General features: G+C 70.0%; 37 protein-coding genes and 3 pseudogenes (1 of these 40 only partly in view). 14 read left to right on the top strand and 26 right to left on the bottom strand.

Annotated elements, in window-relative coordinates; all coding sequences use genetic code 11:
• Nucleotides 1-65: 65 nt before the first annotated feature.
• From AC6EUL_RS08915 to AC6EUL_RS08900, 4 genes are all read right to left on the bottom strand, one after another.
• Nucleotides 66-473: an NfeD family protein gene (locus AC6EUL_RS08915; RefSeq protein WP_499869867.1), complete on the bottom strand. Its 408-nt coding sequence runs from the start codon at nt 471-473 to the stop codon at nt 66-68.
• Complete coding sequence (locus AC6EUL_RS08910) at nt 470-1,450, bottom strand: SPFH domain-containing protein (RefSeq protein ID WP_499869866.1); 981 nt, start codon at nt 1,448-1,450, stop codon at nt 470-472. The genes AC6EUL_RS08915 and AC6EUL_RS08910 overlap by 4 nt, the downstream gene beginning before the upstream one ends.
• A 103-nt stretch (nt 1,451-1,553) precedes the next feature.
• Nucleotides 1,554-2,705 (bottom strand): hypothetical protein, encoded by a 1,152-nt coding sequence (locus tag AC6EUL_RS08905; protein WP_499869865.1) that lies wholly within the window; start codon nt 2,703-2,705, stop codon nt 1,554-1,556.
• 122 nt (nt 2,706-2,827) lie between these two features.
• Entirely contained in the window at nt 2,828-3,742 is a 915-nt protein-coding gene (locus AC6EUL_RS08900; RefSeq protein WP_056381892.1) for a hypothetical protein, read from the bottom strand.
• 415 nt (nt 3,743-4,157) lie between these two features.
• On the opposite strand from AC6EUL_RS08900, the gene AC6EUL_RS08895 reads away from it, so the two are divergent.
• Together AC6EUL_RS08895 and AC6EUL_RS08890 are read left to right on the top strand one after the other, a co-directional pair.
• Nucleotides 4,158-5,081: a lipid kinase gene (locus AC6EUL_RS08895; protein WP_056352011.1), complete on the top strand. Its 924-nt coding sequence runs from the start codon at nt 4,158-4,160 to the stop codon at nt 5,079-5,081.
• Nucleotides 5,082-5,182: 101 nt separating this feature from the next.
• Nucleotides 5,183-5,932, top strand: coding sequence for a TerC family protein (locus tag AC6EUL_RS08890; RefSeq protein WP_499869864.1), 750 nt, complete (start codon nt 5,183-5,185; stop codon nt 5,930-5,932).
• Here AC6EUL_RS08890 and AC6EUL_RS08885 read toward each other — a convergent pair.
• From AC6EUL_RS08885 to AC6EUL_RS08855, 7 genes are all read right to left on the bottom strand, one after another.
• A complete protein-coding gene (locus tag AC6EUL_RS08885; RefSeq protein WP_499869863.1) occupies nt 5,836-6,264 on the bottom strand; it encodes a hypothetical protein in 429 nt (142 codons plus the stop codon). The genes AC6EUL_RS08890 and AC6EUL_RS08885 overlap by 97 nt on opposite strands.
• Before the next feature lie 154 nt (nt 6,265-6,418).
• Nucleotides 6,419-6,601, bottom strand: a complete 183-nt coding sequence (locus AC6EUL_RS08880) for a hypothetical protein (RefSeq protein ID WP_056276172.1) — start codon at nt 6,599-6,601, stop codon at nt 6,419-6,421.
• 262 nt (nt 6,602-6,863) lie between these two features.
• On the bottom strand, nt 6,864-7,001 hold the full coding sequence (locus AC6EUL_RS08875) for a hypothetical protein (RefSeq protein ID WP_156389749.1): 138 nt from the start codon (nt 6,999-7,001) through the stop codon (nt 6,864-6,866).
• 3 nt (nt 7,002-7,004) lie between these two features.
• Nucleotides 7,005-7,865, bottom strand: a complete 861-nt coding sequence (locus tag AC6EUL_RS08870; protein WP_499869862.1) for an acid phosphatase — start codon at nt 7,863-7,865, stop codon at nt 7,005-7,007.
• A gap of 257 nt (nt 7,866-8,122) precedes the next feature.
• Complete coding sequence (locus AC6EUL_RS08865; RefSeq protein WP_244472684.1) at nt 8,123-8,917, bottom strand: anti-sigma factor family protein; 795 nt, start codon at nt 8,915-8,917, stop codon at nt 8,123-8,125.
• Nucleotides 8,918-9,028: 111 nt separating this feature from the next.
• The gene (locus AC6EUL_RS08860) at nt 9,029-9,649 is read right to left on the bottom strand and encodes a sigma-70 family RNA polymerase sigma factor (RefSeq protein WP_499869861.1); all 621 of its coding nucleotides are present in this window, start codon (nt 9,647-9,649) and stop codon (nt 9,029-9,031) included.
• A gap of 57 nt (nt 9,650-9,706) precedes the next feature.
• Nucleotides 9,707-10,819: a patatin-like phospholipase family protein gene (locus AC6EUL_RS08855; RefSeq protein WP_056276181.1), complete on the bottom strand. Its 1,113-nt coding sequence runs from the start codon at nt 10,817-10,819 to the stop codon at nt 9,707-9,709.
• A gap of 353 nt (nt 10,820-11,172) precedes the next feature.
• Between AC6EUL_RS08855 and ispG the strand changes: the two genes are divergently transcribed.
• Both ispG and AC6EUL_RS08845 read left to right on the top strand, forming a co-directional pair.
• On the top strand, nt 11,173-12,480 hold the full coding sequence (gene ispG / locus AC6EUL_RS08850; protein ID WP_056351993.1) for a flavodoxin-dependent (E)-4-hydroxy-3-methylbut-2-enyl-diphosphate synthase: 1,308 nt from the start codon (nt 11,173-11,175) through the stop codon (nt 12,478-12,480).
• 215 nt (nt 12,481-12,695) lie between these two features.
• Nucleotides 12,696-14,645 carry a potassium transporter Kup gene (locus AC6EUL_RS08845; RefSeq protein WP_056211597.1) on the top strand — a complete coding sequence of 650 codons (1,950 nt, stop codon included), beginning with the start codon at nt 12,696-12,698 and terminating at the stop codon, nt 14,643-14,645.
• Nucleotides 14,646-15,214: 569 nt separating this feature from the next.
• Here the strand turns inward: AC6EUL_RS08845 and AC6EUL_RS08840 are convergent.
• From AC6EUL_RS08840 to secA, 3 genes are all read right to left on the bottom strand, one after another.
• Nucleotides 15,215-16,057, bottom strand: a complete 843-nt coding sequence (locus AC6EUL_RS08840) for a cell wall hydrolase (RefSeq protein ID WP_499869860.1) — start codon at nt 16,055-16,057, stop codon at nt 15,215-15,217.
• A gap of 93 nt (nt 16,058-16,150) precedes the next feature.
• On the bottom strand, nt 16,151-16,564 hold the full coding sequence (locus AC6EUL_RS08835) for a GNAT family N-acetyltransferase (protein ID WP_056276676.1): 414 nt from the start codon (nt 16,562-16,564) through the stop codon (nt 16,151-16,153).
• Nucleotides 16,561-19,455, bottom strand: a complete 2,895-nt coding sequence (gene secA / locus AC6EUL_RS08830) for a preprotein translocase subunit SecA (RefSeq protein ID WP_499869859.1) — start codon at nt 19,453-19,455, stop codon at nt 16,561-16,563. The genes AC6EUL_RS08835 and secA overlap by 4 nt, the downstream gene beginning before the upstream one ends.
• 612 nt (nt 19,456-20,067) lie before the next feature.
• On the opposite strand from secA, the gene AC6EUL_RS08825 reads away from it, so the two are divergent.
• A complete protein-coding gene (locus tag AC6EUL_RS08825; RefSeq protein WP_499869858.1) occupies nt 20,068-20,988 on the top strand; it encodes a peptidylprolyl isomerase in 921 nt (306 codons plus the stop codon).
• 44 nt (nt 20,989-21,032) lie between these two features.
• Here the strand turns inward: AC6EUL_RS08825 and AC6EUL_RS08820 are convergent, their stop codons facing one another.
• From AC6EUL_RS08820 to AC6EUL_RS08795, 6 genes and pseudogenes are all read right to left on the bottom strand, one after another.
• Nucleotides 21,033-22,208, bottom strand: a complete 1,176-nt coding sequence (locus tag AC6EUL_RS08820) for a GGDEF domain-containing protein (RefSeq protein WP_056351979.1) — start codon at nt 22,206-22,208, stop codon at nt 21,033-21,035.
• 152 nt (nt 22,209-22,360) lie between these two features.
• Nucleotides 22,361-23,656: an HlyC/CorC family transporter gene (locus tag AC6EUL_RS08815; RefSeq protein WP_056276201.1), complete on the bottom strand. Its 1,296-nt coding sequence runs from the start codon at nt 23,654-23,656 to the stop codon at nt 22,361-22,363.
• 64 nt (nt 23,657-23,720) lie between these two features.
• Nucleotides 23,721-25,644: pseudogene (locus AC6EUL_RS08810) on the bottom strand (hybrid sensor histidine kinase/response regulator); the annotation flags it as partial.
• Between the two features lie 96 nt (nt 25,645-25,740).
• A pseudogene (locus AC6EUL_RS08805) lies at nt 25,741-26,376 on the bottom strand (PAS domain-containing protein); the annotation flags it as partial.
• A gap of 212 nt (nt 26,377-26,588) precedes the next feature.
• Nucleotides 26,589-27,707 (bottom strand): 3-dehydroquinate synthase, encoded by a 1,119-nt coding sequence (aroB, locus tag AC6EUL_RS08800; RefSeq protein WP_056381875.1) that lies wholly within the window; start codon nt 27,705-27,707, stop codon nt 26,589-26,591.
• Nucleotides 27,704-28,360, bottom strand: a complete 657-nt coding sequence (locus tag AC6EUL_RS08795; protein ID WP_244480170.1) for a shikimate kinase — start codon at nt 28,358-28,360, stop codon at nt 27,704-27,706. The genes aroB and AC6EUL_RS08795 overlap by 4 nt, the downstream gene beginning before the upstream one ends.
• A 226-nt stretch (nt 28,361-28,586) precedes the next feature.
• Here AC6EUL_RS08795 and AC6EUL_RS08790 point away from each other — a divergent pair, with 226 nt between their 5' ends.
• The gene (locus AC6EUL_RS08790) at nt 28,587-28,739 is read left to right on the top strand and encodes a hypothetical protein (RefSeq protein WP_055946764.1); all 153 of its coding nucleotides are present in this window, start codon (nt 28,587-28,589) and stop codon (nt 28,737-28,739) included.
• An 83-nt stretch (nt 28,740-28,822) separates the two neighbouring features.
• Nucleotides 28,823-29,764, top strand: a complete 942-nt coding sequence (locus AC6EUL_RS08785) for a site-specific tyrosine recombinase XerD (RefSeq protein WP_056382089.1) — start codon at nt 28,823-28,825, stop codon at nt 29,762-29,764.
• A gap of 66 nt (nt 29,765-29,830) precedes the next feature.
• Here the strand turns inward: AC6EUL_RS08785 and AC6EUL_RS08780 are convergent, their stop codons facing one another.
• Together AC6EUL_RS08780 and AC6EUL_RS08775 are read right to left on the bottom strand one after the other, a co-directional pair.
• Entirely contained in the window at nt 29,831-31,072 is a 1,242-nt protein-coding gene (locus tag AC6EUL_RS08780; RefSeq protein WP_499869857.1) for an AI-2E family transporter, read from the bottom strand.
• Between the two features lie 163 nt (nt 31,073-31,235).
• Nucleotides 31,236-31,712: a molybdenum cofactor biosynthesis protein MoaE gene (locus AC6EUL_RS08775; protein WP_056211581.1), complete on the bottom strand. Its 477-nt coding sequence runs from the start codon at nt 31,710-31,712 to the stop codon at nt 31,236-31,238.
• A gap of 240 nt (nt 31,713-31,952) precedes the next feature.
• On the opposite strand from AC6EUL_RS08775, the gene AC6EUL_RS08770 reads away from it, so the two are divergent.
• Together AC6EUL_RS08770 and AC6EUL_RS08765 are read left to right on the top strand one after the other, a co-directional pair.
• Nucleotides 31,953-32,972: a gamma carbonic anhydrase family protein gene (locus AC6EUL_RS08770; RefSeq protein ID WP_056493905.1), complete on the top strand. Its 1,020-nt coding sequence runs from the start codon at nt 31,953-31,955 to the stop codon at nt 32,970-32,972.
• A gap of 194 nt (nt 32,973-33,166) precedes the next feature.
• The gene (locus AC6EUL_RS08765) at nt 33,167-33,445 is read left to right on the top strand and encodes a hypothetical protein (RefSeq protein WP_499869856.1); all 279 of its coding nucleotides are present in this window, start codon (nt 33,167-33,169) and stop codon (nt 33,443-33,445) included.
• Nucleotides 33,446-33,508: 63 nt separating this feature from the next.
• Here AC6EUL_RS08765 and AC6EUL_RS08760 read toward each other — a convergent pair.
• Nucleotides 33,509-34,797, bottom strand: a pseudogene (locus AC6EUL_RS08760) (MCP four helix bundle domain-containing protein).
• A gap of 375 nt (nt 34,798-35,172) precedes the next feature.
• Here AC6EUL_RS08760 and AC6EUL_RS08755 point away from each other — a divergent pair.
• Nucleotides 35,173-35,529 (top strand): hypothetical protein, encoded by a 357-nt coding sequence (locus AC6EUL_RS08755; protein WP_056218697.1) that lies wholly within the window; start codon nt 35,173-35,175, stop codon nt 35,527-35,529.
• 21 nt (nt 35,530-35,550) lie between these two features.
• Here AC6EUL_RS08755 and AC6EUL_RS08750 read toward each other — a convergent pair whose 3' ends face one another.
• Entirely contained in the window at nt 35,551-36,069 is a 519-nt protein-coding gene (locus tag AC6EUL_RS08750; protein ID WP_244479766.1) for a TetR-like C-terminal domain-containing protein, read from the bottom strand.
• 334 nt (nt 36,070-36,403) lie between these two features.
• Between AC6EUL_RS08750 and AC6EUL_RS08745 the strand changes: the two genes are divergently transcribed.
• Nucleotides 36,404-39,820 carry an acyl-[ACP]--phospholipid O-acyltransferase gene (locus AC6EUL_RS08745; protein WP_499869855.1) on the top strand — a complete coding sequence of 1,139 codons (3,417 nt, stop codon included), beginning with the start codon at nt 36,404-36,406 and terminating at the stop codon, nt 39,818-39,820.
• Between the two features lie 349 nt (nt 39,821-40,169).
• Complete coding sequence (locus tag AC6EUL_RS08740) at nt 40,170-40,568, top strand: hypothetical protein (protein WP_499869854.1); 399 nt, start codon at nt 40,170-40,172, stop codon at nt 40,566-40,568.
• 10 nt (nt 40,569-40,578) lie between these two features.
• Here AC6EUL_RS08740 and AC6EUL_RS08735 read toward each other — a convergent pair whose 3' ends face one another.
• Nucleotides 40,579-41,763, bottom strand: a complete 1,185-nt coding sequence (locus tag AC6EUL_RS08735) for an aminotransferase class I/II-fold pyridoxal phosphate-dependent enzyme (RefSeq protein WP_499869853.1) — start codon at nt 41,761-41,763, stop codon at nt 40,579-40,581.
• Between the two features lie 234 nt (nt 41,764-41,997).
• Here AC6EUL_RS08735 and AC6EUL_RS08730 point away from each other — a divergent pair, with 234 nt between their 5' ends.
• Both AC6EUL_RS08730 and AC6EUL_RS08725 read left to right on the top strand, forming a co-directional pair.
• Nucleotides 41,998-42,381: a response regulator gene (locus AC6EUL_RS08730; protein WP_018046001.1), complete on the top strand. Its 384-nt coding sequence runs from the start codon at nt 41,998-42,000 to the stop codon at nt 42,379-42,381.
• A gap of 49 nt (nt 42,382-42,430) precedes the next feature.
• Nucleotides 42,431-42,964 carry a protein phosphatase CheZ gene (locus tag AC6EUL_RS08725; protein ID WP_056218680.1) on the top strand — a complete coding sequence of 178 codons (534 nt, stop codon included), beginning with the start codon at nt 42,431-42,433 and terminating at the stop codon, nt 42,962-42,964.
• Here the strand turns inward: AC6EUL_RS08725 and AC6EUL_RS08720 are convergent, their stop codons facing one another.
• A protein-coding gene (locus AC6EUL_RS08720; protein WP_499869852.1) for a TIGR01459 family HAD-type hydrolase crosses the window boundary here: on the bottom strand, nt 42,965-43,063 show its final stretch. 816 nt of this gene lie beyond the right edge of the window; the window shows 99 of its 915 coding nt (coding positions 817-915); its start codon lies beyond the right edge, outside the window; it ends in the stop codon at nt 42,965-42,967.

The raw sequence follows: 43,063 nt of genomic DNA, 5'->3' as shown, positions 1-43,063 counted from the left end.
CGCGAAGACAACCCTGCACCCGGCAGCGCCTTGCACGACCAACCCGCTTGACGAGGGAGATGCGATTAGACAACCCCCGTCACCCGCACCCGGGCGCCCATGGGCGCATCCGGGCCGGTGACGCGCCAGAGGGTGTCGTTGACGCGGATCCGACCCTCGCCGGCGACGATCGGTGCCACGAGGGAATAGTCCCGCCCGACGAGGCCCTGGGCACCCTGGTTCAGGGCGCTCGGACCGTTCTTGGTCCGGCGGCTCGCGACCACCGCGAAGGCCACCGACAGGCCGGCGAACAGCAGCAGCTGTCCCTGCCAGGGCATCGGCACGAGGAGACTTTGCAGCCCCGTGACCACGGCTGCGAGACCGAGCCAGAGCAGGAACACCCCCGAGGCGACGAGTTCGGTTCCCATCAGCACGAGGCCGACGAGGATCCAGGTCCAGGCCGGGCCGATCGCGTCGACGAACGACGCGATCATCGCGCCGACCCGCCGACATTCGGAGGCAGGCCCGCGCTCTTCCGGGCAGGAGCCCCCTCGCCAAAGACGCTGCGGGTGATCTCGGCGATGCCGCACAGGGTGCCCGCGAGGGCCGCCGCCTCGATCGGGACCACCACCACGCGCTGGTTCGGCGCGGTGGCGATGGCCTTGACCGCCTCGACATACTTCTCGGCCACGAGGAAATTCGCTGCCGCGAGGTCGCCCTTGGCGATGGCCTCGCTGACGAGCTGGGTCGCCCGCGCCTCGGCCTCCGCCCCGCGCTCCCGCGCCTCCGCATCGCGAAAGGCCGCCTCCTTGCGCCCTTCAGCCTCCAGGATCGCCGATTGCTTGCGCCCCTCCGCACGCAGGATCTCGGCTTGCCGGTGCCCCTCCGCCTCCAGCACAGAGGCGCGCTTCTCGCGCTCGGCCTTCATCTGCCGCGCCATCGCGCCGGCGAGGTCGGCGGGCGGCACGATGTCCTTGATCTCGATGCGGGTCATCTTCACGCCCCAGGGTGAGGCGGCGGCATCCATCACCCGCAGCAGGCGCTCGTTGATCTCGTCGCGGTGGGACAGGAGCTGGTCGAGATCCATGGAGCCGACCACCGTGCGGATGTTGGTCATCGTCAGAGTCATCATCGCGACCTCGAGGTTGGAGACCTCGTAGGAGGCCCGGGCTGCATCGAGCACCTGGTAGAACACCACGGCATCGATCCGCACCCCGGCATTGTCGCGGGTGAAGGCCTCTTGGCTCGGCACGTCGATGACCTGCTCCATCACGTTCACCCGCCGGCCGATTCGCTCGACGTAGGGGGCGATGAGGCCGAGGCCGGATTCCAGGCTGCGGTGGTACTTGCCGAACCGCTCCACGGTGTAGACGTGCCCCTGGGGGACGATGTTGATGCCGATCCCGAGGGTCACGACGACGAGCGCCACGAGCACCACCGCCGCGACGCTCACGCCCACAGAGAAATCCATGCCCCGTTCCCCCGACGATCCCGCCGGCATTGAGACCGGCCGGATCGTGCGACGCAAGGGTGTCGGGTGCGTCCTGGGCGCGGAGGCGACCAAGGTCAGGGTGTCAGCGTCCCCAAACTCCGAGGCGCTCGGCGCGGGCATGGTCCTCGGCGGCCACGAGGTCGGGCGTCGCCTCGGGTGAGGCGCGGCCGCCGCCGTTGAACAGCACCACCTCGGAGAGGTCGCGCCCGTCCACCGCGCACAGGCGGGCCTCGCTGCCGGCCACCGGCTGGCAGGTCACGGTACGGCCGGCCAGGTAGCGGGTGAGTTCGTCAGCCTGTCCGCCGCGCACCCACTCCACCCCGAAGAGGCGCACGAGCTTGCCGCCGACCCGCAGGGTCGCGGTATCGATGACCTCCACCGGACCACGGATCTCGTTGGCCGAGGCCGGTTTCGGAGGCGTTTCCTCCGGCAGAGCGGGACTCATGTCGGGCGCGCTCGGCGGCGCCGCTGTGGACGAGGCCTGCGGCGGGGATTGAGCCGGTCCCCCCGTATCGGGCGAAGCGGTCTCCTGCGGCGTCCGCCCTCCGAAGACGGCGAGGAGGGCCACGAGCGCAGCGGCGCCGAGTCCGATCGGGAGGGCGCGCCGGGATAGGGCATCGCGCATCACGTTGCGGTCGCGGGCGACTTCGCCGAGACGCGAGGCGCTGTCGGCGAGGCGACCGCGGGCATAGCCGCCGACGCGCTGCGCCCCCTCTCGGACGCGGCCGGCGACGAGGCCGGCCCGGCTCGGTTCCGCGGGGTCGGCCGCGGGTCCCGGCGCGACCGCCTCAGCCGGCGAAGACGCGACCCGGCTGCGCCGGAGCGTCGCGAAGCGACTGGACAGGGAGGTGGCGAGGGCACGGCTTCGGGTGGCCGAGCGCGTGACCAGAGACCGTGCGAGAACCGACTGCGCCTCGACGAACCGCGCCGTCGCCATTCGGAAATCCTGCGTCGGAACGGGCTCCGGCGCGGACTCGGGTTCCGGCGCGGGAATCGGCCGGAACAGGGCGGGGTGCCGGTCTCGGAGTTCCGCGAGGAGGGCCGGCAAATCCATCGGAACCAGGGCCCCGTCCGCCTCGGTGACGTGACGCGGTGCGCCCGTCCGATCGATCACGCGGTAGCCGGGCGGCTCCGGGCTGGGCGCGAGGGCCGCTTCCGCCAGGAGCGCGAGCGTGCGCTCTGCCACCGGATAGGCGCCTGCCTGCGTGACGGCTCGGGCGATACGCAGGCGCAAGGCCTCACGCTCCGAGGCCGCCCCGTCCCGTCGCGCCTCACCCAGTCCCGGCGAGGGTGGATTTCGATCATCCAAGATGCGCAGAACTCCGGGTATGACGCACCGATCGCGACGGGCCGGCCTCAGGCACCGCGCTGCGCATTCGCTATAGCGCTCTGCGGCCCCGCACCATAGCGGCGCAGCACGCGGCTCGACTCGGCGATGATCAGCGGGCGCTCCCCGGCGAAGCTGATGGTCAGTGTGAGTTCGGATACGCCCTGCGAACGCACGCCGCGCCCCGGGTTGTCGGCGCGGAAATTGAAGGTGGTGTGGACGATGCAGGTCGCGCTCGCCGCGTTGCAGGCCGTTCGGGTCGCTCCGCCCTGTGCCTCGTAGTGACGCTCGGGCCAGCGCCGGACGAAGCGGCGCTTCTCGGCGATGAGGGCCGCCAGTGACAGGGTGCGGCCGTGGAAACGGACCCGCTCGGCGTAGAATCGCGGCGCGTTCACCACCATCGCGTCCCCGGAGGCCGAGACGTTGTCCAGGTACCGGTCGGTCAGGCGCGTCGCGGCGGCGGCCCATTCGGGGAAGCGTGCGTCCGAGGCCGCCGCCGGTGATGCCATCGGGGTGGGCGTGTCGGCCAGGCGCGGGCGGATATGCAGGCGCTCCGGCGCGGCGCGTCCCTCGCGGGTCGCCGCACGGCGGCCGTCGGCGGATCCTGCCACGCGCCGCCGGTGCGCGGCCATCGGCGTCCGCTCGGCGCTCGCCGCGTCCTGGGCCGACGGGCCATCCGCCTGCGCCTTGGCCGTCGCAGGCGTCTCAGCCACGGGCTTCTCGGTCACGGGCTTCTCGGAGGCGGATTTCTCGAGCGACAGCTTCTCACCGACGGCCTTGTCCGCGCCGGGTTGCACCGCCTGTCGAGCCGGCGGGTCGACCCAACCCGGGCGCGTCTGGGCCTGCGCCGTTCCTACGGACAGAGCCGCGCTCATCAGCGCGACGGACGAGGCGAAGCCAAGTCGGACGAGACCGGTTCCGTTGGAGCTTGGACCGTGGCGCATGGCATCATCACCGGGGTCGCGGCCGGGGTTTCGGAAAAGCGCGTGCGGGACCGATCGACCGGAATGAAACGTCGGGTGCGGCCGCTAAGTTTCCCTGAATGCGCACGCAACGGTTCGGCCCAGGTTCGGAAGTGTGGACGGGTGCGAGGATTGCGGGGATGCGTAGCGCACGGACCCAGGCGCCGCGGCACCGACTCTTGTGCCGGGGGGCTCTTGTCATTGCCAAGCCTGAACCCACCTTGTGGATCGGGTCCGGGCCCCTCTGGCGGTCGAGGCGTTGACCGTGATGTCGGACCCTTCCATGCTTTTGCGCTGACGCGGCGCGAACGCACCGGAGGGTGTCGAGCCTCATGGTCCCTCGTTGTTTCCCGTTCCCACATCGTCAGCCTGATCCGTGCCAGACCGGAGCCTCCCGATGAGCGCGCCCTCCCGCAAGGCGCTTCTCCTCGTCAATCCGAAGGCCCGCAACGGCAGCTTTTCCCTCGACGAGGTCCGCGACGTCCTCCGCGCCGGAGGGATCGAACCCTTCGAGCCGCCGGGTGACGCCGACTGCACTGCGGTCATCAAGCGTCACGCGCAGGGTTGCGATCTCGTCATCCTCGGTGGCGGTGACGGCACCCTCAACGCGGCCGCGCCCGCTCTGGTCGAGACGGGATTGCCCCTGGGCATCCTGCCCCTCGGCACGGCCAACGATCTCGCCCGCTCCCTCGGCCTGCCCGTCGACCCGGTGGAGGCCGCTCGCCTCATCACCAGCGCGGAGGCACGCCCGGCCGATCTCGGCTGCGTCAACGGGCACTACTACTTCAACGTCGCCAGCATCGGCTTCTCGGCGGACCTCGCGGGCGACCTCACGGCGGAATCGAAGAAGACCTGGGGCACCCTCGGCTACGGCATCGCGGCGGTCCGCGTGCTTCGGCGGATGCGGCCCTTCACCGTCTACATCGAGCATGACGGTCAGACCGAGACGGTGCGCACCATCCAGGTCTCGGTGGGCAACGGACGTCACTACGGCGGCGGCATGACCGTCGAGGAGACGGCCACCGTCGACGACGGCAAGCTCGACTTCTATAGCCTGGAGGTCGCCCATTGGTGGCGGCTGCTGATGCTCCTGCCGGCTCTGCGCAAGGGCACCCAGGGCAAGGCGGCCGACGTGCGGGCCTTCAGCACCACTGAGATCGTGGTGAAGACCAAGAAGCCGCGCCCCGTGAACACCGATGGCGAATTGTCGACCTACACCCCCGCCCATTTCAAGGTGGTGCCGAAGGCGGTGCGGATCTTCAGCCCGGCCCCGGCCGAACGGCCGGGCGTGGCCGCGAGCAGCCCCGGTCCGACGGCCTGACCCAGCCGAACGGGGCCGGGACCGGCCTCGCCCCTCTCCATCCCCGCTCCCGGCGCGACGCCGTCCGGGGGAGCGGCCCTGACTGACTCGACGAGGCCACAGTGGACAGCCTGCTTCAACTCGCCAGCGACCCCACCGCCTGGGCGGCCCTCGCCACCCTGGTGGTGATGGAGGTCGTGCTCGGCATCGACAACCTCATCTTCATCTCGATCCTGACCAACAAGCTTCCGCCCGAGCACCAGCAGAAGGCACGGCGCATCGGCATCGGCCTCGCGCTGATCCTGCGCCTCGGCCTCCTCGCCACCATCGCGTACATCGTCGCCCTGACGCAGCCCGTCTTCGAGGTGTTCGGCAAGGGCTTTTCCTGGCGCGATCTGATCCTCATCGCCGGCGGCCTGTTCCTTCTGTGGAAGGCCACGAAGGAGATCCATCACACCGTCGATCCGGAGCCGGAGACGTTCGGGAGCAGCGCTGTGCGGCTCGGCTTCACCGCGGCCATCGGCCAGATCCTCGTCCTCGATCTCGTGTTTTCCATCGACAGCATCATCACGGCGGTGGGCATGACGGAGCACGTGCCCATCATGGTGATCGCCGTCGTCACCGCCGTGACCGTGATGCTGCTGGCTGCCGACCCGTTATCGCGCTTCATCGCCGCCAACCCGACGGTGGTGATGTTGGCGCTGGGCTTCCTCATCATGATCGGCATGACGCTGATCGCCGAAGGCTTCGGTGCTCACGTGTCGAAGGGGTACATCTACACTGCCATGGCCTTCTCGGCGGGCGTGGAGGGGCTGAACATGCTGGCCCGACGCCGCAGGCGTGCCCAGACCGGAACGATCACCAAATCCTGAGGAAACGTCGTTAACGTTTCACGGGAAAATCCTCGAGGAGGCTCGGCCGGGCTGATCGGCCGGGCCTCTTTCCGTTGGGCGGCGCATTCCCAGAGATCGATCAGGCTCGCGATGAACCGGCGCGGCTGACCGCGATAGCAGAAGCCCGCCTGGCAGCAGGTCTGATAGCTGCGGTCGAACATGTTGTGGACGGTGGCCTGCAGTTTCATGCCCTGCAGCTTCGGATCGATCCGTGCGAAATCGTAGCCGAGTACCGCATCGAACAGAGTCACGGTGGCGTTGCGGAAGCTGCTTGGCACGTCGTTGGCCGAGCTGCTGCCAGCGTCGCGCACGCCGCCGCCGACCCCGAGACCGTAGAGGTCGAGACCCGGGGGTTAGCACGGAGGTCGCGCGCATCTTGAAGGGGTTGCCGGGAATGCCCGAAAGGGCGAGCCCGACCGTCTCCGGGCTGCCCAGGCTCCGGGTCGTTCGGATGTCCACGTGGCTCTAGGCAGCCAGGATGTTGAAGCCGGGTCCGAGATTGGCGACGGCCTCCGGTTCCGCGCCGCGCGCCTGCGCCTCTCCGACGGCGGCCTGGACGACCAACGGATTGACGGGGTCGGGCCGCAGCACGTTGGTCTGGGTGATGTCGAAGATGGCGGTGTTCAGGACGACGTTGGTGCCCGGCACGTTGAACTTGATGCCGCCATCTGCTGGACTTCCGTCGACTGGAACGGTGTGCCGTCGCGATCGAGCCCAAGTGTGAGGCGAAGGAGGGCGCGAAGCTCACAGAGGGCATGAGTTCGTCGGTGAGCAGGGTGCGCTGCACTGGACCGGTGGCAACGTGCGCCTCGATCTGGTTGTCGACCGCGAACGCGTTGAGCACGTTGGTGATCCGGCCCGTGGAGCGCAGGGCCCGGGTGAGATCGTCGCTCAGGGCGTCGATCTGGGTCTAGCTTAGGTCAGCGTCAATCTGCTGGTTGCGGAAGTTCTGCCGGAAGATCGGGTCGGGGCCGAAGCGATGCTCGAAGGCATAACCGATCCGGTACTGCTCAGTGATGAAGTTCGGGAACGCTGGGTCGCCGGTCAAACACTACAGGATCGGCTCACGGGCGGCGGCCTCCTCGCGGGCACAGACGGCTTGGTCGGGAGCCGGACCGCCGGCGGCCCTGAGCTTGCCGAGTTCGACGCGAGCCTTGTCCAGATCGGCCCGAAAGCCGGCGTCGCCCTGAAGGGCGGCGAAGACGGCGCTGGCAGCCGTGCGCCCGGCCTCGATATCGCTCGCCCAGTGCAGACCGCAGACGACACGGCTCTCGCCGTAGGAGCGGGCACGGACGAAGAACTGCGTCGCCTTCTCGGGCATCAGGGCCGCCATGATCGCCGCGTAGGTCCAGGCCTGGGTCGCATGGCTCGACGGGAAGCTGAAGGCATTGCCGAGGTCGGAGGTCCGCATCACGCAGATCTCCGCGTCGTTGCCGACGAAGGGGCGCAGGCGGCGGTAATGCAGCTTCGGACCACGAGTGGCCTGGGCGATGTCGAGGCGCGCGCGTTCCAGAAGGGTCATCAGGGCAGGCGCCCGGGACTGCTCGATACGCTGGCCGATGACGCAGGCGAAATCGTCAAGGATCGCCGAGGCGCCATCGGCCACATCGGTGGTGGCCAGGGTCCAGCGCGGCGTTCCCTTGAGGGCCCGAGTTGCGACGAACGCGGCTTTGTCCGCCGACTCGGCCGCCGACTGGCCCCGCGGCGGGGCTCCGAGGATCGCGACGGTGTCGGGCGCCTGTGCCTCGGAGAGGTAGGGTGCCCGGGCTGCCTTGCCGGGTGTCAGGGGCGTGACACCGACGGCGGGGGCCGAGGCCGGTTTCTGCGCAGTCTCCTCCGCCCAAACCGCCGTAGGAGCAATCCCCACCGGCAGGGCGGCCAGGAACATCAGGGTCGGGAGCAGGCGGGCCATCGGCGTCTCGGCGTCAGAGGTCGGCACAGAGCGAGTGCCATCGGAGTATAGGGCTTCTATACAACAGGCCTATGGCACGGCTCGTCTGAACGCTGACGAAATCGCTTTCGATGTTTCTTTCGGGCTTCCGGAAAACGTCGGAAGAGGCGAATGACCGGACTTGGCCGTCCTGCATCGACACAGGCGATCGACGCGCCGGGAGAGCGCCGCGTCGCGGAAACCGGGCAATGCAGGCGCCGGACTGACGCGACGACCGATCAGAGCTTCGTCGCAGTCCGGCCGGCGAGGTTGCGCGCTGCGGATTCGAGACCGACGTGGTCGTGACCTCCGCTGAGGGCGTAGGCCGAGTGACCGGCGGTCCAGTAGGCGGTCTCGCCGTCGCCGGGGCTCGTGACCTCGCTCGGAGCGACGTGGCCGTCGAGGCTGCGGGTGGCAAACAGGGAGACTTCGCCGAGCTTGCCGGCGTCAATCACCACCTCGATGCCGGTGCCGTTGCGGGCCGGCACGATCTGCACGTCGCGCACCGTCCAGTCCGCCGGCAGGTCGGGCAACGCGATGCCGGTAGCTGCGGCAATGCCGGCGCGATCATAAGCCTGGGCCTGATCGCCCCGCTGCGCGGCAATGCGGGCGCGGACCTGCGCCGCCTCGCGGGCGTGGCGGGCATCGGCGACCAGGGCCGGATCGACGGGGGAGGCGAACGTGTCCGGCACGCCGAGGAAAGGCCCGTCGGAATGGGCCAGCCAGCCGGTGCCAACGAGGAGCGCGATCACCGCGGCGCGACGCAGGCGGTCACCGAACCGGCGCCAGGCCAGAGTCCGGTCGAGGCGCCGTGCGGCGGCCCGGTTACGCTCCGGTCCGGGGCCGGGAAGAATGGCGAAGGCCTGCCGGAGCGCGTCCCGGTCGTGCAGCTCGGCCATGATCTGCGCGGCGGTCTCGGGATTGCGCGCCAGGTGCGCCTCCACGTCGAGGCGGCGCAGGCCATCGAGCTGCCCATCCACGAAGGCGGTGAGGTCATTCTCGGTGATCGGATCGATCATCGCGGTCTGGTCCATGGCGTCGGCTCCGGTCGGATACAGGGGGCGCGTCCCCGGACGAGGAGTCCCGGCCGCGCTGAGAACGGATCGGCCTGCCTATGGCGCTCCGTCCCGGTCTTCGAAAACGTCTCAGGTGTCGCCGACGGCGCGGCCCGTTCGGTGCGATGCGTCGTCCTCGTCCTGGGCGACGAGGCGCAGGCGCGGCCGCTCGGCCGCGAGGCGCTGGCGCCGCTCGGCGACACCGCTCCCCTGGCGCTCACCTTCCTCGAAGGCCCGCAGGGCGGCGCGGCCCCGCCCAAGACGCGACATCAGTGTGCCGATGGGGATGCCGAGGACGGCCGCCGCATCGGCATAGGCCATACCTTCCAGGGTAACGAGGTGAAGGGCGGCGCGCTGCTCTTCCGGCAGCGTGAGGAAGGCGCGCCGGATCTGCGCAAGGCGGACTTGCGCCTCCTGGGCCGGGGGCGCCATCTCCTCGCTCATCTGCACGAGGGTATCGGCGTGGCGGGCCTCGACCCGCTTCCGGCGCTGCTCGTCGATGAAGACGTTGTGCAGCACCGTCATCATCCAGGTGCGCAGGTTGGTGTTCGGCCGCGCCGCCTGGCCCGATTCCAGGGCCCGCACCAGCGCATCGTGCACGAGGTCATCGGCCCGCAGCGTGTCGCGCGTTAGGGCCCGCGCGTAGCGCCGGAGCGGCACGAGCAGGTCGACGATGGCAGCGGGGCCGGGCGGGTTCGGTTCGGTCGTCATAAGAGCATCAACGCACGAACCGCTGCTCTTAATCCAGCCGCGGCGTGTGGACGCGCATCAACGGTAGGTCGCCTCGAGATCGAGGGTGCAGGTTCGGCCGATCTGCTCGTAATTCTCGGCGATCCAGGCCTGAGCCGCACCGCGGCCCTTGTCTCGCAGGCGCTCGAACACCCGCCAGCGGGCATCGAGGCGCGAGGAGGCCTGGTACTCGTCGAGGGCGCCCGTGCCGTCGATGCGGTGGACGTACTGCGACTGGTACTCGCCCCGGCCGAGCACGCCCTCGGCGATGAGGTGGTCGACGAAGTCGATCGCGCGCAGTTCGCGCATGAGGTTGGCGTTGAAGGTGATCTCGTTGAGCCGGTCCTGGATCTCCTGCGGCGTGCGCGGGGTCTCGCGGCGCTCCACCGGGTTGATCTGCACCAGGACGATGTCGCGGGTCTCGGCCCCGCGATAGAGGGGATAGAGCGGCGGGTTGCCGAGATAGCCGCCATCCCAGTAGGGCACGCCGTCGATCTCCACCGCCTGGAACACGGTCGGCAGGCAGGCGGAGGCCATGAGGTGATCGACGTTCAGCGCCTCGCGCTCGAACACCGCGAGCTTGCCCGTCCAGACATTGGTGGCGGAGACGAACACCGCAGCGGTCTCAGCGGCGCGCAGGCGCTCGAAATCCACCTGGGCGGCGAGCACCTTGCGGAGCGGATTGTAGTTCAGCGGGTTCGAGGTGTAGGGGCTGGTCTTCAGGGCCCGGCTCCAGAACTCCGCGATCGGATTGTTCGACCAGAACTCGAACAGACCGCTGAAGGCGCGGCGCTGAGCCGGCCAGAAGTCGCCATCGAGGCTGACCTCGCGCCAGAACCGCTCCAGGGCCCGGCGAGCGCCCCCGGGCCCGCCCTCGAGCCAGCCATCGACCATCACGACGGCATTCATCGCCCCGGCGCTCGCCCCGGTGATCGCCTCGAAACCGAGGCGCCCGTCCTCGATCAGCGCATCGAGCACGCCCCAGGTGAAGGCGCCGTGCGCGCCGCCGCCCTGAAGGGCGAGGGCGACGGTCTTCTCCGCATGCGGACCTGCCATCACACGGGTCTTGGCGGCGGGCTGCATCCGCAGGTCCCGTTCGACCGGGACGTCGATGAGCGAATCGACCGTCGGCTGCTGATGCGGATCAAGCATGCGGATCTCCCAACGTTTATGCTGCAGCGCAATATATGATGCCGCAAGGCCACAAACAGGCGGGAAGATGCAGCGGTTCCCTGTCCGTGACGCAGCCCTGCCACCCGGACCGGTCCGGAAACTCGACATCGCCGCCCGGATGGGACATGGGAGAAGCCGAATACGATCAGCGTGTTCGCTGTGCCATCCGGAATGCCCGGTGACGCAGCGGACTTGACGCCCGCCCGCCGTCATCTCAGCTAAACGATCGAGGGCGTAGAGTTTGCGGCATCGGAACGCCGCCCCCGGTCCGGACCGGCCCGATCGGAGGCTCCCGGTCGGCGGCGGACGTTCCTCGGAGCGCACAGTCAACGATGGACATCATGGACGCGACCCCCGTCAACCCGATCAGCGGCACCGGCCCCGAGATCGCAGGCCCGAGCCCACGCCACCGCACGGTCGGCGTCACCATCGGATCCGGTGAGGGCGCGGTCACGGTGGGCGGCGGTGCACCGATCGTCGTCCAGTCGATGACCAACACCGACACCGCCGACATCGACGGCACCGTGGCCCAGGTGGCCCAGCTCGCCCGGGCCGGCTCGGAGCTCGTGCGCATCACCGTCGACCGGGACGAGGCGGCTGCCGCCGTGCCGAAGATCCGCGAGCGTCTGGACCGCATCGGCGTGCACGTGCCGCTGGTGGGCGACTTCCATTACATCGGCCACAAGCTCCTGTCCGACCATCCGGCCTGCGCCGAGGCGCTGGCCAAGTACCGGATCAACCCGGGCAATGTCGGCTTCAAGGAGAAGAAGGACACGCAGTTCTCGACCATCATCGAGCAGGCGATCCGCTACGATAAGACCGTCCGGATCGGCGCGAACTGGGGCTCCCTCGACGAGGCGCTGCTCACGCACCTGATGGACGAGAACGCCCGCTCGGCCCGGCCGATCGACGCCCGCGCGGTGATGCGCGAGGCCATGGTGCAATCGGCCCTCAGCTCGGCCGAGCGCGCGGTGGAACTCGGCCTGTCCCAGGACAAGATCATCCTGTCGGCCAAGGTCTCGGCGGTGCAGGATCTCATCGCGGTCTATCGCGAGGTGGCGCGCCGCTCCGACTTCGCCATCCATCTGGGTCTCACCGAGGCCGGCATGGGCTCGAAGGGCCTGGTGGCCGCCTCCGCCGCCATCGGCGTGCTGCTGCAGGAAGGCATCGGCGACACCATCCGCTACTCGCTGACCCCCGAGCCGGGCGGCGACCGCACCGTGGAGGTGAAGGCCGCGCAGGAACTCCTGCAGACCATGGGCTTCCGCACCTTCGTGCCCCTCGTCGCCGCCTGCCCGGGCTGCGGCCGCACCACCTCGACCACGTTCCAGGAACTCGCCCGCGACATCCAGAGCTGGATCGTCAACTCGATGCCGGAATGGAAGAAGGCCTATCCGGGCGTCGAAGGCCTCAACGTCGCGGTGATGGGCTGCATCGTGAACGGCCCCGGCGAATCGAAGCACGCCGATATCGGCATCTCCCTGCCGGGCACCGGCGAGACCCCCACGGCGCCGGTCTTCATCGACGGCAAGAAGGCCATGACCCTGCGCGGACCGACCCTCGCCAAGGATTTCGAGACCGTGGTGACCGACTACATCGAGCGGCGCTTCGGCACGGGTACCCGCACCGCCGCCGAGTAGCCTCCTGACGCGCAGCTGCCGGACGCGATCCGGACTCGAACCCCGATGAGCGGCAACCGCGACCAGGTTGCCGTTCTCGCGTCCTGCGCCGCATGATAGCGTGAACGCGACCGTCCCCCGCCGCCCGACCCCGTCGGGACGGCCCCGGCGTTCTCGCGCGCGAGCAAACTCGCGCCGCGAGACGTTGGGCTCGCCACGAGCCTCGATCGAGCCGAATGACGCAGACCGCCCCTTCGAGCGCGCCCGCCGCCAAACCCGACGGCGCCGGTGCACCTCCGGCCGCCGAGGCCTCGCCCGAGACCGCCCGGGCCCACGGCCCGGCGGGCCTGTGGACGCTGGTCCTCGGTTCCGTCGGGGTTGTCTACGGCGACATCGGGACGAGCCCGCTCTACGCCTTCCGCGAGGCCCTGGTCTCGGCGCGGGCCGACGGCATCCTGCTGCGCGAGGAGGTGCTGGGCGTCGCCTCGCTGATCCTGTGGGCCCTCGTCCTCATCGTCACCATCAAGTACGTCGTTATCCTGCTGCGGATGGACAACAACGGCGAGGGCGGCATCCTCTCGCTGATGGCACTGGCCCGCACGGCGCTCGGCGGCTCCCGCGTGGTGTTCATGTTCGGTCTGCTCGGCGCCTCGCTGTTCTACGGCGACGCCATCATCACGCCGGCGATCTCGGTGCTCTCGGCGGTGGAGGGCCTGAAGCTCGTCACCCCGGCCTTCGATTCGTACGTGCTGCCGATCACCATCGCGATCATCGTGCCGCTGTTCCTCATCCAGGTGCGCGGCACCAGCAAGGTGGCCTCCTTCTTCGGCCCCGTGATGGTGGTGTGGTTCGCCGCGATGGCGCTCGCCGCCCTGCCCCACATCGCTGCCAACACCGACGTGTTCTGGGCCCTCAACCCGTACTACGCGGTGCATTACCTCCTCGGGCACGGCACCGGCGCCCTGGTGGCGCTCGGCGCGGTGTTCCTGGCGGTGACGGGGGCCGAGGCCCTGTTCGCCGATCTCGGCCATTTCGGGCGCCGGCCGATCCAGATCGCCTGGCTCGGCCTCGTCGGCCCCTGCCTCGTCCTGAACTATTTCGGCCAGGCGGCCCTGGTGCTGTCGAAGCCCGACACCACCGATCCGTTCTTCCAGCTCGTGCCCGAATGGGGCCTGCTGCCGATGGTGCTGCTCGCCACCGCCGCCACCGTCACGGCGAGCCAGGCCGTCATCACCGGCGCCTTCTCGCTGTCGCGCCAGGCGATCCAGCTCGGCCTGCTGCCGCGCCTGGAGATCCGCCACACCTCCGAATCGCATTCGGGCCAGATCTACCTGCCGCAGATCAACGCGCTGCTGATGGTCGGCGTGGTGATCCTGGCGGTTCTGTTCCGCTCCTCGGCGGCCCTGGCCTCGGCCTACGGCATCGCCGTGACGGGCACGATGCTGATCACCGCCAGCCTCGCCTTCCTGGTGCTGTGGAAGACCTGGAAATGGTCGCCCTGGGCCGCCGGCCTCGCAATCCTGCCCTTCGCGGCGGTGGAGTTCCTGTTCCTCCTGTCGAACATGCTGAAGGTGTTCGAGGGCGGCTACGTACCCCTGCTGTTCGCCGGTGCCCTGATCGTCATGATGTGGACCTGGGTGCGCGGCGTCGGGATCCTGATCAACAAGACGCGCAAGACCGACGTACCGCTCACCGAGCTCGTCAGCATGCTGGAGAAGAGCCCGCCGCATCACGTCCGCGGCACCGCGGTGTTCCTGACCAGCGACCCCTACATCGCCCCGGCCGCCCTGCTGCACAACCTGAAGCACAACAAGGTGCTACACGAGAAGAACGTGGTGCTCACCGTGGAGACCGTGGACACGCCCCGCGCCGCCGAGGTCGACCGTATCCACATCGAGCCGATCGGCCCGCACTTCCACAAGGTGGTGATGAAGTTCGGCTACATGGAGACGCCGAACATCCCCCGGACCCTGACGCTGCTGCGCAAGCAGGGCTTCAAGTTCGACATCATGGCGACGTCGTTCTTCCTGTCCCGCCGCTCGATCCGCCCGGCCGCCCATTCGGGCATGCCCCTGTGGCAGGACCGAATCTTCATCACCCTGGCCAAGAACGCCAACGACGCCACGGACTTCTTCCAGATCCCCACCGGCCGCGTGGTCGAGGTCGGGACCCAAGTGACCGTGTAGGAACCGTGCCGAAGGCGGCCTCCCGGTCCGAAGGGCCGCGACGGGCGGGTTTTCCGACATTCGGGCGAAGCGCCACCGCAGTAAGCGGATCAGGTGGCTTCGGAGGGCGGCACCTGGCTTATGCCATGGCGGATGGCTGCGGCGCCGTCGTCTCCGCCGGTCGGCTCGGCGCGGTCTCGCGGATTCCACCACGAAGCGCCAGATCGATGGGCCCGTCGAGGACGGACAACGGCGCGGCGAGCCGAGGCGCGGGACGCGCATAATAGGCCCTGAGCAGCGGTGTCCGATCGTGCAGGTGCGCTTCGACGCGATCGTTCAGGCGTCCGACCGGACCCGTCAGCGCATCGAAGCCCCCAGTGAGGGCACGGACGATCGCACGCGTGCACGCCTTTGTGAGGTGGGCGACCGGCCGAACCATGTTCATCGCGACCTGCGGTAAGGAGAAGGTGCGATTTCAGATAGGGTGGCGGCCCCGTTAATCTCCGCGACCGAAAGCGGCACGCAGAGCGCCGGAACCGAGGCCCGTCGGGAATCGGCCCGCGGCTCGCGGCGGTTCCCCGGGGGCCGGCTCACGGCCTTGGCAGGTTGAGGACGGGCGGCGGGATCAGCGGCTCAGGAGCCAGGGCGGCCGGCGTTAGGGCGACGCGGCTGTGGGCGGCCTTCGGTGCCCTGGCCGCGGGTGCGGGCTTCTCGTCGACGGTGGCCCGCACCGTACGGATCGGGGCCGCACGATGGTCCGGCACCGAGGCGGCCGGGGTCGCGCGGGCAGCCGCGGTCTCGACCGGGGCGGGGATGGTGGCGGCCGCGGGGGAAACCGGAGCCGCGACCCCGGGCATCGTCGGCGCCGCGGGGGCCTCGGCCGAGGCGAAGGCGAGCGCGGGCGGCGTGGCCTGCTCCACGGCGCCGGGCTTGCGCTTCTCGTAGAAGGCGTTGCCGCCGGCCACCGCCACGTAGTGCATGTTGTTGTAGGGGAAGCGCAGGCCGGCCGTGTGGAAGTACATCGCTCGCCCGACCTTCGGGTGGCGCTGGCCATCGAGGACGGCATCGGTCACCTCGGCGACCTTCTGCAGGCTCTTGTCGTCCATCTTCTTCGTCAGGACACCGGGGGCGAATTGCCGGGGCTGGCCGACCACTGAGCAGATCCCGCCATTCGGAAAGGCGGCGGCCTCGAGCCGGTTCATGACCACCGTGCCGACGGCGAGCAGGCCTTCGGCGTCGCTGCGATTCGACTCGAAGTACATCGCCCGACCGAGACAGTCGCGCTCTTCATCGGTGACGGACACCGGCTTGGCTGCGAGCGTCGAACCCGTCACCGTGGGTGCACCCGCATAGGTATTGCAACCACCGAGACCAGGAACCGCCAGGAGGAGACCAAGTAGAGGCAGCGTCGTCGCCGATCGGGTTTCCTGCATGCCGTCTCGCTCCACTCCCTCAAGCGTATCCATATGGCTTGACCACCAAATGGGTTCGTTTCTGGGCAGGGACGGCGATTTCGAGGCGGCGGGTCAGGCCTCGCGGTCGTAGCGGAAGGCATCCGCCACCCGCGGCATCCCGATCCGATCGTAGAAGCTGACGGCCCCGGGGGCGGCCGTCAGCAGGAGCGAGGCCTGCGGCCCGACTGCCGCTCGGGTGGCGGCGAGGAGGCCGCGGCCGATCCCGAGCCCCTGCGCGGAGCGGCTCACCGCGAGGTCCGAGAGATAGGCGCAGAACACGAAATCCGTGAGCGTGCGCGCGACGCCGACGAGGTCGTCGTCCCGCCGGGCGGTGACGACGAGATCGGCCTGCGCCAGCATCCGGGCCAGGCGCGGTAGGTCGTCGGTCGGGCGGCGCACGGCGAGTCCGGACTCGATCAGGACGCGGCGGAACTCCGCCGCGTCGAGGTCCGGCTCGATGCCGTAGGCGACCGCCGGCACGCTCAGGCCGTCAGCGTCCCGTGGCAGTGCTTGTACTTCTTGCCCGAGCCGCAGGGACAAGGTTCGTTGCGCCCGACGCGGCCCCAGGTGGAGGAATCGTCCGGGTTGCGCTCGAGAACGGCGGTGTCCGTGCCCATCTCGCGTGCGGCGTAGCCGTAGGCGGGACCCGCGCCGCCGTCGCTACCCGTACCGGTGCCCGCCATCTCGTTCTCACCGGTGACGGGATCGAGGTGTTGGGCGAACATCGGCGGCAGGCCGGGTGGGGCGAAGGGGTTGTCGGCGCCCTCCACGGGCGGCTCCTCGTACATGATCTCGATGCGCGAGAGCTGCTGCGTCACCTGCTCGCGCAGGGCCGCGACTAGGCTGTTGAACAGCTCGAACGCCTCGGACTTGTACTCGTTGAGGGGATCGCGCTGGGCGACGCCGCGCCAGCCCACCACCTGGCGCAGGTGGTCGAGGGTGACGAGGTGCTCGCGCCAGAGGTGGTCGAGAGTCTGCAGGAGCACCTGCTTCTCGACATAGGTCATCACCTCGGGCGTATTCTTCTCGGTGCGCCCGGCATAGGCCTCGTCAGCGGCCTGGCGCAGGCGGTCGCGCATCTCCTCGTCGGCGATGCCCTCCTCCTTGGCCCAGTCCTCCACCGGAACGTCGAGGTTGAGCACCGTCTGGACCCGCTCGCGCAGGCCCTCGATGTCCCACTGCTCGGCGTAGGCGTTCTCGGGCACGTGCACCGCCACGAGGTCGTCGACGACGCCGTGGCGCATCTCGTCCACGGTCTCGCGCACGCTGTCCTGGCCCATGAAGTCGCGGCGCTGCTCGAACACGACCTTGCGCTGGTCGTTCATGACGTTGTCGTACTTGAGCACGTTCTTGCGCATGTCGAAGTTGCGCGCCTCGACCTTCTGCTGCGCCTTCTCGATGGCCTTGTTGATCCAGGGATGGATGATCGCCTCGCCCTGCTCCAGGCCGAGGCGGGTCAGCATGCCGTCCATGCGGTCGGACCCGAAGATCCGCATCAGGTCGTCCTGGAGCGACAGGTAGAACTTCGAGCGGCCGGGATCGCCCTGGCGACCGGAGCGGCCACGCAGCTGGTTGTCGATTCGGCGGGATTCGTGGCGCTCGGTGCCGATGATGTAGAGGCCGCCCGGCAGGGCGACCTTGCGGCCCGCAGCCGGGTCGGCCGCCTCGCCCGAGGCCAGCACCTTGTCGCGGTTCTCAGCGATCTCGGCCTTGATCGCCTCGATCTTCGCGTTGCGCTCCGGCCCCTCGGGCACGCTGGCAAGCTCCTTCTCCACGCGCATCTCGACGTTGCCGCCGAGCTTGATGTCGGTGCCGCGCCCGGCCATGTTGGTAGCGATGGTGATGGCGCCGGGCACGCCGGCCTCGGCGACGATGTAGGCTTCCTGCTCGTGGAAGCGGGCGTTGAGCACGGCGAAGCGCTTCGTCACCCGGCCTTCGCGGGCAGCGGCGTAGACGTCCGTGAGGGCGTTGGGGTCCGAGTAGTCGAGCTGGCGGAAGCCTGCCTTGACCAGCATCTCGGCCAGGTGCTGCGACTTCTCGATCGAGCCGGTGCCGACCAGGATCGGCTGGTGGCGCGCATGCGCCTTCTCGATCTCGGCGATGATGCCGTCGTACTTCTCGGCCACCGTCCGGTAGACCTCGTCGTCCTCGTCGACGCGCTCGACCTCTTTGTTGGTCGGGATGTCGACGACCTCAAGCTTGTAGATCTCGGCGAACTCGTCGGCCTCGGTGGAGGCCGTACCGGTCATGCCGGCGAGCTTGGAATAGAGGCGGAAGTAGTTCTGGAAGGTGATCGAGGCCAGCGTCTGGTTCTCGGGCTGGATCGTCACCCGCTCCTTGGCCTCGAGCGCCTGGTGCAGGCCTTCCGAGTAGCGTCGGCCCTGCATCATGCGGCCGGTGAACTCGTCGATGATCACCACCTCGTCGTTCTTGACGATGTAGTCCTTGTCCAGGGTGAACAGGGTGTGGGCGCGCAGGGCCAGGTTCACGTGGTGGACGAGGCTGACGTTGTGCGCGTCGTAGAGGTCGCCCTCCTTGAGGAGATCAGCCCCGCGCAGGAGGTCCTCGACGAACTCGTTGCCGCTCTCGGTCAGCGAGACCGTGCGCTGCTTCTCGTCAAGATCGTAATGCTCCCGCTCGAGATGCGGCATCAGCGCGTCGACCGAGACGTAGAGCTCAGAGCGGTCGTCGACCGGGCCGGAGATGATCAGCGGGGTTCGGGCCTCGTCGATCAGGATCGAATCGACCTCGTCGACGATCGCGAAGTTGTGCCCGCGCTGGGACAGCTGGCTGAGCTCGTACTTCATGTTGTCGCGCAGGTAGTCGAACCCGAACTCGTTGTTCGTGCCGTAGGTGATGTCGGCGGCGTAGGCCTCCTTCCGCTGGCCGTCGTCGAGCCCGTGCACGATGGTGCCGACGGTGAGGCCGAGGAAGCGGTAGACCCGGCCCATCCACTCCGCGTCGCGGGCGGCCAGGTAGTCGTTCACCGTGACCACGTGGACGCCCAGCCCCGAGAGGGCATTGAGGTAGACCGGCAGGGTCGCCACCAGGGTCTTGCCCTCGCCGGTGCGCATCTCGGCGATTCCGCTCTCGTGGAGCACCATGCCGCCGATGAGCTGCACGTCGAAGTGGCGCTGGCCGAGCACGCGCTTGGCCGCCTCGCGCACGGTGGCGAAGGCGGGCACGAGGATGTCGTCGAGCGTCTTGCCGGCCGCGAGCTCGGCCTTCAGCATGTCGGTGCGGGCGCGGAGCTGGTCGTCCGAAAGCGCGGCGACCTGCGGCTCCAGGGCGTTGATCTCGGCCACACGGGGACGATAGCCCTTCACGCGCCGGTCGTTGGACGAGCCGAAAATCTTCTTGGCGAGGGCACCGAGCATCGTGAACCTACGGTCGATCGAAAAGTCTGAAGGCGAATGTTGGCCGGGCTTATAGAGGTAAACACGGGCCGGCGCATCCGAAAGAGCCGGCCCGCGTCCACACCGGGGTATCGGGTGGGGCCGGGTCGGCGCGGGGCAAGCGGAGGACGCCGAGCGGCTGCACGCCCGGAGGGGCGCTGAGCCGGCTTTGACCCGGCCAACGCGGACGCGCCGCGTTTCGATCCGGGGCGTGATTCGCCCGCGCGAACCCCGTGGGCCGGATTCGGCGCCGGGGTGCCGTGGCCCCGGTTCTCATGGTCTCAGTCCTCATACGAAGGATGCGGGCGCGCGTGTCCGGGCCGCTCGCGGGATCTCCCCGCATCGTGATCGCCCGACGCACCGGTCGCAGCGACGGGAGAGGGAACGGCGTGAGGGTGCGTCGCGTGCGCGGCGAACGGGCGCCTGGATTCGGCCGCTCGACGCTGCGGCCGTGCTTGCCATCGGGGGGTGCACGCGCCACCTGATGACGCGGCCAATCCGCGGCCCCCGGCCGCACCTCGCTCGACCGCCCCCTGCGACGACCTCCGACCGGCCCCGTGCCGGGACGTGGGCGGCGCTCCCAAGGACGCCTCCATGACGATGATCAAGTCCCTTTCGCGCTCCGGACTCCTGCGCACGGGCCTCCTGCGCACGGGCGCCGTCGCCCTGGCGCTCGGCCTGCCGCTGGCCTCGGCCCGGGCACAGGCGCCGGCCGCCCCAGCACCGGCCGCAGCACCCGTCGCTCCCGAGACCGTGGTGGCGAAGGTGAACGGGGCGCCGATCACCGCGGGAGACCTCGCCATCGCGGCCGAAGATCCCGCCCTCTCTCTGCCCGGCGTCGACGACGCCCAGAAGAAAGCTCTCCTCGTCGACTACATGATCGACCTCAAGGTCGGGGCCCAGGCGGCCGAAGCCGCCAAGATCGGTGATTCGCCGGATTTCCAGCGCAAGCTCGCCTACTTCAAGGACAAGCTCCTCCTCGACGAGTACCTGGAGCGCGAGGCTAAGAAGGCGGCGACGCCGGAGGCGGCCAAGGCCCTCTACGACCAGACCGTCAAAGCGATGAAGCCCGAGGAGGAGGCCCACGCCCGCCACATCCTCGTGGAGAGCGAGGACGAGGCCAAGAAGATCGCGGCGCGGATCAAGAGCGGCGAGGACTTCGCCCGGGTCGCGGCCGAGGTGTCGAAGGATCCCGGTTCGAAGACCGAGGGCGGCGACCTCGGCTGGTTCACCAAGGAGCGCATGGTCGCTCCCTTCGCCGAGGCCGCCTTCAAGATGAGCCCGGGGCAGGTGTCCGATCCGGTCAAGACCCAGTTCGGCTGGCACGTGATCAAGCTCGAGGAGAAGCGCACCAAGCCGGTTCCGACCTTCGATGAGATGAAGGAGCAGGTGGACCAGTACCTGACCCGCAAGGCGCAGCAGGATATGATCCTGAAACTGCGCGAGGGGGCCAAGATCGAGCGCACGGCGGCCGCTCCGGCCGTAGCGCCCGCCCCGGCTCAGAAGGCGCCGTAACCCGCCTCAGGCGACTCGCCCTGCCTTAGGCGACTTGCCCTGCCTCAGGCGACTCGGAGCAGCGGGTGCGGTGCGGGCTCGGTCCGCCCGCGCCCGTTGCGCTTGGCTTGGTAGAGCGCGGCATCCGCCCGGCTGAGCAGGGCATCGAGCCGGCGTCCCGACGCCACGGCGGCGGAGCCCTCCTCCGGCACCGCCAGACCGATGCTGACGCCGATCGCAAGGTGCGGCAGTTCCGGCACGGCGATCCGGGCCACGGCGCGACGCAGGAACTCGGCCTTGGTCAAGGCCTCCTCCGGGGTGAGTCCGCGCAGGAGGCAGGCGAATTCCTCGCCGCCCATCCGACCGAAGATCGCGGAGCCCGGCAGCAGCGCCGACACGGCGTGGCAAAATCCGACGAGGACGCCATCGCCCACCGCGTGGCCGTGCCGGTCGTTGATGCGCTTGAAGTGGTCGAGGTCGAACAGAAGCAGGGTGAAGGTACCGCCCTCCCCCAGCGCAGCCTCGGCCCGGGCCACGAAGGCGCGCCGGCTGAGGATGCCGGTGAGCGCGTCGGTGTCGGCAGCGAGCCGCTGCAGGCGCTCCGCGCGCTCCTTCGTCAGCGACATGAACACGAAGGCGATCGCCAGGGTGAAGAGCATGCCGGCGAGGCACAGGATGGTCAGCCAGGGCGTCTGCAGCGGATTCGGTTTGGTCTGCGGCGGCGCGACGAGTGCGAGGGGCACGCGGATCCAATAGGCGAAGGTGTAGATCAGCAGCAGGGCGACGCCGGGATAGCGCGACACCAGAGGTTCGGCCCTGGCCCGCCAGATCTCGCGAGCGGCCAGCAGGCAGAAACCTCCCGCGAGGCTCGAAGCCAGCATCACCCGGGCGGGAACCGAGGCGAAGAACGCCGGGACCAGGCAACTCGTCCCCCAGAGCGCGATCGCCACTGCGATCGGTGCGAAGCGGGCGCGCCGTCCCTCGAACGCGCGGGTCCCGGTCCAGATCAGGCCGTAGGCCCCGATCATCACGCCGTTGGCGACCCCGATCGAGACCCAGTCCGGAATCATCCCGCGCAGGGACAGCAAGGCCGAGGCCATCGCGCCGGTGATGTGGGCGATGCCCCAGATCGCCAGGGCGTGGACGTGGCGGGCCTGGCTCCAGGACAGCAGAAACAGGCTGCCGACCATGAAGGTCAGGATCACGGTCACGAGCAGAAGGGTCGAGGCATCGAGCAGCATCGATCGGTTCCGCCCCCTCGCTCGTTCGATGATCCAGAAGCCGCTCGCCCCTTCGGGACGGCGGACCAGCGTCCGAAGCTATTCTATACGATCATGGTTACCCAGATCTGGACGTCCGAGGCCCGTCGACGACCTCCGCGGATGGCGGGTCGTCACGGCTCCACCTTGCGCAGACCGGGACCGAGCGGCGTGATCCGGAGGGCGGTGATCCGGTTGCGGGCCTTGCGCAGGACCTGGAAGCGGAAGCCGTGGAAGTTGAAAGCTGTCCCGGTGTCGGGAATCGCCCGGGCCTCGTGGATGACGAGCCCCGCGATGGTGGTGGCCTCGTCGTCGGGCAGGTCCCAGTCCATGGCCCGGTTGAGGTCGCGGATCGGCACGCTGCCGTCGGCATGCACCGAGCCGTCGCCCTGGGCCCGCACCCCGGAGACGGTGACGTCGTGCTCGTCGGCGATGTCGCCCACGATCTCTTCGAGGATATCTTCCAGGGTCACGAGGCCCATCACCTCGCCGTACTCGTCGACCACCAGGGCGAAGTGGGTCTTCTTGGCGAGGAAGGCCTTGAGCTGGTTGCGCAGGGAGGTGGTGTCCGGCACGAACCAAGTCTCCAACGCCAGGGCCTCGACCTTGAGACCGGCGGCGTCGCCGCCAGCGGCGTCCAGCGCCCGGAGGAGATCCTTGGCGTGCAGCACGCCCACGATGTTCTCCGTCGTGCCGCGCCAGAGGGGCATGCGCGTGTAGGGCGAGGCCAGCACTGCGCGCACGATCTCCTCCGAGGGCAGGTCGACATCGATGGTGCGCATTTTGGTGCGGTGGACCATCACCTCCGAAACGGTGAGGTCCGACAGGTCGAGGAGACCGCCGAGCATGTCGCGCTCGGCCTTGGCCACGCCACCCTCGCGATGGAGCAGGGCGACCTGGCCGCGGATCTCGTCGGTGGCCGACAGGATGGTCTGGCGCTCGCCGATCCGGACGCCGAAGGGACGGAGCATGCCGCGCACCAGGGCCTCGATGGCGAGCGCCGCCGGCCCGAGCAGGGCCACCGCGAAGGCCACCGGCCGGGCCATGACCAGGGCGGCGCTGTCCGGCTTGTTGATCGCGAGGGTCTTGGGCAGCACCTCGGCGAAGATGATGACCAGGACCGACATCACCCCGGTGGCGTAGAGGATGCCGCTCTTGCCGAAGAGGGTGGTGAGCACGCCGGTGGTGAAGGCCGAGGCGCCGATCGCCACGATGTTGTAGCCGATGAGCATGGCGCCGATGAAGCGCTCGCGGCTCGCCATGATGGCGTTGACGAGGCGCGCGCGCGCGTCGCCGGCATTCTCCAGGGCCAGCATGCGGGCCCGGGACGCCGCCGTGAAGGCGGTCTCGGCGCCGGCGAAGAAGGCCGAGAGCAGGAGCGAGATGACCACGATGCTCGCGGCCAGCCAGAGATCGGTATGGGGTTCCATGCGTGCGATGCCGGAGAATGTCGTCAGGTCGAGCCGGTGCTTACCACGGCGCGGGCCGGGCCGTTCACGCCCCGTCGGTCCCGGCGATGAGTTCCTCGATGCGTCCGGCGAGCGACTCCATCAAGAAGGGCTTGGTCAGCACCTGCATGCCGGGCGCGAGGTATCCGTTGCCCAGCACGGCGTTCTCGGCGTAGCCGGTGATGAACAGCACCTTCAGGCCAGGGCGTACGACCCGGCCTGCATCGGCCATCTGCGGCCGTTCATGCCGCCGGGCAGGCCGACATCCGTCACCAAGAGGTCGAGCCGCACGTCCGATTCGAGCACCTTGAGGCCCGCCGCCCCGTCCGCCGCCTCGATGGCGGTGTAGCCGAGATCCTCCAGCACCTCGGTCACGAGCATCCGCACGGTGGGCTCGTCGTCGACGATGAGCACGGTCTGGCCCTGCTCGGCCCGGGGTGCGTTGCCGAGGTCGGCCTCGCCGTCGCGGGCCTCGGCCTCCCCGTAGTGGCGGGGCAGGTAGAGGCACACCGTCGTGCCCTAGCCGACCTCCGAATAGATCCGCACTTGGCCGCCCGACTGACGGGCGAAGCCGTAGATCATCGACAGGCCGAGGCCGGTCCCCTCGCCCAAGGGCTTCGTCGTGAAGAACGGATCGAAGGCGCGGGCGATCACCTCCGGCGTCATGCCGGTGCCGGTATCGGTGACGCACAGGGAGAGGAATTGCCCCGGCTCCAGGTCGCGCTGGCGGGCCGCGCGGAGATCGAACCACTTGTTGGCCGTCTCGATGGTGATGCGGCCGCCCTCCGGCATGGCATCGCGGGCGTTGATGCAGAGGTTGAGGAGGGCGTTCTCGAGCTGGTTCGGATCGACCAGGGCGGTCCAGAGACCGGCTGCGCCGACCATCTCGATGGTCACCGCCGGCCCGACCGTGCGGCGCACCAGTTCCTCCATGCCGGCGATGAGGCCGTTCACGCTGGTGGGCCTGGGGTCGAGGGTCTGCCGGCGCGAGAAGGCGAGGAGGCGGTGCGTCAGGGCGGCGGCACGCTTGGCCGCGCCCTGCGCCGCGTTGATGTAGCGATCGAGGTCTGTGTGATCCGTCCCTGCGCCATGCGGACCTGAAGCAGTTCGAGGCTGCCGGAGATCCCCGTGAGCAGGTTGTTGAAGTCGTGGGCCAGTCCGCCGGTGAGCTGGCCCACCGCCTCCATCTTCTGCGCCTGGCGCAGGGCCTCCTCGGTCCGGCGCTGGTCAGTGATGTCCCGTCCGATGACGGTGAAGGTCTCTCCGTCGGGAGCCGCCGTCCACATCACCGTGCGCCGGTCACCCGCCTTCGTGAAGACGCGGTCGACGAAGCCGGTCACGGTCTCGCCCCGCGCGAGACGGCGGACCACCTTGGCCGTCTCGGCATGGTCGGCCGGATCGATCAGCGCCGCGAAGGGCCGGCCGAGCAGGGCGTCCTCGTCCCAGCTGAGGGTGCGGCCCCAGGCCGGGTTGATGGTCTTTAGGTAGCCGTCGAGCCCGGCGGTCCCCATCAGGTCGGTGGTGGTCGTCCAGATGCGGTCGCGCTCGCGGGTGCGGCGCTCGACCTGGCGCTCCAGGCTGCTGTTCAGGCGCGCCAGTTCGGCGCTCGTGACCTTCTGGTCGTCGATGTCGGTGCTGGTGCCGACCCAGCGCAGGATGGTGCCGTCGGCCGCCCGGATCGGCTCGGCCCGCACCAGGAACCAGCGATAGGCGTCGTCGTCGCGGCGGATGCGGAACTCGCTGGCGTAGGGCCGGCCGTCTTCGAGGCAGGCCTCCCAGGCCTCCGCCGCCGCGCGGTCCGCGGGGTGGACGAGGGCGGCCCAGGCCGCGCTCCGGACCCCGTCGAGGGCGGGGCCGCAATAGGCGGCGCAGGCGGCGTTGAACCAATCAAGGGCACCGGTGGCGGAGACCGCCCAGACGTGGATCGGGACCGCCTGTGCGAAGGCGTGGAACTGCGCGTCGCTCGCCCGTCGCGCGGAGGTCGCGCGGCTGCGCTCGGTGGCCGCCCGCACGCGCTCGGCGACGTTGCGCATGAAGGCGAGCTCTTCGGGCGACCAAGACCGGGCGGTGGCATGGTTCAGATAGAGAAGCGCGACGAAGCCGCCGTGCTCGGTCAGCGGCATGTTGACGAAAGAGTGCGCGCTGATCGCCTCCAAGGCCTCGGCGCCGGAGGCGGTGCGCGAGTCGGCGTCTGCATCGCTGCAGATCACGGTCTCGCCGCGCTTCAGATCCTCGATGTAGGAGCCGTAATCGCGAAAGTGCAAGGTCCCGGCGAGGCTCCGGATGCCGGGGGCGTTCCAGTCGCGCTCGATCAGGATGGTCTCCGCCACGGCGTCGATGGTGCCGTAGCCGGCCCGGCTGACGCCGAGGGTGGTTCCGAGGATTTCCGCGGCCACGTACGCGATGGCGGCGGTGTCGTCGAGGTCGCGCAGGCGGTCTCCGAGTTCGGCCACCGCGATCCGCCGGGCCTCGGCGGCGCGGCGCTCCTCGACGTCGATGGCGAGGACGAAGAAGCCCTCCACCGCGCCGGCCTCGGTCCGGCGCGGGATGTACTGGATGGCGCAGGCTCGGAGGCGACCGTGGCCGTCCGGCAGGACGCCGTCGCGGGCGATGGTCTCGCCGGCCAGCGCCCGGTCCATGTCGGAGCGGTGCTGCGCGAAGATCTCGGGGCCGAGCACCTCGCGGGCGGGGCGACCGACCAGGGTGTCGACGCCGCGCCCGAACCAGGTCTTGTAGGCGCGGTTGTTGAACCGGTGGGTTTAGTCGCGGTCGAGATAGGCCACGAGCACCGGCAGCGCGTCGGTGATGAGGCGCAGCTCCGCCTCGCGCTGTGCCGCCGGCGCGCCGCGCAGGCGGGCGAGCTCGGCCTCCAGCGCGGCGATGCGGCGATGCAGGTCTTCGGTCCCGGGATCGCTCAGGCGGCGCTCAGTTCGGCATCCAGGAAGGCGCGGACCTCGGCGCCGTCGATGCCGGGCGCAATGAAGCTCTGGCCGATGCCGCGCGCCAGGATGAAGGTCAGCGCGCCGTCGCGGACCTTCTTGTCCTGCGCCATCGCCGCCACGAGGGCGTCGGCGTCGCCGCAGCCGCCGGGCACCGCCTGGAGCCGGGTCGGCAGGCCGGCGAGCGCGAGGTGGTTGGCGACGCGGCCCGCGTCCTGGCCCGGGCACAGGCCGAGGCGGGCAGAGAAGCGGAAGGCCAGCGCCAGCCCGATCGCCACCGCCTCGCCGTGGACGAGGCGGGCGGACTCGTAGCCGGTCAGGCGCTCCAGGGCGTGCGCGAAGGTGTGGCCGAGGTTGAGCAGGGCCCGCTCGCCGTCCTCGCGCTCGTCGCGCACCACCACGCCGGCCTTGGAGCGGCAGCAGATCGCCACCGCCTCGTCGCGCTCCGGCCCGCCCGCGAAGATGCCGGCCCAGTGCGCCTCGCACCAGTCGAAGAAGGCGGCGTCGTTGATGAGGCCGTACTTGGCCACCTCGGCGTAGCCCGCCCGCATCTCCCGCTCCGACAGGGTGTCGAGGGTGGCGGTGTCGGCGAGCACCAGGCGGGGCTGGTGGAAGGCGCCGATGAGGTTCTTGCCGTGGGGCGAGTTGATCCCGGTCTTGCCACCGACTGAGGAATCGACCTGGGCGAGGAGGCTCGTGGGCGCCTGCACGAAGCGCACGCCGCGGCGCAGGGTGGCGGCCGCGAAGCCCGCGAGGTCGCCGACGACGCCGCCGCCGAGGGCCACCACGAGGTCGTTGCGCTCGACCTTGTGGGCGAGGAGCCCGTCGCAGACCGCCGCGTAGGTGGCGTAGGATTTCGAGGCCTCGCCCGGGGCGACGGTCACGAGGCCCGAGCGCAGGCCCGCCGCCGCGAGGCCGTCCTGCAGGCGCGCGCCGTAGAGGGCGGCCACGTTGGTGTCGGAGACGATCACCGCCGCCTTCGCCCCGAGGGCGGCCACGTGCCGGCCGGCTTCGTCGAGGAGGCCGCGTCCGATCAGGATGTCGTAGGCGCGCCCCTGGTCGAGGGGAACGGCCACGGTGAGGCGGTCGGTCACTGGGCTGCGATCCCGGTCTGCGAGGGGCGGTTCAGGTAGGCGTCGAGTGCTTCCATGACGTCCTGCACGACCCGGTCGTGGGCGACGTCGCGGGAGATCACCTCCACGTCGGCCGTGGCGTAGACCGGATGGCGCTGGGCCATGAGCTGGCGCAGGGTCTCCTCCGGGTCCTCGGTCTGGAGCAGCGGGCGCCCGCCGCGCTTGCGCACCCGGCGCATCAGCACGTCGAGCTCGGCCTTGAGCCAGATCGAGACGCCGCCCTCGGCGATGCGGGCGCGGGTGGTTTCACGCATGAAGGCGCCGCCGCCGGTGGCGAGCACCAGGGGCCCCTCGCGCATCAGGCGGGCGATGACCCGCTCCTCGCCATCGCGAAAGCTCGGCTCGCCGTAGATCGCGAAGATGTCCGGGATCGTCAGTTTGGCCGCCGTCTCGATCTCGTTGTCGGCGTCCTTGAACATCAGGCCGAGGCGCGTGGCCAGGCGCCGGCCGACGGTGCTCTTGCCGGCGCCCATGAGGCCGACGAGCACGATCGACCGGTGACCGAGGGCCCGGCGCAGGCGCAGTTCGATCGGCTCGCCGCCGGCGGCGGCGGCCGGCGGTTCACCCGGGGGCGGGACGCCGCCCTGAGGAGGGACTTCGGTCATCAGGGACATCTACACATCGTTGGGCGGGTCTTAGCGCGTTTTCCGGTGGGGGCGAAGCACCCGGGACGGCGCGCGCACCGGAATGCCGCGCCGCCTGTGGCCGCGAAGTCATTGCCTTCGGCGTCGGCCCGTGATGCAACCCCAAGCTTGTCGTCAGCCACATCCGGCTCCTGAAGCCGTCTGGCCCCCGAGGCGCGCTCACGTTCCCAGCGCCGCACGATCGAGGTTCGTCCGAGTGCCGACCCTGTTCCGTTTCCTCGCCACCCTCGCCATCCTGGCCGGGCTCGCCTTCGCGGGGATGTTCGCGCTGGCGACCTTCGTGGTGCCGACGCCGCGCGAGATGAGCGTGACCATCCCCGCCTCGAAGCTCCAGCCGCCGAACCGGTGACGCGGGCACCGACCCCTCCTCCGAACCGGGCCGCCAAGATTCCTGCGGCCGAGATGCCTGCGGTCGAGATCCCCGCGGGCGAAATGTCCGCGGGCGACGTCCTGATCCGCGATTACCTCGATATGCTCGCCGCCGAGCGGGGCGCGGCCGCCAACACCCTCGCGGCCTACCGGCGCGACCTCGCCGACTACCTCTCCGCCTTGGCGCGGGGCGGGCACGACCCCGTCGCGATGGAGGCGGCTCCCGTGCGGGCCTACCTCGCCGACCTCGAGACGCGCGGCCTCTCGGCCGCCTCGGCGGCCCGACGCCTGTCCTGCATCCGGGGCTTCCACCGCTTCCTTTACGCCGAGGGCCTGGCCGAGGACGATCCCAGCGCCCCGATCGGCGGCCCGCGCCGGGTCCGGGCCCTGCCCAAGGTGCTCTCGGTGGCGGAGGTCGACCGGCTGCTGGCGGTGGCGCGCCAAGGGGCGACCGGCCAAGGGACGACAGAAGATGGCGCGGCCGGTGATGGGGCGGCGGCGCGCGCGCGGGGTACGCGCCTGCTCTGCCTGATCGAGCTCCTCTACGCGACGGGCCTGCGCGTCTCGGAACTCGTCGCCCTGCCCCGGGCGGCGGCCTCCACGAAGGAGCGCTACCTGGTGGTCAAGGGCAAGGGCGGACGCGAGCGGCTGGTGCCCCTCACGGAGATCGCCCGGAGCGCCATGCGCGACCACCTCGCCCACCTGCGCGCCGATGGCCCCTGGCTGTTCCCCGCCGACAGCGAGAGCGGGCACCTGACCCGGCAGTCGTTCGCCCGCGATCTGAAGACGGTGGCGGCGGCGGCCGGCCTCCGGGCGGACCGGGTCAGCCCGCACGTGCTGCGCCACGCCTTCGCGAGCCACCTCCTGCAGAACGGCGCGGACCTGCGCATCGTCCAGGAGCTTCTCGGCCACGCCGACATCTCGACGACGCAGATCTACACCCACGTCCTCGACGAGCGCCTGAAGAGCATGGTCCGCGACCTGCATCCGCTGATGGACGCGTGAGACCCGGCGGCGGCACGGGGCCGTCGCCGGACACCCCAGGCCTGGCTGACGACCCGGAAGGGCGCCTCAGCCCTCCGCCTCCTCATGCAGGGTGTCCTCGATATAGAGCTGCGCCAGCAGCACCTTGGCCACCGCCATCAGCGGCAGAGCCAGGGCGATGCCCCAGAGGCCGAAGATCACGCCGAGCACGAGCTGCCCGGCGAAGATCGTGGCCGGGGGAATGTCGAGGGCCTGCTTCTGGATGAAGGGCGTCAGCCCGTAGCTCTCCAGGGTCTGCACCGCCAGGTAGACGCCGAGGGCCCCGAGGAGCGCGGTGGTTCCCGAGGCCAGGGAGGCCAGCAGGATCACGACGCCGGCGATCAGCGGTCCGATGGTCGGGATGAAGGCGAGCAACCCGGCCTGGAGGCCGAGGATGAGGGCGCCGCCGATGCCCAGGAAGGCGAGGCCCGCCCAGGTGCAGACGAAGATCACCGCCATGGTGATGAGCTGGCCGAACAGCCAGTGGCGCAGGGTCTCGCCCATGCCGTCGAGGAGGGCGGTGGCGCGGTCCCGGTGCGCCGGCGGCACGAAGCGCACGAGCCCGTCCCGGTAGGCGCCCGGATCCGCCGCCACCGAGAGGCCGAGGAAGATGATGACGAGGGCGTTGCCCAGCGCGCTGAACAGGCCGATCACCACGGTGGCCGCCGGCCCGAGCACGCTGCCGGCATCCGACAGCAGCGAGCCGGGGCTCTTCATCGCCCCCGAGGCGAGGCCCGCGAGGCCGCCCGACTTCTGGCCGGAGGCCACGGAATCGTCGTTGCGCTGAGGGCCCGAATCCCCTCCGCCGCCGGATTTCGCATCACCGCCGCCGGGGGCAACGGCCTTGCTCTCGCTGTCCTTGCTCTCGCTGCCCTTGTTTTCGCCGCCCTTGCCCGGGGCGATCTCGGGCACGTCGATGCCGTAATCCTTCAGCCGGTCGCGCACGGTGCCGGCCTGGGACGCCACGGTCTGGCCGAGGTCCCGCCCCTGCTGCACGATCGTGGCGCCCCCGAAGGCGATGAGGGCGAGGGTCAGGCCGGCGAGCACGAGGCTGACGAGGCTGAGGCGCAGGCCCCGGCTTCCCGGCAGGACCTTGCCGAGAAGCCGCGTCAGGCCGTCGAGGAAGACGCCGAGCAGGATGCCGGCGAAGACGAGGAGCAGCGTCGAGGCCGCCATCCAGGCGAGCGCCAGGACGGCGATGAAGGCTACGACGGCGATGCCGGAGACGGCGAGGGACCAGCGGCGCGGGCGCGGGCGGGCGGGCTCCTCGCTGAGGAAGGGAATGGCCATGAACGGTGTGAACTCCTGGCATGCCGGGTCTGGCACGCGGATGTCGGACGGGTCTCCGGGCAGGCCCGGCCGCGCTGCGCCCGGCCCATCCTGCGGGAGGATGTCGCCAGCTCAGCTTGGGTTCCGCCGCTTGGTGCCGTGACCGGCCGGCATCCGCGCACCGCTAGCGCGGGGCGCCGGCTTCCTGATCCCAGCGCGCGGCGGCGTGGTCGTCGGCCTCCGTCGCCTCGACCCAGCCGCCCGTGGTGCCGTCGGCGAGGTGCTCGCGCTTCCAGAACGGGGCCCGCGTCTTGAGGTAATCCATCAGGAAACTCGCGGCCTCGAAGGCGGCGATCCGGTGGCTGGACGCGGTGACCACGAGGACGATGCCCTCCCCCGGGGCGACGAGGCCGTGGCGGTGGATCACGCACACGCCCTGGAGCGGCCAGCGCGCGCGCGCGGTCTCGACCACCCGGCCGATCTCCGCCTCGGCCATCCCGGGATAGTGCTCGAGCTCCAGTCCCGTGAGGCGACCGCCCTCGTCGCGGCACAGGCCCGTGAAGGTGACGATGGCTCCGGCGCTGCCGCCGAGATCGCGGGTGAGCCGGGCGATCTCGGCGCTCGCGTCGAAGGGTGCGCTCTGGATGCTGACATCGGACATGGGCTTCCCCGGGCTGGTCTCGGAATGGCGGGTGGGAACAGAGCGGGTGGGTACAAGGAGAGTGAAGAAGGGAGGTGGAAACAGGCGGTCGAAACCAGGGGTCGGGAACCGGGGCTTGGGCGGACCGCGTTCGGGCGGTACACCCTTGACGAGGCCCGGCGAACCTGCCCTCACGGGCACGGGCGCTCTATGCCCCCGAACGCCCGGCGACACCACCGGGATGCGAAGGACATTTTCGCTGTGACCCCAGAGCTGATCCTGCCCCATGACGGCGTCCTGCCGGTGTTCTCGGCCCGTCCGGTCTGGTGCGGCCGCGCGAGCACGGTGATCGGCGACGCCACCCTCGGCGCCCAGGCCTGGCTCGGCGACCACAGCGTGATCCGCGCCGACGGCGACCGGATCGTCATCGGCGAGCGCTTCTGGCTCGGCCACCGCTCCACCGTCCACATCGCCACCAACACCTATCCGACCCTGATCGGCGACCGGGTGACGGTGGGCCGCAATGCCGTGGTGCATGCCTGCACCGTCGGCTCGGACGTGGTGATCGAGGACGACGCCATCGTGCTCGACGGGGCGAGCGTGGAGAGTGGCGTGCTGATCGAGGCGGGGGCCACCGTCTTCCCGCGGGCGCACCTCGCCGCCGGCTTCGCCTATGCGGGCAGCCCCGCCAAGCCGGTGCGGGCGATCAGCCTGCCGGAGATCGCCGAGCAGGCGGAGCGCCTGCGCGAGGCCTCAGGCGACCTGCCGGCCCCGCCGGCCGCCGATGAGCCGGAACACGATCCCAGCGTCTACGTCGCCCGCACCGCGCGCCTGCGCGGCCGGATCGCCCTCGGGGCCGGCTCCACGGTGCTGTTCTCCTGCGACCTCCACGCCGAGGTCGGTCCCATCGTGGTCGGAGCCAACACCAACATCCAGGACAACACGGTCATCCGGACCCGGGGCGAGGGCGTCGTCCTGGGACGCGACACCACGGTCGGGCACAATGTCCGCCTGTCCGACTGCCGCATCGGCGCGCGCGGCCTCATCGGCATCGGCTGCGTCGTCGCCCCCGGCACCGTGATCGCCGACGACGTGCTGCTGGCCGCCGGCGCCACCACCGACCCGGGCCAGCTCCTGGAGGGCGGCCATCTCTGGGGCGGGCGCCCGGCCCGCATCCTCGGGCCCCTCGATGCCGAGAAGCGCGCCATGATGGCCCGGGTGATCGAGGGCTATGTGGCCCACGGCGTGGCCTATCGGCAGGCGGAAGCGGCGCTGCCATAGCCCCTCCAGGCCCAGAAGATCGGCACGGTGGCAGGTATTGCCGCGCTGCTCAGGCCGCCGCGACAAGATCGGCGACCGGTCTCATCCCTGCATCACATGGAAAATGGGTACAGGGACGCATCGAAATTTTTGGGAACGCCTTGCACCGAGCCGACGTTGTTCGGCCCCAGTTGCAGTGGTGCAAGGAGTTCTTCATGAAAGCCGTCACGCTCGCCCTCGCCAGCACGTTCGCCCTGACCACGATCGCTTTCGCCGCCGGCAGTGGTCCGGGATCCGCGAACAACGCACCGGGACAGGAGATGCAGCAGAACGGGTCTCAGTACGGCTCCCCCGGTGCCTCGGGTTACGCGCCCGGCCAGGAGAAGGGCGCGACCACGGGCTCGACCGGCCACTCGGGCATGGGGTCCCATGAAACCGGGGCCGGCACCGCGTCGGGCAGCACCGGCACGAAGTCCGGCGCCGGCAGCCGCTGACTCTGAAATCAGGAAGGGCCCGGAACGCGCCCCTTCTCATGTCCTGGCGATCGTGGGCACCGCTCAGGCGGCGCGGACGGTGGCCAGGAAGCGCTGGACCTCGGCGCTGAGGTGCTCGGACTGGCGCGAGAGCTCGGAGGCGGCGCCCAGCACCTGGGCGGCGGCCGCGCCGGTCTCTTCGGCCGCGCCCGCCACGCCCGCGATGTTGGTCGTCACCGCCCCCGTGCCCATCGCCGCCTGCGCCACGTTGCGCACGATCTCCTGGGTGGCCGCCCCCTGCTCCTCCACCGAGGATCAGAGTTCCTCGGCCGCGGCCGCCACGGTGTTGACGTTGGAAGCGGCTTCTTCCGCCGCGGCAGCGACACTGGTCGTCTGGTTGGCGGTCTGGGTGGCCGTGCCGGCCATGCTCTGGGCGTTGGCCTGCAGCTCGGTGGCCGAACTCGTCACCATGCCGATGATGCCGCCCACCGCCCCTTCGAAGCTGTCGGCCATCGCCCGCATCGCCGCCTGGCGCTGCGCCTCCGCCCCCGCCCGCGCCTGGACCGTGTCCTCCTCAAGGGCCCGCATTCTGATCAGACCGTCCTTGAACACCTGGACGGCGTCCGCGATGGTGCCGATCTCGGTCCGGGCGCCCTGGTGCGGGATGGTCACGGAGAGGTCGCCGCCCGCCAGCGCCTGCATGGGCCGGACCACGGAGCGAATGCCGTGCGTGACGCCGCGGATGATCAGGAAGGCGGACAGCGCCGACATTACGAGAGCCACCAACATAGCGGTGAGACCCAGGGTCTGGGTCTGCTCGAAGATGGCCATGCTGCGGGCCTGCGCCTGCGCGGCGCCGTCATTGTTGAGGGCCGCGAGCTTCTCCAGGGTGTTCGACGCGGCACGGCGAACCGACAGGCCCTTGCTCTCGTAGAGCTCGAAGGCTTGGGCTTTCTGTCCGCCGCGCGAGAGATCCAGGATGGCTTGGCGGATCGGCAGGAAGGCGGCCGCATCGCGCCGGTAGCTGTCGTAGAGAGCACACTCCTCCGGCGAGGCGATCATCGGCTCGTAGATCGCCCGGCGATCGGCCAGCTTCTGGTCGAAACGCACGAGGTCCGCCTCGATCGAGGCCGTCAGCTTCGGGTCGGTGGCCTGATATGCGTAAGCACGACCGCGCTGATGCGGGCCGTGACCGTATCGATCTCGCCCAGGGCGCAGATGCTCGGAAGCCAGTTCGTCTCGACCTCCAGGCTCTGCGCGCGCATGCGCTGAGTGCTGAAGAGTGCCAGGAGGCCCAGGCCGACCACGAAGACGGTCAGGAGCGAGAAGGCCGCGATCAGACGACGGCGGATGAAGAGATTTTGGACGGACACGACGAACTTCATCGGGTGCCGCCTGGAGCAAATCAACACGCGCGGCGAGCAGCCACAACGCATCGCGCATGCTTAAAATCTTGCGTTCACGAATGAATTGTTCTGAACCCCTGGTTGCACCAGCGAGAACCCATCAGAGCTTCTGGAAATCTCGCGATTTGTTGCAGCACCGATATCAGTCCGAGGTCTCGGACCTTGCGCCGATCGAAATCTCAATCCTGTCGCAGGGCGAAACCCCGACTGGCGTCACGGATTTTGCGCCGTCGGCATGGGGCCGAATACGATCGGAGGGCTCCGGCCCAACGGCGATATAATCCCTACAAATTGAATCATGCGTTTCACGAAGTCGCGAGCGACGCAGCGGATGATGGTGTCATGGCCATCGATCCCTTCACACCGCGCAATCTCGCCTCGGCCATCGCCTTCGGGGGTCTCGTGACGATGATGATCGCGCCGGAGCCGAGCTGGCATTCCGCCGGCATCGGCCTCGCCTGCCTCCTCGCGTTCGGCGGCCTGTCGCTCCTGCCTGCGCCGCGGTCCGAGTTACACGACTCGGGGTCTTCGACCGCCAAGCGCCGCGGCGGCCGGCCGAGGACGGACGACGCGCGCGAGGTCCCGGCCCGAGCGGAGCCAGCGTACAAGGCGCCGGAGCCGCCGGCATCGCGCGGTCTCACCGATCCCCATCCCGCCCTCTTCAAGGGGATGCGGACGCGCCGCAGCAGCGTCCTATAGGATCCACCGGCCCGAGGGTGCTCAGGCGCCCGCGGTCTCGGGCCTTCCCCGGTCCGGCCCGTCGAGGAAGCGTCGGACAAGCAGACGCGCGAGGTCCCGGGGCGATTCCGGTGTCAGCACCGCGAGCTTGCGCGAAGTCGAGAGCGAAGCGAGGCCGTGCAGGGCAGCCCAGAGGGCCGCCACCGCCTGCCGGCGCTCGTCCGGGTCGGGGATCATGGGGGCCAGCACGCGGGCGACGAGGTCGGTCGTCTGGCCCAGGGCTTCGGCGTACCAGTCCGGGAAGGGGCTGTCGGGCGCGATCTGGTGCTCGAAGACGAGGCTCCAGACCTGGGGATCCGCGGCGACGAAGCCGAGATAGGCATCGGCGAGGGCCAGGGCCTTGTCGCGCGGTGCGGCGTCCGGCGTCACCGCGGATTCCAGGGCCGCGTGCAGGCGGGCGAGGGTGCGGGCATTGACCCGCATCATCACCGCATCGAGGTCGCCGACGGCATTGTAGATCGAGTTCGGCGCATACCCGATGGTGCTGGCCAGCCGCCGCATCCCGAGGCCGCGCAGGCCCTCCCGCCGGACGAGGTTCTCGGCGGCCTTCGTCACCAGCGCGAGGAACTCGTCGCGGTTGTGCTCGCCGCGCGGGCCCGTGCCCCGTTTCTCCACCCGTGCCATCCTGTTTCCCGCTCCGTGGATTCCGAGGTCGGGTCATCGTCCCCGTGCGGCACCGCACCGGCCGACCGCTCAGATTGCACACCGTGCAATCGCGCCATTGAACCCCATATGCGGCGGCGATATGTTTTGAACGTTGTTCAAATGACGCGTGGTTCACCATTTGACGCTATCGCCGCGTGCGGGCAGTCATGCGTCGTCCGAGGAGACTTCCATGTTTCGTACCTTGATGACGACGCGCCGCTTCGCACCCTTGTTCTGGTGCCAGTTCTTCTCGGCGTTCAACGACAACTTCCTCAAGAACGCGCTCGTATTCCTGATCCTGTTCAAGGTGGGCGGTGCGGGCGGTGGCAGCTCGCCGATGCTGGTCACCCTGGCGGGCGCGGTCTTCATCGGCCCCTTCTTCATCCTGTCGGGCCTCGGCGGACAGATGGCGGACCGCTACGACAAGGCGCTCATCGCCAAGCGGTTGAAATTCGCCGAGATCTTCGGTGCGGCGGCGGCGGCCCTGGGGTTCTGGCTGCACTCCGTGCCGGTGCTGTTCGTGGCGCTCGGCCTGTTCGGGACGATCGCGGCCCTGTTCGGGCCGATCAAGTACGGCATCCTGCCCGACCACCTGCGCCGGGACGAACTGACCGCCGGCAACGCCCTGGTCGAAGCGGCGACCTTCCTCGCCATCCTGCTCGGCACCATCGTGGCCGGCCTCGCCACCGCCATGGGCGGCGGCGCGCTGGCCTTCAGCACGATGATCATGGTGTTCGCCGTCCTGTGCTGGCTCTCGGCCCGGGCGATCCCGTCCACCGGCGAGGGCGCGCCGACCCTGCGGGTCGACCCCAACGTCGCCCGCTCCACCGGTGCCCTCCTGCGCGATCTCTGGAGCGACACCCGGCTGTGGCGCGGCTCGCTGATCGTGAGCTGGTTCTGGCTCGTGGGCGCCGTGGTGCTGTCGCTGCTCCCCGTCCTGGTGCGCCAGAGCCTCAACGGCTCCGAGACCGTGGTGACGACCCTGCTCGCCGTATTCTCCATCGGCATCGCGGTGGGCTCGGGGCTGGCCTCCTGGCTCGCCAGCGGTCGCATCGTGCTGCTCCCCACCCCCGTCGGCGCCCTGCTGATGGGCGCCTTCGGGCTCGATCTCGCCTGGACGGTGGCGCATCTCGGGCCCGTCTCCGGCGATCCCTCGGACGCCTGGGAGTTCCTCACCACGGGGACGGGCCTGCGCGTCACCCTCGACCTGTTCGGCCTCGCCGTCGCCGGCGGCCTCTACATCGTGCCCTCCTTCGCCGCCGTGCAGGCCTGGACCGACAAGGACAAGCGGGCCCGCGTCATCGGCGCCGTCAACGTGCTCACGGCCGCCTTCATGGTGACGGGGGCGCTGGGCCTCGCCGCCCTCCAGGGCGCCGGCTGGTCGATGGCTGCGCTCCTGACCCTGCTCGGCGTGCTCAACCTCGTGGCGGGCGTGGTCATCCTGGCCGTCCTGCCGACGAGCCCGTTCCGCGACTTCCTCTCGATCCTGTTCCGGGCCTTCTACCGCCTGGAGGTGCGCGGCCTGGAGAACGTCGAGAAGGCCGGCCCGAACGCCATCATCGCCCTCAACCACGTCTCGTTCCTCGACGCGCCCCTCGCGCTCTCCCTCTTGGACCAGGAACCGGTCTTCGCCGTGGACCACGGCATCGCGCAGCGCTGGTGGGTGAAGCCGTTCCTGGCGATGACGAAGGCGATGCCCCTGGACCCGACACGGCCGCTGGCCACCCGCACCCTGATCAATGCGGTCAAGAGCGGCGAGACGCTGATCATCTTCCCCGAGGGGCGCCTCACGGTCACCGGCAGCCTGATGAAGGTCTATGACGGGGCCGGGCTCATCGCCGACAAGTCCGGGGCCATGGTGGTGCCGGTGAAGATCGACGGCCTGGAGAAGACGGTCTTCTCGCGCCTGTCGCAGAACCAGGTGAAGCGGCGCTGGTGGCCGAAGGTCACCGTCACGATCCTTTCGCCGGTCGCCCTTAGCGTGGACCCGGCCCTCAAGGGCAAGGCTCGCCGGCAGGCGGCGGGCGCCGCACTCTACGGAATCATGTCCGACCTCGTCTTCCGCACCACCGAGATCGACCGCGGCCTGATGCAGGCCCTCGTGGAGGCGGGCGACCGCCACGGCTGGCGCCGCACGGCCGTCGAGGATCCGACCGGATCGTTGAGCTTCTCCCGGCTGGTGATGGGCGCCAACATCCTCGGGCGGAAGCTGCAGGGGCTCGGCACCCCCGGCAAGCCCCTGGGCGTGATGTTGCCGAACGCCAACGGTGCGGCCGTGACCCTGTTCGCCCTGGCCTCAGCCGGGAGGGTTCCGGCCATGATCAACTTCTCGGCGGGCGCCGCCAACGTCCTGTCGGCCTGCAAAACGGCCGAGGTCGACACCATCCTGACCTCCCGCGCCTTCATCGAGAAGGGCCGCCTCGGCGCCCTCGTGGAGGCGATCCGGGGGGCCGTCACCCTCGTCTACCTCGAGGACATCCGGGCCGGCATCACGACGGGCGACAAGCTGCGTGGCTTCCTCTCCAAGCGGGCGCCCCTGGTGCCCCGGCGGGGCGACGACCCGGCCGCGATCCTGTTCACCTCAGGCTCGGAAGGCGCACCCAAGGGCGTGGTGCTCGCCAACCGCAACATGCTCGCCAACACCGCGCAGGTGGCCGCCCGGATCGATTTTGGGCCGAGCGACAAGGTGTTCAACGTGCTGCCGGTGTTCCACGCCTTCGGGCTGACGGCCGGCCTGGTGCTGCCCCTGGTCTCGGGCGTCCCGGTCTACCTCTATCCCTCGCCTCTGCACTACCGGATCGTGCCCGAGCTGATCTACGGCTCCAACGCCACCGTCCTGTTCGGCACCGACACCTTCCTGGCGGGCTATGCCAAGACCGCCCATTCCTACGACCTGCGCTCGCTGCGCTACGTCGTGGCCGGGGCCGAGGCGGTGAAGGAATCCACCCGCAAGACCTGGGGCGAGAAGTTCGGCCTGCGCATCCTGGAAGGTTACGGCGTCACCGAATGCGGCCCGGTGGTCGCGCTCAACACCCCGATGTTCAACCGCTTCGGCACCGTGGGCCGCCTCCTGCCCGGCCAGGATTGGCGGCTGGAGCCGGTGCCCGGCATCGCGGAGGGTGGACGTCTCGTCCTGCGCGGTCCCAACATCATGCTGGGCTACCTGCGGCCCGAGCGCCCCGGCAGCATCGAGGCGCCCCCCGAGGGCTGGTACGACACCGGCGACATCGTCGCCATCGACGCCCAGGGCTTCGTCACCATCAAGGGCCGGGCCAAACGCTTCGCCAAGATCGCCGGCGAGATGGTGTCGCTGGCCAGCGTCGAGGCCCTCGCGGCCGAGCTGTGGCCCGATACCCCCAGCGCCGTCGCCGCCGTGCCGGATGCCCGCAAGGGCGAGCGGCTGGTGCTGTTCACCGAACGCAAGGACGCGACCCGCGCCGCCTACCAGAGCTTCGCCAAGGGCAAGGGCGTGCCGGAGATCGCGATTCCCGCGGAGGTGGTGGTGGTGGAGCGGGTGCCCATGCTCGGGACCGGCAAAGTCGATCAGGTCAGCGTGGTCAAGCTCGCCCACGAGCGCGCGGCCGGCCAAGCGCCCGCCGCCGCCTGACGGATCCGCGGCGGCCGAAAGCCCCGCGGCGCCCCCAAACGACGCCGTATCGGCCCGCACACGACGGGTCGGAGCGCAGGGTCGCCGGCCCGGATCCCACGCGGACCGCGCGGTCCCGTGGGCCGGGCAGCGTCCCCATAGCCCGGCAAACGGCCGGTTGGACGTCTGTTTGGGACGCCGAGACAACAGATATGGACTCACAGACCAAGCAACCGACTCAACCCGGCGGCGGGATTGCTTATGCTGTAGCAGACGCTGCAGGACCCGACGAGCGGGCCGTGCAGGGGGACGGGATCACGGGTGCGCACGGCGCGCCGCGCTGGGTCCCGCGCAGATGGCAACAGGCGTGATGACCGCTGACATTCGCAAGCTCCGACCTCTCGGCGACGGGCCCGGCCCGACGAACGCGACGGCAGGGATCGGCGCCGTCGCACGCGCGGCCCTCCCCACCCACGGCAACACCCAGGATTCCCGGAGGAGACTCATCGTCGTGACGGAAAAGACCCATCCCGAAGCCTTCGGTCACGCCCCACCCGCCGAAGAGAGCCACCTCGCGGATGGGACAGCGGATACCGATGTGACCGTCCTGACGGGCGAGACCGGGGACGCGGCACCGATCGTTCGCCGTCGCGGCCCCCTGGTCACGCGCTGGATCGGCTTCTCGGCCCAGCGCCGGCGGGCGCGGGAGCGATCGAACCGGCTCCAGGACCGGCATCACGAGGCCGGCGGCGCACGCTCCAACTCCTGATCCGTCCGGGTCAGGTCTCCGGGGAAACCCGTGGGCCGATGCCGAGCGCCCGCAGCGCGTCGGCCAGGCCGTCGACCTGCGCCGGGTCGTGTGCGGCCGAGAAGGCCACGCGCAGGCGGGCGGTGCCGGCCGGCACCGTGGGTGGCCGGATCGCGACGACGAGGAAGCCGCGCGTCTCCAGGGCGGCCGAGAGCGCGAGCGCCGCCTCCGCCGTCCCGACGTGGACGGGCACGATCGGGCTCGTCGCCTCGGGCAGTCCGAGGCGCGCCGTGAAGCGGCGGGCCAGGGCCAGGGGGCGGGCAGCCCGCTCGGGCTCCGCCTCGATGATCTCCAGCGCGCGCAGGGCGGCCGCGGCCGAGGCGGGCGGCAGGCCGGTGGTGTAGACGAAGCTGCGGGCCCGGCTGGTCATGAGGTCGACGACGTCGCGCGAGGCGCAGAGATAGCCGCCATACGAGCCCAGCGCCTTCGACAGCGTGCCCATCTCCAGGGGCGCGCTGGCCCCCGCCTCCACCACGCCGAGACCGTGCGCATCGTCCACCAGCGTCCAGGCATCGTGGGCGGCGGCAACCTCCAGGATGGCGTCGAGAGGCGCGCGGTCCCCATCCATGCTGAAGATCCGCTCGGTGAGGATCAGCGCGCGTCCGTGCCGGCCGCGGCGCGCCGCCAGGATGTCCCGCAGGTGGCCGACGTCGTTGTGGCGGAAGCGCAGCATCGTCGCGCCCGAGACCTGCGCCCCCGCGAACAGGCAGGAATGACCGAGGGCGTCCACGAGGACGAGGTCCCGGGCGCCGGCCAGGGCCGGCACGATGCCGAGATTGGCCATGTACCCGCTGCCGAAGACCAGGGCCGCGTCCTTGCCCTTGTGGGCGGCCAGCCGCGCCTCCAGGGCGGCGAGGACGGGATGATTGCCGGTGACGAGGCGGGAGGCGCCGGCGCCGGCGCCGTAGCGCGCCAGCGCCTCCTGTCCGGCGGCGATCACGCGGGGATCGTCGGAGAGCCCGAGATAGTCGTTGCACGAGAACGAGATCAGCGTCCTGCCGTCCCGGTGCGCGATCGGACCGGGTCCGCGCGCGGTGTCGATGAGGCGGCGGCGCAGGGCGCGCGCATCGAGGTCGTCCAGGGCCTGCCGGGCGAAAGCGTCGAGGCTGGACGGTGCGGAGTCGGCGGTGTCGGGCGGGGGTGGCGCGAGGGACATGCCCCCCGCATGGGGGCGAGCGGGGCGGCCTTGTCAAGGCGAACGGAGTCCATCCCCGCCACGCCCGGACATTCCTGAAGTCAAGACAAGATGGGCCGCGTGGGCAGTTAACCGCTTCGCAATGCGAAGCTGCGTAGTTTCATCGCCAAGGGGCGCCCAAACCTTGGCGTTCCGGCCCATTCCCGGAGGGTCGTGCCCAGGCACGGGCCCTCCCCTGACGGAGCACACCGACCCATGGCCCTCGATCTCGGCATGCCGATCCTCGTCGTCGACGATTATCAGACGATGGTCCGTATCATCCGCAACCTCCTCAAGCAGCTGGGCTTCGAAGAGGTCGACGACGCCTCCGACGGAACCGCCGCCCTGGCTCGCCTCAAGAACCGCAAGTACGGCCTCGTCATCTCCGACTGGAACATGGAGCCCATGACGGGCTACGAGCTGCTGCGCCACGTCCGGGCCGACGAGGCCCTGCGCACCACCCCGTTCATCATGGTCACCGCCGAGTCGAAGACCGAGAACGTGATCGCCGCCAAGAAGGCCGGCGTGAACAACTACATCGTCAAGCCGTTCAACGCCGCCACCCTGAAGAGCAAGATCGAAGCCGTCTGCGGCGCCTGATCGATTCGAGACGTAGCCCAGGAACACCGAATCGAGGAGCCGGGAGCCCATGGCACTCGCCAAGCAGGCGCGGAACGTGAATCCCGCGTCGGATAAGCCGTCCTTGATCCGTGAGTTGGTCGAGATCGCGGACTACATCGCCCATCTGCGCAACGAGATCGCCGCGCTGCGGGCCAACGAGCTCACCCGGGATCGCCTGCCGATGGCGCACGAGGAACTCGGCAGCGTGGTGGCCGCCACCGCGGGCGCCACGAATTCCATCATGAACACGGCCGAGGAGATCCTCGGCCTGCCGGACGACAAGAACTACCGCGCCACCGTCGAGGCGCGCATGAACGACATCTTCGAGGCCTGCACCTTCCAGGACATCACCGGGCAGCGCATCGCCAAGGTCGTGGAGGCCCTGCGCCAGCTCGAGAGCCGGCTCTCGCGCTTCGCCAGCGCCGTCAAGGCCAAGGACGAGGGCGGCATCGACCCGGAGGAGGTGGAGCGCCGGGTCCGCAAGGAACTCCTCATCCTCAACGGTCCGCAGCTCCACGGCCCGGCCGTCGCCCAGGACGAGATCGACGCCCTCTTCGCCTGATCACCAGACCAGGCGCTCGATCACCGCGTCGGGCCGGACCGCCTGACGATCGAGCCAGTCCGCAATGTCCCCGAGCGACGCATGCGCCGCCGAGACGCC

It is taken from the genome of Methylobacterium sp. 001424705, assembly GCF_059816145.1.
This window is presented reverse-complemented; position numbering and strand designations above follow the sequence as displayed.

What these genes read in the sequence shown, in the direction of transcription:
- AC6EUL_RS08915 (WP_499869867.1), bottom strand. Translation starts at nt 473, where the DNA reads ATGATCGCGTCGTTCGTCGACGCGATCGGCCCGGCCTGGACCTGGATC.
- AC6EUL_RS08910 (WP_499869866.1), bottom strand. Translation starts at nt 1,450, where the DNA reads ATGGATTTCTCTGTGGGCGTGAGCGTCGCGGCGGTGGTGCTCGTGGCG.
- AC6EUL_RS08900 (WP_056381892.1), bottom strand. Translation starts at nt 3,742, where the DNA reads ATGCGCCACGGTCCAAGCTCCAACGGAACCGGTCTCGTCCGACTTGGC.
- AC6EUL_RS08895 (WP_056352011.1), top strand. Translation starts at nt 4,158, where the DNA reads ATGAGCGCGCCCTCCCGCAAGGCGCTTCTCCTCGTCAATCCGAAGGCC.
- AC6EUL_RS08870 (WP_499869862.1), bottom strand. Translation starts at nt 7,865, where the DNA reads ATGGCCCGCCTGCTCCCGACCCTGATGTTCCTGGCCGCCCTGCCGGTG.
- AC6EUL_RS08865 (WP_244472684.1), bottom strand. Translation starts at nt 8,917, where the DNA reads ATGGACCAGACCGCGATGATCGATCCGATCACCGAGAATGACCTCACC.
- AC6EUL_RS08860 (WP_499869861.1), bottom strand. Translation starts at nt 9,649, where the DNA reads ATGACGACCGAACCGAACCCGCCCGGCCCCGCTGCCATCGTCGACCTG.
- AC6EUL_RS08855 (WP_056276181.1), bottom strand. Translation starts at nt 10,819, where the DNA reads ATGCTTGATCCGCATCAGCAGCCGACGGTCGATTCGCTCATCGACGTC.
- ispG (WP_056351993.1), top strand. Translation starts at nt 11,173, where the DNA reads ATGGACATCATGGACGCGACCCCCGTCAACCCGATCAGCGGCACCGGC.
- AC6EUL_RS08845 (WP_056211597.1), top strand. Translation starts at nt 12,696, where the DNA reads ATGACGCAGACCGCCCCTTCGAGCGCGCCCGCCGCCAAACCCGACGGC.
- AC6EUL_RS08840 (WP_499869860.1), bottom strand. Translation starts at nt 16,057, where the DNA reads ATGCAGGAAACCCGATCGGCGACGACGCTGCCTCTACTTGGTCTCCTC.
- secA (WP_499869859.1), bottom strand. Translation starts at nt 19,455, where the DNA reads ATGCTCGGTGCCCTCGCCAAGAAGATTTTCGGCTCGTCCAACGACCGG.
- AC6EUL_RS08825 (WP_499869858.1), top strand. Translation starts at nt 20,068, where the DNA reads ATGACGATGATCAAGTCCCTTTCGCGCTCCGGACTCCTGCGCACGGGC.
- AC6EUL_RS08820 (WP_056351979.1), bottom strand. Translation starts at nt 22,208, where the DNA reads ATGCTGCTCGATGCCTCGACCCTTCTGCTCGTGACCGTGATCCTGACC.
- AC6EUL_RS08815 (WP_056276201.1), bottom strand. Translation starts at nt 23,656, where the DNA reads ATGGAACCCCATACCGATCTCTGGCTGGCCGCGAGCATCGTGGTCATC.
- AC6EUL_RS08795 (WP_244480170.1), bottom strand. Translation starts at nt 28,360, where the DNA reads ATGTCCCTGATGACCGAAGTCCCTCCTCAGGGCGGCGTCCCGCCCCCG.
- AC6EUL_RS08785 (WP_056382089.1), top strand. Translation starts at nt 28,823, where the DNA reads ATGTCCGCGGGCGACGTCCTGATCCGCGATTACCTCGATATGCTCGCC.
- AC6EUL_RS08780 (WP_499869857.1), bottom strand. Translation starts at nt 31,072, where the DNA reads ATGGCCATTCCCTTCCTCAGCGAGGAGCCCGCCCGCCCGCGCCCGCGC.
- AC6EUL_RS08775 (WP_056211581.1), bottom strand. Translation starts at nt 31,712, where the DNA reads ATGTCCGATGTCAGCATCCAGAGCGCACCCTTCGACGCGAGCGCCGAG.
- AC6EUL_RS08765 (WP_499869856.1), top strand. Translation starts at nt 33,167, where the DNA reads ATGAAAGCCGTCACGCTCGCCCTCGCCAGCACGTTCGCCCTGACCACG.
- AC6EUL_RS08755 (WP_056218697.1), top strand. Translation starts at nt 35,173, where the DNA reads ATGGCCATCGATCCCTTCACACCGCGCAATCTCGCCTCGGCCATCGCC.
- AC6EUL_RS08750 (WP_244479766.1), bottom strand. Translation starts at nt 36,069, where the DNA reads ATGCGGCGGCTGGCCAGCACCATCGGGTATGCGCCGAACTCGATCTAC.
- AC6EUL_RS08745 (WP_499869855.1), top strand. Translation starts at nt 36,404, where the DNA reads ATGTTTCGTACCTTGATGACGACGCGCCGCTTCGCACCCTTGTTCTGG.
- AC6EUL_RS08740 (WP_499869854.1), top strand. Translation starts at nt 40,170, where the DNA reads ATGACCGCTGACATTCGCAAGCTCCGACCTCTCGGCGACGGGCCCGGC.
- AC6EUL_RS08735 (WP_499869853.1), bottom strand. Translation starts at nt 41,763, where the DNA reads ATGTCCCTCGCGCCACCCCCGCCCGACACCGCCGACTCCGCACCGTCC.
- AC6EUL_RS08730 (WP_018046001.1), top strand. Translation starts at nt 41,998, where the DNA reads ATGGCCCTCGATCTCGGCATGCCGATCCTCGTCGTCGACGATTATCAG.
- AC6EUL_RS08725 (WP_056218680.1), top strand. Translation starts at nt 42,431, where the DNA reads ATGGCACTCGCCAAGCAGGCGCGGAACGTGAATCCCGCGTCGGATAAG.